This is a genomic window from Thalassobius vesicularis (assembly GCF_004799325.1).
GTDB classification, from domain to species: Bacteria; Pseudomonadota; Alphaproteobacteria; order Rhodobacterales; family Rhodobacteraceae; genus Thalassobius; species Thalassobius vesicularis.
This window is the reverse complement of sequence record NZ_SSMD01000005.1, coordinates 1-55,495: the sequence shown is the minus strand read 5'-3', so window position 1 is coordinate 55,495 and position 55,495 is coordinate 1. Positions and strand designations below refer to the sequence as shown.

Sequence of the window (55,495 nt, the reverse complement as noted above, 5' to 3'; positions counted from 1 at the left end):
CGGTTTCCAGCCAACATTCCACCAGCGCGGCCACAGGGGGCGTCCCAAACGGCTCTACAATCCGGACACGGGTCACCGCGTGGCGGCCATTCTCGAAATACACCGCCTGACGCTGGCGGTCGGATTTGTGCCGCGCCAGATGAGTGGTGATCTTCATGATGTTGCCCGGCTCGAAATTGACGCCGCGCACGCCACGCAGACGCGGATCGTTGGCGTCGGGCACGCCGTAGCAAACCGCCTGGTAATACCGCTCGGCGGTGTGGGCCTTGAACTGGGCTGCCAGCCCGTGATGCGCCTTGTCCGACTTGGCCACCACAAGCACGCCGCTGGTGTCCTTGTCGATCCGGTGCACGATGCCGGGGCGCTTTTCGCCGCCCACGCCGGACAGGCTGTCGCCGCAATGAAACATCAGCGCATTTGCCAGCGTCCCGGTAGGCGAGCCTGGCGCCGGATGCACCACCATCCCCGCCGGTTTGTCGATCACGATCAGGTCGTCATCCTCGTAGACGATGACCAGTGGGATATCCTCGGGGATCAGATCGCTTTCCTCGGCCTCGGGGACGATGACCTCGATCAGGTCACCCTCTTCGACTTTGCCCTTGGGGTTTGTGACCACCTCGCCGTTCAGCCAGACCTCGCCCGCTTCGATCAGCTTGGCCAGCCGCGTGCGCGACAGAGAGGCTTCTTCTGGCGCATCGCGGGAAATCGCCTTATCAAGACGCCCAGGCGGGTCCGCCTGAATGCGAAAGGACAAGCGGTTGTCAGACATCGACGATTCCCCTCAGCCGGTCGAACCGGCGCTGTTGAAATTCCTGAAGGTGCTGGTCACCATCCTGACCGTCACCATGATTGCGGGCGTTGTAACCATCGTGGTGCTGATTGTCATCCGCTACCGTCAGACTCCGCCCGACTTCCCGACCGTATTGACCCTGCCCCCCGGCACCACGCCCGAGGCCTATACCCAAACCAAAAGCTGGTACGCCATCGTCACCGAGGATGACCGCGTCCTGATCTACAGCCGTGCCACCAACAAACTGGTGCGCGAGATCACGTTAGAGCAGCAATAAGGGGGAAGATGGTACCGCCTCCCTGGCTTGAACAGGGGACCTCTGGATCCACAATCCAGCGCTCTAACCAACTGAGCTAAGGCGGCACTGGTGGGCGATTTATCCCCCCCGGTTTGGGATTGCAAGAGGCTTTGGTCAGAAATCTGTCACAACCTCCGATCCCGGATCAGAGCGTGACGCTCCACATCTGTTCGACCACATCGACGCCGAAACTGCGTGTGGGAACCGAACTGTCCAGCACCCAGCCATGCGCCGCATAAAGGGCGCAGGCCGCGCGGTGGCTTTCGTGGGTCCACAGCTCCATCCGAGAGTAGCCCCGTGCCCGCGCCCAGTCCATGCAGGCGCTCAGCAGACGGTGCCCCAGCCCCTGCCCCCGCGCTTGCGGCAACAGCAGGAAAAGCCGCAACTTGGCCGTCTGGTCGTCCTTGCGGACGCAAAACACGCTGCCCAGCTGTTCCCCGTCCTGCTCGGCGATCCAAGCCCGATCGAATTGCGGGTCGCGGTTGCGGATGTAGGCGGCCAGAATCTCGGCCACCGTCGCCTCAAAGGTCTCGTCGAACCCCTCGTCGCGCGCATAAAGCAGCCCGTGCTGGCCGATCAGCCAGCCCGCATCACCGATTTCCAGATCTCGTAGCGTGATTTCCGTCATGGTGACAGCATGCGCAGGCGGGCCTTGCCAATCAAGCCCGGAAAAGTTAGCTGGAAAAGGATCAAAGGAGGCCGACCATGGGCATCAACACCGAACGCGACATCGAAGCCAACCTGCAGATCGGCCCCACGACCGACGGTATGGTCCGCCTGTTCATCGAGGCGAAGGGCATCGAGATCCCCATGGACTTCGATCCTGAAGAGGCCGAGGAAATCGCCGAGGAAATTCTGGCCGCCGCAAAGGCCGCCGCCGCGATGAAACGCTGATCAGACCCGCGGATCGCGAAACGCCTGCAATCGCCGCGCGGCGTGGGTGGCGAACTTGTGCGTCAGCACCTTACGCCGCGCCGCCGGCACCTTTGTTTCCGGCCCCATGCGAATGATTTCGGCGCTGTACTGATCCGCGATGATCAGCCCGGTTTCCTGCGGCAGCAAATCCGTCGGGAACTCGGAATCCACCGCCCAGAAATACCGGTCACCCCATTCCAGATAGCCCTGCCACTTGTTGTCCGACTGGAAATCGGCGCGGCTGGACTTGCACTCGATCACCCACAGCTCGCCCTTGGGGCCCAGGCCCATCACGTCGATCCGCAATCCGCGCGAGGGCACGAACTCCTCGACCGAGACGAACCCATAGCCCAGCAGGTGGCGGGAAACGCCACGCGCCAGCAGCTGTCCGGGTTGCATCAGGTCATCCATGCCGTCAGATTATGAACAAATCATGAACATATGCAAGCCCTTGTCGGATGGCCCGCCGCATACTAGATAGCGGATTGGCGGGTGCTGCTCTTCTCGTGACACGGTTGCATTCCGGTGGCCTTAAGCAATTCCGAGGGAGCTGGCTCTGTTCTGGCCCTGGCCTGATTACCTGGCGCCCACCTGTATATACAGGTCCTCGGGAATGAGATAACCCCACGGTTGCTGCGGGCCCGCCACAACGAAAAACGCCGGCCCTTTCGGGTCGGCGTTTTTGTTTCCGATAACCAAGGGTCAGCGGCGATGCAGCGGCGACTTGGCTTTGGCTTCCTGACGGATGGGGACCATGCGGGTCATGTCGACACGAATCGGGTCACGACGACCACCGCTGCCGCCCTCGTCGTCATCCTTCATGCGCATGATCGCGATTGCGAATTGCACGCCTGCAAAGACGATCCCGTTGGCAAACCACAGGATGAAAACGGCCAGCAGACCGCTGGAGGAATGCGACACCAGATGCCACAGGTTCGCCACGTTGAAATACAAGAGCATCGCCACGAAAGCGGCGGCAATTCCAAAGCCGATCAGAACCTGGGTGATGTAAAGACGGATGAGTTTGGGCATCTGGCAGCTCCCTCATGAACTCTTGAAAAGAGTATAGATCAAGGAAACCGCGCAACAAGGGGGAAGCCCCTGCCCTGCGCCATTATGTGCCGATTTCGCGATATCTTGCGCAAGAAACCTTCGTGAACGTCGGTTTTCGGCGCGGGTTTCAGCACCGCGCGCCGAAAAGGGGGTCAGAACGACTCGGGTCGGGCTTCGCGGGCCATGTGATCCAGAACGGCGTTCACGAACTTCGGCTCTTTGCCTTCGGGAAAGAACGCGCGGGCCACGTCAACGTATTCGGTGATGACCACCTTGGGCGGGGCATCGCCTTCGGTCATCTCGGCCCCGGCGGCGCGGAACAGGGCGCGCAGGGTCGGGTCGATGCGCCCGATGGGCCATTTGGCAACCAGCGCGCGGTCGGTCATCTGGTCGATCTTGACCTGCCAGTTCACCGCGTCGCGCATGGTTTTCTGGAACAGCGGCACGTCGCCTTCCTGCATTTCGTCGCCTTCGTAGCTGGCGCCGAAACGGTGATCCAGGAATTCGACGATCACCTTGTCCACGGTCTGGCCGGACTGCTCCATCTGGAACAGCGCCTGCACCGCATAAAGCCGCGAGGCCGAGCGCATCTTGCGCTTTGCGTTATTCGACAGGTTCGACGGCTTGTCTGCGAAGTCAGTGCTCATGCCTTGGGGTTATCCTTGAGTTCACCAGCCAGCTTGTATTCCTCGGCGGCGGGAACGAATCCCACCCCCTTCCGCTGGGCGCCCCACTTACGGCTGAGCGCGATCAGATGCAAGGCCGCAGCCGCAGCACCGCCACCTTTGTTCTGATCCGCCGGATCGGCGCGGACCTCGGCCTGTTTGCGGTTCTCCACGGTCAGGATGCCGTTGCCGATGCACAAGCCCTGCAAGCCCAGCAGCTGGATGGCACGGCTCGAGTCATTGCACACCGTGTCGTAATGCGTCGTCTCGCCCCGGATCACGCAGCCAAGCGCGACGTAGCCGTCAAAGTTGGACATACGTTCGGCGATACCGATGGCGGTCGGGATTTCCAGCGCGCCGGGCACTTCGATCAGATCCCAAGTGCCGCCGCAGGCTTCGATCTCGGCCTTGGCGCCGGCGATCATGTTGTCGGCGATGTCCTTGTAATAGGGCGACACGACGATCAGCAGCTTGACCGGCTTATCAAAGCTGGGGCGCGGCAGGATGTAGTGGCTTTCATGTCCGGCCATGGCTCAGTCCTTCAGAATGGGGCGGGTGCCGACGATCGAGATATCGAACGCATCCAGACCCACATATTTCGTGCGCGGGCTGTCGGTCAGCAGGATCAGTTCCTTCAGGCCCAGTTTCGACAGCATCTGCGCGCCCAGACCGATCTGCTTGATCGTTTTCACGCCTTCTTCTTCGCGAGCATAAAGCGCGTGGCGCGGCTGGCGGAACAGGCACACGACGCCACGGCCTTCGGCGGCAATCGCCTCCATCGCGCGGGGCAGCTGTTTCGAGGACTTCGGCCCAAGGCCCAGAATATCGGTCGCCTCATGCAAGGCATGGGTGCGAGTCAGCACGGGTTCCGAGGTGGTGATGTCGCCCTTGATCATGACGACATGTTCCACACCGTGGGTCTGGTCGGTGTAGATCACCAGCTCCCACTCGCCACCGAATTCCGAGGTCACGGTCCGGCGCGAGGTTTCCACAACCAGGTTGTCATTGCGCGAGCGGTACTTGATCAGATCCGAGATCGTGCCGATCAGCATGTTGTGCTGCTTGGCGAACTCGACCAGGTCGGGCAGACGGGCCATGGTGCCATCTTCCTTCATGATCTCGCAGATCACGGCGCTGGGGTTCAGCCCGGCCAGACGAGAGATGTCCACGGACGCCTCGGTATGACCAGCGCGCACCAGCACGCCGCCGCGCTTGGCCCGCAGCGGGAAGACGTGGCCGGGGGTGGCCAGGCTTTTCATCGTGTTCTGTTCGTTGATCGCGGTGGCGATGGTCAGCGCACGGTCCCCGGCGGAAATGCCGGTGCTGACACCCTCGCGCGCCTCGATCGAGACGGTGAACGCGGTCTCATGCCGGGACGAGTTGTTCACGGCCATCATCGGCAGGCCCAGACGGTCGATCCGCTCGGCGGTCATCGGCAGGCAAATCAGCCCGCGGCCATGCGTGGCCATGAAGTTGATCGCCTTGGCATCGGCAAATTCGGCAGCGATGACCAGATCGCCTTCGTTCTCGCGGTCCTCGTGATCAACCAGAATGTACATCTGGCCCTCGCGGGCGGCCTCGATGATGTCTTCGATCGGGCTGATCGCGTCGCGCAGGCTGGCCTCAACGGCGCCGGGCGTTTCAAAGGCGGTGCTTTCGGACATGGGTCCCCCAATTCGCGGCTTCCCCAGCCGAATACCCCACGGGGACCGCGTTGACCAGAGCCTACGCGGCGTTCCACATACCCTGTGCGGCATTGCCTATAGCAGGGAAATCCTTGTCTGCGGCCCCGCCCCGGTGATCGCATAAAGTTTCGGGCGCGCCTCGAAATACTTGCGCCAGGATTTTTCGGCCACGTCCGCAAGGGTGATCGCGTGGCGCTTGCGGATTTCGGGGTTCACCTGCCCGATCGACAATCCGTCCGGCATGATGCTGAACACATGCGCGATGGCCTTGTCGATCTCAGTTGATTTCGCCTCGATCCGAACCCAGAGCGAGCAGGATTTGCGAAAGGTTTCCGGGGCCTTGCCTTCGCCCGCGCCAATCACCAACACTCCGCGTTCGCGCAGATGCGTCGCCAGATGGCTGAAATCCCCGTCCGAACTGGCAATCACGAACACATCGGCCTGCGCGTCGTGGAAAATCTGCATCGCCTCGATGGTCAGCAACAGATCAGCGGCATTCTTGCCCTGCCCCGCATGGACCAGCCGCAATCCCGGCGCAGCATCCCAACCCGGGACACGCGCCGCATTGCCATAGACGCGCTTGATAGTGACGCATCCATGTTGCGCAGCCTCGGACAGAAGCTTGCCCGCATAGCCCGAGCTGACATTTTCCCCATCCACCAAAAGCGCCACACGCGCTGTACCAGATGCGCTCATACCGGTCTTGTCTCCATTACTTCGAAACACCTATGACGGGTGTTTTTGGCGAAATAATGGAGCAAAGCGAGAAATCGTCAGAATTGCCAGAGGGCGGGAACGAAACTAAAACTGTCCCCCTCGCGAAGGACATGACCGACGCCAGGGAACGGGAAGTGGTAGCCCAAAACCGCGATCCGGTCGGCGGCACACATGTCCAGCATCCGGGTGCGCGTGGCGACGGTCTGCTCACCATCGTGATCGGTTCCGTTATACCAAGTCGGCCGCTGGAAGCTGAGATAGGCATGAGTCATGCAATCCCCCAGCGCGATCAACTGCTTGCCGCCATCCTCCAACACCACGCTCATGTGGCCGGGCGTATGGCCGGGGGTGTGGATGACACGCACACCGGGCACGATCTCGTCCCCATCCTGCACCAGGTTCCACTCCAGCCCATCGGCATTGATCGAGTTGACCGCCCCCAGCACGAACTGCTGCTCGGTCGGCTCGACCTTGTTCACCAGATCGTCCTGCAACCAGTAGTCACGCTCGACCTGACCCAGGAAATACTGCGCATCGGGAAAGATCGGCTCGTCGAAATCGTCGCGGATACCCCAGATGTGATCGGGATGGGCATGCGTGATGACCACATGCGTGATCGAGGCCGGATCAACCCCCGCCGCCTGCATATTCGCGGTCAACTTGCCCACCGTGTCAAAAAACCGGCTGCCCGAGCCGACATCGACCAGGATCACCGCGTCACCCTTTTCGATCAGCAGGTGATTGGTGTGCGAATACCCCATGTCGGGCGACAGGAAATGCTGCTCCAGAAAGGCTTTCACCTCGGCAGGATCGGCATTCACGCCGGTGCCACCGGCAGGCAGGCTGAAAAAGCCGTCGGACAGAATGGTCAGCTTGGTCTCGCCCAGCGTGAACCGAAAATGCGCCGGGTTCCCGCCCATCGGCGCCCCCAGTTGCGCGCGCACGGCAGCAGGCATTGCAAAGGCCGGAGCGATTGCGGCCAGTTTCAGAATCTCGCGGCGGCTGGGTTTGAAAAATGTCATTAGCGCCTCCCTTTTGCCAAAGGATAGCGCGCGCCCACGCTAACGCAATACAATTTTTGAATATGTCTGAATTGGGGGCCTGCCCCCAAACCCCCGGAGTATTTCATTCAGAAAGAAACCAGCTTCTTCTTGACGGAAATACTCCGGGGGTTTGGGGCAGCGCCCCAAGACTCGAGGCACCGGCCCGAAGGCCGGTGACGAGATATCAAGCGCGCGCGGAACGCGCGCTCAATCGGATCAACCGCACTTGGAGTGGCCGCAGCTGCCGCAGGTCATGCAGCCTTCGACCATGCGCATGTCGAACTGACCGCAGCTGGGGCAGGCCTTGCCGCGCGGGGCGTTGTCCAGGTTCACCACCTGTTTCTGCGGGTCGGACTTCAGGCCCATGCCTTCGCCCTCGATGAAACCGATACGGATCAGGTGTTGCTCGATCACGCCGCCGATCGCTGCCAGGATCGAGGGGATGTACTTGCCCTGCATCCAGGCGCCGCCGCGTGGGTCGAACACGGCTTTCAGCTCTTCGACGACAAAGGACACGTCCCCGCCCCGACGGAACACGGCCGAGATCATCCGGGTCAGAGCCAGCGTCCAAGCGTAGTGCTCCATGTTCTTGGAATTGATGAACACCTCGAACGGGCGGCGGTGGCCGTTGATCAGGATGTCGTTGATGGTCAGGTAGATCGCGTGCTCCGAATCCGGCCAGCGCAGTTTGTAAGTGTGGCCTTCCAGCGCCTGCGGGCGGTCCAGCGGTTCGGCCATGTAGATGACCTCGGCGCCGGTATCGGCCTCGGGGGCCTTCTCGCTGCTTTCGCTGACCGACAGGACCGAGCCAGTCACGTCATTCGGGCGATAGGTGGTGCAGCCTTTGCAGCCGCTCTCGAACGCCGACATGTAGACGTCCTTGAACGCCTCGAAGCTGATGTCCTCGGGGCAGTTGATGGTCTTCGAGATCGAGCTGTCGACCCATTTCTGTGCTGCCGCCTGCATCTTGACGTGGGCCAGCGGGGCCAGCGTCTGGGCGTTCACGAAATAGCCCGGCAGCGGGGCGTCGCCGAATTTGTCGCGCCACATCTGCACGGCGTAATCGACCACCTCTTCCTCTGTGCGCGAGCCGTCCTTTTGCAGCACCTTGCGGGTGTAGGCATAGGCAAAGACCGGCTCGATCCCCGAGGACACGTTACCCGCGTACAGGCTGATCGTCCCGGTCGGTGCGATCGAGGTCAGCAGCGCGTTGCGGATGCCGTGGCTGCGGATTGCCTCGCGCACGTCGTCATCCATCTGAATCATGTTGCCCGAGGCCAGGTATTTCTCGGCGTCGAACAGCGGGAAGGCGCCCTTTTCCTTGGCCAGATCGACCGACGCCAGATACGACGCCCGCGCGATCAGTTTCAGCCATTCCTCGGCCTTGGCGGCGGCGGCGTCAGTGCCGTATTCCAGCCCCACCATCAGCAGCGCGTCGGCCAGGCCGGTCACACCCAGACCGATGCGGCGCTTGTTCTGCGCCTCTTCGGCCTGCTGCGGCAGCGGGAAGTTCGAGGCATCCACCACGTTGTCCATCATCCGCACGGCGGTGCGCACCAGATCGTCCAGTGCGGCCATGTCGATGCCGGCGTCCTTGTCGAACGGGTTCTTCACCAGACGCGCCAGGTTGATCGAGCCCAGCAGGCACGCGCCATAGGGCGGCAGGGGCTGCTCGCCGCAGGGGTTGGTGGCGGCGATGGTTTCCACGTAGGACAGGTTGTTGGCCTTGTTGATGCGGTCGATAAAGATCACGCCCGGCTCGGCGAAGTCATAGGTTGACTTCATGATCTTGTTCCACAGGTCACGCGCCTGCAGCGTGTGGTAGATCTTGCCGCCGTATTGCAGATCCCACGGGCCGTCGGCCTTGACCGCCTCCATGAAGGGGTCGGTGACCAGAACGGACAGGTTGAACATGCGCAGGCGGGCGCTGTCGGATTTGGCGGTGATGAACTGCTCGATATCGGGGTGGTCGCAGCGCATGGTGGCCATCATCGCACCACGGCGGCTGCCTGCCGACATGATCGTCCGGCACATCGCATCCCACACATCCATGAAGCTCAGCGGGCCCGAGGCATCCGCCGCCACGCCTGCCACCGGTGCACCCTTGGGCCGGATCGTGCTAAAGTCATAGCCGATGCCGCCGCCCTGCTGCATGGTCAGCGCTGCTTCTTTCAGCATGTCAAAGATGCCGCCCATGCTGTCGGGGATCGTGCCCATGACGAAGCAGTTGAACAGCGTCACCTTGCGGCCGGTGCCGGCGCCTGCGGTGATACGGCCTGCGGGCAGGTATTTGAAATCTTCCAGCGCCGAGAAGAACTTTGCCTCCCAGACTTCCGGTTCTTTTTCCACCTGTGCCAGGGACCGCGCGATTCGCCGCCAAGTATCCTCGACCGTACGGTCGACGGGGGTGCCATCGGCCTCTTTCAGTCGGTACTTCATATCCCAGATCTGTTCGGAAATGGGGGCAGCAAAACGGGTCATGGTGGCTATCCTGTTGGTTCAGAGTGTTTTATTGTTCGGATGGTTCCGGTCGCCCCGCAGCAGAGCGTTCCCGGAAGGCTTCCCAGACTAGTCATATTGATTGCACTGGTCAACGGGTAAGAGAGCATTAACTACTGCATATTGTGGCTTGCCACATACGCACACACCACCTACAGGTCAGGCATGCCCAAACACGTCAACCTCATCAAGCTCAGCGTCGGCACCGAAAACGTCGAGGATCTGGCCGCATGGCAGGCCCTGCCACAGGCGCAGACCGCCGACGGGCTGCCGCGTCACATCACCCGCATGTGGCCCAAGCGCGAGGACGAGGTGCTGGGCGGCGGCTCGATCTACTGGGTGATCAAGGGCGTCGTTCAATGCCGCCAGCGCATCCTGCGGCTGGACGAGGTGCAGGGCAGCGATGGCATCCGCCGCTGCGCCATCGTGCTGGAGCCCGAGTTGCATCGTACGGTTTTGGCCCAAAAACGTCCGTTCCAGGGCTGGCGCTACCTCAAGCCCGAGGACACCCCCGCCGACCTGCCGCGTGGCCGCGTGGCCGAGGAACCGCTGCCGCCGGAACTTTCTGCAGCTCTGGCCGAAATCGGCGTTCTCTGAGCCGGAAATTTCCTTGATTTGAGAGCGTTGGCAGCGCAGCATCGGGGCATTCATCCCCATGCCGCCCGCATTTCCGGGCCACCCCAGAGAATGCCATGTTCCGACCTCAGGTCCTGAGCAGTATTGCAACCTATGACCGCTCCACATTTCGCGCCGATCTGCTGGCGGGGATCACCGTTGCGATGGTCGCCCTGCCGCTGTCGCTGGCGATCGCCATCGCCTCGGGCGCGTCCCCGGCGCAGGGGCTGGTGACGGCGGTTGTCGCTGGGTTCCTGATCTCGGCGCTGGGGGGCAGCCATGTGCAGATCGGCGGACCAACCGGGGCGTTCATCGTCGTCGTCGCCGGGGTGATCGCCAAACATGGCTACGACGGGCTGGTGCTGGCCACGCTGATGGCCGGGGTCATCCTGCTGATCGCTGGTCGCCTGAAGGCGGGCGCGCTGATCGCCCATATCCCCGAGGCGGTCATCAACGGCTTTACCATCGGGATCGCGCTGATCATCGGGTTCAGCCAGCTCAAGGACCTGATGGGTCTGACGCCGGAACACGACGCCGCCGATCTGATCCACAAGATCCCCGCCTTGTGGGCCGCGCGCGACACGCTGAACCCCTGGGCGCTGGCCATCGGGCTAGGCACGATGGTGCTGATCGTGGCCTTCCGCCGCGCCGCCCCGCGCCTGCCGGGGCTGATCGTTGCCGTGGCGATTGGGTCCGGCGTTGTGGTACTGGCGGGCCTGCCGGTCGAGACCATTGCAGATCGTTTCGGCGCCCTGCCGTCCTCTTTGCCGACACCACAACTGCCCCATGTCACGCTGGAACGGCTGCAAGAGCTGCTCCCCTCGGCGCTGGTCATCGCCTTTCTGGCGGGGGTGGAATCGCTCTTGTCCGCCATCGTCGCCGACCGAATGACCGACCACCACCACAAACCCAATGCCGAGCTGGTGGCGCAGGGCGCGGCCAACGTCGCCTCGGCCCTGTTCATGGGGCTGCCTGCGACCGGGGCCATCGCCCGCACTGCCACCAACATCCGCGCCGGGGGGCAGACGCCGGTGGCCGGGATGATCCACGCGCTGGTGATCTGGGGCATGATGGCCGTCGCCGCCCCGCTGGCTGGCGCGATGGCCCTGCCCGCCATGTCCGCCCTGCTGATCCTGACCGCCTGGAACATGTCCGAGCCGCACAAATGGCGCGGCTACATGGCCGAGCGCCCCTCGGACCGGGTTCTGCTGATCCTCACGCTGGTGCTGACCGTGCTGGTAGACCTGACTGTCGCCATCGGCACCGGCGTCGCCTTGGGCCTGGCTCTGCGCCTGCGCCGTCGCGGCGCAGACCCGCAACACTGGGACCCGCGCGAACATTGATTCCGGGGCGCGGCCAAGCTGCTCCTTGCCCCTTTGGGCTGCATTGGGTAGACGCGGGCACGAATTCATTGGCAAGGACCAAAAGCGATGGCCAAAGAGAAGAAAGCCCCCCGCCCCAAGGCCGAGACGCCCAAGGGTTTCCGCGACTATTTCGGCGCCGAGGTGACCGAGCGCACCCAGATGCTGCATCAGATCGCCGGGGTCTATCATCGCTATGGCTTTGACGCGCTGGAAAGCAGCGCCGTGGAAACCGTCGAGGCGCTGGGAAAATTCCTGCCCGACGTGGACCGCCCGAACGAAGGCGTCTTTGCCTGGCAAGAGGCGGACGAGGACGGCAATGGCGATTGGCTGGCCCTGCGCTATGACCTGACCGCGCCCTTGGCCCGCGTCTACGCCCAGCACCGCAACGACCTGCCGACCCCCTACCGCCGCTACGCGATGGGCCCGGTCTGGCGCAACGAAAAGCCCGGCCCCGGCCGATTCCGCCAGTTCTATCAATGCGATGCGGACACGGTGGGCGCGGCTTCGGTCGCGGCGGATGCCGAGATCTGCTCGATGCTGTCGGACACGCTGGAAACCGTGGGCATTCCACGCGGCGACTACATCGTGCGCGTCAACAACCGTAAGGTTCTGAACGGCGTGCTAGAGGCGATGGGCCTAGGCGAGAACGCCGATCACGACGCCGTCCTGCGCACCATCGACAAGTTCGACAAGGTGGGCGAGCAAGGCGTGCGCGAGCTGCTGACCAAGGGCCGTCTGGACGCCTCGGGCGCGTTCATCGACGGGGTTGGCCTGTCGGATGATCAGGCCGAACCGGTGATCGCCTTCCTGACCTCGAAAGCTGCCGATGCTGCCGGAACGCTGGCCAATCTGCGCGCCGCCGTAGGGGGCTCGAAAATCGGTCAGACCGGGATTGAAGAGCTGGAAACCATCGCCGAGCTGGTGCAGGCGCAGGGCTACGGCGCGGACCGGATCGACATCGACCCCTCGGTAGTGCGCGGCCTGGGCTATTACACCGGCCCCGTGTTCGAGGCCGAGCTGACCTTTGAAATCTTCGACGAAAAGGGCCGCAAGCGTCAGTTCGGCTCGGTCTCGGGCGGCGGGCGTTACGACGATCTGGTCAAACGCTTCACCGGGCAGGAAGTGCCCGCCACCGGCGTGTCTATTGGCGTCGATCGCCTGCTGGCCGCCCTGCGCGAAAAGGGTCGCATCCAGTCTCAGGCCACCGGCCCCGTCGTCGTCACCGTGATGGACCGCGACCGCATGGCGGATTATCAAGCCATCGTCGCCGAGTTGCGCAACGCCGGCATCCGGGCAGAGGTTTATCTGGGCAACCCCAAGAACTTCGGCAACCAGCTGAAATACGCGGACAAGCGCAACAGCCCTGTCGCCGTGATCGAAGGCGGCGATGAAAAGGCGCGCGGCGTGGTGCAGATCAAGGACCTGATCCTGGGCGCCAAGATCGCGGCCAATGCGACGCTCGAAGAGTGGAAGGAACGCCCCAGCCAGTACGAAGTGCCGCGCTCCGAGCTGATCGCCAAGGTGCGCGAAATTCTGGAAGGGCAGGACTGATGGAACGAGCCGCCATCCGCGCCCGGGCCGCCGCCCTGCGCGCCCAGTTCGAGGCCGAGGGGGCTCAGGTCGTCGAAACCGCGATCCTGCAACCGGCCGACACCCTGCTGGATCTGTACGGCGAGGACATCCGGGCCCGCGCCTATGTGACCTCGGACGCGCTGCGCGGCGAGCAGATGCTGCGCCCCGATTTCACCGTGCCGGTCGTGCAGATGCACATGGCCCACGGCGCCGAACCCGCGCGCTACACCTACTCGGGCGAGGTGTTTCGCCGTCAGGAAGACGACGCCGACCGCGCCAACGAATACACGCAGGTGGGCTACGAGGTGTTCGACCGGGAAAACCCGGCCGATGCCGATGCCGAGGTGTTCTCGTTCATCCTGCGCGCGCTTGGCGATGCGCCTTTGCGTGCTGCGACCGGGGATATCGGCGTTCTGATGGCCGCCGTCAGCGGGCTGAACACGACCGAGGCCCGCAAGGCCGCGCTGCGCCGCCATATCTGGCATCCGCGCCGGTTCCGCGCCCTGATCGACCGCTATTCGGGCCGCAGCCCGGTGCCGCCGTCCCGCGCCGCCCTGCTGGCCGCCAACGATCCCTTTGCCGACAGCGCGCCGGATATCGGCCTGCGCTCGCGCGCCGAGGTCGAGACCCGGATCGCCACGCTGAAGGCCGATGCCGAAGCCGCGCCGATCGGGGACAACGAAGTGGCGCTGCTGGACGCGATCCTGTCGGTGCGCGAAAGCCTGCCCTACGCGCTGGAGCGCCTGCGCGACATCGCCGTGGACATGCCTGCAATAAACCCCGCCGTCGCCCGTGTCGCGGACCGGATGAAGGCACTGCAAAAGCGCGGTGTCGATGTGGAACGGCTGGATTTCGAAGCCAGCTATGGCCGCACCTCGATGGAATATTATGACGGCTTCGTCTTTGGCTTTTACGCCGAGGGCCGCGCCGATCTACCTGCAGTTGCGACCGGCGGGCGCTATGACGCGCTGACCCGCGTGCTGGGTCAGGGCACCGAGATTCCGGCCGTGGGCGGCGTGATCCGCCCCGGCCTGCTGATGGCACTGGAGGCAGACAAATGAGCGTCAAGCTGGGTGTTCCCTCCAAGGGCCGTCTGATGGAAAAGACGTTCGAGTGGTTCGGCGAACGGGGCGTGACGCTGTCGCGCACCGGCTCGGACCGCGAATATGCCGGCGCGGTGGATGGCGTGGACGGTGTCGAACTGGTGCTGCTGTCGGCGGGCGAAATCCCGCGTGAACTGGCCGCCGGGCGCATCCATCTGGGCGTCACCGGCACTGATCTGGTGCGCGAAAAGCTGGGCCAGTGGGATCAACAGGTCGAGGAACTGGCCGAGCTGGGCTTTGGCCACGCCGACCTGATCATCGCCGTCCCCGGCGCCTGGGTTGATGTTGACACGCTGGACGATCTGGACGCGGCGGCGGCTGCCTTCCGGGCCAAGCACGGGTTCCGCCTGCGCATCGCCACGAAATACCACCGGCTGGTGCGGGAATTCCTGCGCGACAACGGTGTGGCCGATTATCAACTGGTCGACAGCCAGGGCGCGACCGAAGGCACCGTCAAGAACGAGACCGCCGAGGCCGTGGCCGACATCACCTCGACCGGGGACACGCTGCGCGCCAACCACCTGAAAATCCTGTCGGACGGGCTGATCCTGAAGTCGCAGGCGACGCTGTTCCGCTCGCGCAAGGCCCCGATGGACGAGGCGGAACGTACCGCCATGAAACAGCTGTGCAAGCTGCTGAAGGTGGACTGAGGGCGGCCCTTTCGCCGCCCTTTCCTCAGATTTCCTCGAACGAGCCGCCGCGTCCCTTGCCCGATGCAAAGCGCGCGGCCCCCGACTGCCCCTCGGCCGCAAAAACCCCGGCCGAGGCCCATTCCCGACGCAGTGACGCGCCCAAATCCGCCGCAGACGGGCGCGCGGACAGGTGATCAGCGCGCATGCACAGCTGCGGAAGGCGCACCAGACTTTCGGCCAGCTCAAGTGCCGTGGCCAACGCCCCGCCATGCGGGGCCACGCGGTTGACCAGCCCCATCGCCGACGCCTCGGAGGCGCCAACGGCACGGCCGGTCAGCACCATATCATTCGCCCGTCCCTGACCGATGATCGCGGGCAGGCGCACGGTGCCGCCGTCGATCAGCGGCACCCCCCAGCGGCGGCAATAGACGCCGAACGTTGCATCCTCGGCGGCGACGCGCAGATCGCACCAGATCGCCAGTTCCAACCCGCCCGCGACGGCGAAGCCTTCGACCGCAGCGATCACGGGCTTTGACAGCATCAGGCGCGTGGGGCCCATCGGGCCCGGCATCGGGTCGGTCCGGGGGTTCCAGCCCTCGGGAATGTCCAGCGCGCCGACCCATTCCCCGCCCGAACCATCCGCCGCCGTCTTCAGATCGAACCCGGCGCAGAACGTTCCCCCTGCCCCGGTCAGAATGGCGACATCCACGGCCTCGTCTGCGTCAAACTCGCGGAACGCGGCATACAAGGCCTGCGCCGTTGCGGGATTGACCGCATTTCTGGCCTGCACGCGATCGATCATGACCACGCGGACGCGGCCCTCGTCCCTGATTTGAATGCTCATTCGTGCTCCTCCCGGCGCGTACCCTGCTACAGGTTTTCATACCGGGCAAGTCGCATGGGGATTTCCCGGATATCCCCCCCGTGCTAAGAGCGCGCACAACCCGGAGGCCCCGATGACCGAGATCGAAGAGAAACTGGCGCACCTGATCCGCACCGTGGACGACCTGTCCGACATGATCGCCAAGCAGCAGAAAACCATCGACCTGATGGAACGCCGCGTGCAGTTGCTGATGGAGCGCGCCGCCATGCAAGAGGCCGACCAAGGCAGCTATATCTACACCGGGCCTGAAAAACCGCCGCATTACTGAGGGTTAGACTTCCTCGACGTCCAGCACCCCACCAAGCGCCTTGATCGCGCCCTTGATCTGCGGGCTGACGGGGTAATCCTCGCCGACCTCGATATCGACCTCGCCGGGCAGATCGGGATGCATCAGGCAGAATGACACCGGCCCCCGCCCCGCATTGCGGGCGGACTGGCGCGCGCCTTCGAGGATATTGGCGACGCTCTGGATGACGGCCGCATCCTCGACCAGGATTTTCAGGCCCGAACTGCCGGCATCGGAAATGATCGTGTCCATCGTTGCCGCCGAGCGGATCGTCGGGTCGAACTGGCCTTCCTCGAACTTGGCCTCCAGCGTCAGCACCACGCGGTCGGTCCCTTCGAACACGGCGCGGGCGGCGGCCAGTTCCTCGTCCTTGCGGGCGAACATGGCGATGCCGGACAGCTGGCCGGTGCTGTCGGAAATATTCATCCGGAAATAGCGGTTGCCCTTCGAGCTTTTCATCTCGCGGAAGCCCGAGACCATGACGCCGACCTTGACCAGCGCCGTGCCTTCGCGTTCCGCGATCTGGCGGGCGTCCTCGATCGTCTTGATCTTCTTGCGCTTCAGCGGGGCGGCGTAGTCGTCCAGCGGGTGGCCGGACAGGAAAAAGCCGATGGCCTTTTGCTCTTCCATCAGTTTGTCGATGGGCATCCAGTCGTCGACCGAGGCGATCCGAGGTTCCGGCAGGTCGTCGCCCGCATCCCCGAACAGCGAAACCTGGCTGCTGGCCTTCTGTTCATGGATCGCCGCCGAATACGCCACCAGAGCGTCCAGCGCCCCGAACACACGCCGGCGGTTGCTGTCGAGTTGATCGAAGGCCCCGGCACGGGCCATCATCTCCAGCGGGCGCTTGCCGACCTTCTTCAGATCCACCCGGCGGGCAAAATCGAACAGCGTGGCAAAGGCTTTGTCGCCGCGCCCTTCGACCACCAGTCTCATCGCCTCGACGCCGACGTTCTTCAGCGCGCCAAGGGCGTAGACAAGTTTGCCATCCACCACGTCGAACGTCGCCATCGAGCGGTTCACGCAGGGCGGCACGATCTCGATCTGCAGGCCGCGGCGGACCTCTTCGGCGTAGATCGACAGCTTGTCGGTCAGGTGGATATCGCAGTTCATCACCCCGGCCATGAACTCGGCCGGGTGGTTCGCCTTCAGCCAGCCGGTCTGGTAGGACACCACCGCATAGGCCGCCGCGTGCGATTTGTTGAAGCCGTAGTTGGCGAATTTCTCAAGCAAATCAAAGACTTCGCCCGCCTTTTTGGCGTCGATCTGGTGGGTGTTGGCCGCACCGTCGATGAATTTCGGGCGTTCCTTGGCCATCTCCTCGGCGATCTTCTTACCCATCGCGCGGCGCAGCAGGTCAGCGCCGCCAAGGCTGTAGCCCGCCATGACCTGAGCGATCTGCATCACCTGTTCCTGGTAAACGATGATGCCCTGCGTTTCCGCAAGGATGCTGTCGATCGTGGGGTGGATCGATTCAATCTCGCGCAGGCCGTTCTTGACCTCGCAATAGGTGGGGATGTTCTCCATCGGGCCGGGACGGTACAGCGCCACAAGCGCCACGATGTCCTCGATACAGGTCGGTTTCATGCGCCGCAGCGCGTCCATCATCCCCGAGCTTTCCACCTGGAACACGGCGACCGTTTTCGCGTCGGCGTACAGACGATAGGTCGGCTCGTCATCCAGCGGGATGTGGCCGATATCATCCACGGCCCCTTCGGGCGGGTCGTAAAGCTGCGAACCATCCGGCCCGATATGCAGGTGGCGGCCGTTCTTCTTGATCAGGTTCACGGCGTTCTGAATCACCGTCAGCGTCTTCAGGCCCAGAAAGTCGAACTTGACCAGACCGGCCTGTTCGACCCATTTCATGTTGAACTGCGTCGCTGGCATGTCCGAGCGCGGATCCTGGTACAGCGGCACCAGCCGGTCCAGCGGCCTGTCCCCGATCACCACACCCGCCGCGTGGGTCGAGGCATTGCGCAACAGCCCCTCGACCTGCTGGCCGTATTCCAGCAGGCGGTTCACGACCTCTTCGTTGCGGGCCTCTTCGCGCAGGCGCTCCTCTTGCTTCAGCGCCTCGGCGATCGAGACGGGTTTGACCCCTTCGACCGGGATCAGCTTGGACAGCCGGTCCACCTGGCCATAGGGCATCTGCAAGACGCGCCCGATGTCGCGCACAGCGGCCTTGGACAGCAGCGCACCGAAAGTGATGATCTGCCCCACCTTGTCGCGCCCGTATTTCTGCTGGACGTAGCGGATGGTTTCTTCGCGCCGGTCCATGCAGAAGTCGATGTCGAAGTCGGGCATCGACACACGTTCCGGGTTCAGGAAGCGTTCGAACAGCAGGCTGTAGCGCAGCGGGTCAAGGTCGGTGATCGTCAGCACGTATGCCACCAGAGAGCCCGCACCCGAGCCCCGCCCCGGCCCGACCGGAATGCCGTTATCCTTGGACCACTTGATGAAGTCGGCCACGATCAGGAAGTAGCCGGGAAATCCCATCTGCTCGATGATGCCCAGCTCGAACCGCAGGCGTTCCTCGTATTCCTCGCGCGGGGCGGCGGGTTCGATCACGGCCAGACGTTTTTCAAGGCCCTCCCAGGACTGCTTGCGCAGTTCCTCGACCTCGTCATCAGCGAATTTGGGCAGGATCGGCGCGCGTTTGTACGCCATAAAGGCGCAACGGCGCGCGATTTCCACTGTATTTTCTATCGCTTCCGGCAGGTCCGCGAACAGCGTGACCATTTCCTGCTGCGATTTGAAATAGTGCTGGGGCGTCAGGCGACGGCGCGGTTCGACCTGATCGACATAGGCGCCTTCCGCGATACAGATCAGCGCGTCGTGGGCCTCGTACATGTCCGCCTTGGGAAAGTAGACGTCGTTGGTGGCAACCAGCGGCAGGCCCAGATCATAGGCCATCTCGACGAAACCGCGCTCGGTCAGCCGCTCGGCCTCGGGCAGGCCGTTTTCGCCGGGGTGGCGCTGCAATTCGACGTAACAGCGGTTCGGATAGATCGCCGCCAGCTTGCGCAGCATCTGCTCGGCTGCGTCCCGATGGCCCGCCTGCAGCTCCATCCCGACCGGGCCCAGCGCCCCGCCGGTCAGGCAGATCAGTCCGTCCGAAAACTCCTGCAACTCCTCGAACGTGACCTGCGGCAGCTGCCCGCCTTTGTCCACGTAAAGGCAGGTCGACAGGCGCATCAGGTTCTCGTACCCCGCCTCGGACTGGGCCAGCAGAACCACCGGCGCGGGGTCTTTCTGTTTCGCGCCGGGTTCGGGCTGGTGCCACGAGACATCGACCTGACAGCCCAGAATCGGCTGGATGCCCTTGTCCTTGGCCGTCACCGAAAATTCCAGCGCCGAGAACATCGCGTTGGTATCCGTCACAGCCACGGCAGGCATGTCCATGTCCGTACACAGGGCAGGCAATTTCTTCAGCCGCACGGCCCCTTCCAGCAGGGAATATTCCGTGTGCACACGCAGGTGAATGAATCGAGGAGCGTCCGTCATCCCGCCAGCTTATGCGTCGCGACGCCCCGAGTGAACAGCAACCGCGCGCCCGACGGGAATATTTTCACGCCCCCCTTGTGGGCCTGATCAGCGCGTATCATCTATCGCTGATCCCTTTCCTTTCGAGGATAACTTGGAAGATTTTCTGGTCTTTTTGATCGTTGGCTTCATCGCCCAAATCGCCGACGGAGCCCTGGGCATGGGGTTTGGCGTTATCTCCTCCGCGGTACTGCTTTTTCAGGGATTTGCACCGCCGCTGGTTTCAGCCAGCGTCAACGCCGCCAAGATACCGACGGGGTTGGCGGCAGGGTTGTCGCACGGCTTGCAGGGGAACATCGACTGGCGCGTTGCCCGCGCTCTGGTGATCGGCGGCGTCCTTGGCGGCCTGAGCGGCGCTGTGATCCTGAGCGGCCTGAAATCGCCCTGGCTGAACGGGCTTGTGTCGCTTTATCTGGTGATCCTTGGCGTCCTGATCCTGATCCGCGCCATCCGTGGGAGGCCCCCACGACTGATCGCCTCGCGCCGCTTGGGGCTGATCGGGGCCGCTGGCGGGTTAATGGAAGGGATTGGCGGCAGCTGGGGCCCGGTCGTGACCTCGGCCCTGCTGGGTGTCGGGTTAGAGCCGCGCCGCGCGATTGGCAGCTCGGCCCTGGCCGAACTGGCGGTCAGCGCGTCGGTGTTTGTAACTCTGCTGCTGATGCTGTGGCATGGCCACTGGGGCGAGGCTGAGGCAGGCGCGCTTCAGACGCTGGCCCCCTTGGCCGGGCTGGTCTGCGGCGCATTGCCTGCGGCATTCCTGGGTGGACGTCTGGCCGCCCGCGCGCCTCGCCGGATTCTGACATTCGGGGTCGGGGCGATGGCATTGGGAATTGGCCTGTACCGGGGCCTGCCGCTGTTTTTCTGATCCGGTCAGCGCAAGGCATAATCGGTGATACGCCCTCGGAAATAGGGGGCGTAGGCGCCATCCACGATATAGCCAACCTCGGCCGTCAGCGGGATGCGGCGGCCGCCGATCCAGCCGTAATCGCCAAAGATGCCCCGCCATTGCCGCAACACCGTCTTCCCCCCCTCCAGCGAGGGGCGATCGTTGGCGTGCACCTCTTGGATATCACCGTTTGCGTTGAGCATGAATGTGACCTGCACCTCGCCCAGCGCCACCTGCCACCGGTCGCCCCCCAGCACCGTCCAGCGCAGGCTGGGGTTCGAGAGAATCGCGTCAGGTGCCCAGGGCAGCTCGGCCAGATAGCGCATTGCTTCGGCGCGGTTCATCTCCGCTCCTTCGGCGCGGGCCACGCGGACCAGCCCCAGAAGCCACGCGATCAACAGCCCCTGCCCGCGCACATATGTGTCGATGACCTGAACGGTTGCCACCCCCCAGCGCATCTGGCGCGCAAGCCAGACGAAACCGGCCTCGACCACATCCACCCATTGACTGGCAGCGTAGGGCTGCCAGCCTGCTCCGGGTTTCAGCTCCATCTCGGTGGACTGGCTGTAGCGGACAAGGCGTTTGTCGCCCGTCGCCCCGCAACGTATTGCAAAACTGCGGACTTCTTCGGGCAGATCAGAACGGATCACCCCATCCGAGCGGCCCAATTGTGCGGTCAGGCCCCGCACCTGCGACCGCACCCGCCGCGATTGCAAAAAAGCTGCGCCACCCAGAATGATGACAGCGATGTTTATCCAAATCAGCATCGTGACCCCGCAATACCTGGTGCCAAACTGGTTGCCCATAATCCGGGCATTTGCCCCAAACGCAATCATCGGCGCATGAGTTTTTCTTGCCAAAAGGTCAAAACCGGGCTTTCCTGACTGAAACCAACAGGGGCCTGCCCGTTTTCTACGCCGCATCGAAGACGGGTCACAAAGGCAAACACATCGGTAAGGCGGCGGGTCTATTTACATGGATGTCACCTTTCTTCTGAACGGAGAGAGCGTGGAGTTGCGCGATGTGTCCCCGATGATCACGTTGCTCGACTGGCTGCGAACCGAACGCGGACTGACCGGTACCAAGGAAGGATGCAACGAGGGCGACTGCGGCGCCTGCACCGTCATGGTTCAGGATGACGCGGGCAACCGGGCGCAGAACGCGTGCATTCTTTTCCTGCCCCAACTGAACGGCAAATCCATTCGCACGGTCGAGGGGATGGCCTCTCCGCTGGGCGAATTGCACCCGGTCCAGCAGGCGATGATCGACCATCACGGCAGCCAGTGCGGGTTCTGCACACCGGGGTTCATCGCCTCGATGGCGACGTCGCATCTGAACGGCGAGACGGACCACGCCACCGCGCTGGCCGGCAACCTGTGCCGGTGCACCGGCTACGCCCCCATTCTGCGCGCAGCCAAATCTGCCGAAGCGGCGCAGGTTCCATCCCACCTGAAGGCGTTCCGCCTGCCCGATGCGGCCCCCAATGCGGCGGGCGAGGTTGTTCAGCCCGAAACAGCCGACGCTTTGGCCGACTGGTACGCGAACCACCCCAAGGCCACGCTGATCGCTGGTGCGACCGACGTCGGCCTGTGGGTCACCAAGCAGCTGCGCGAGCTCAAGCAGGTGGCCTTCCTCAATCGCTGCACCGATCTGCAACAGATCACCGAGACCGACGACGCGATCACCATCGGCGCGGGTGTCACCGTTGCCCGGTTGATCCCTCTGATGGACGAATTGCACCCCTCGCTGGGCAAGATGCTGCGCCGCTATGGCTCGGCCCAGGTGCGGGCTGCGGCAACGATCGGCGGCAACATCGCCAACGGCTCGCCCATCGGGGACGGCCCGCCTGCGCTGATCGCGCTGGGGGCCACGCTGCACCTGCGCCACGCAGACACCCGCCGTCAGGTGCCACTGCAGGACTATTTCCTGGCCTATGGCAAACAGGACCGCCAGCCCGGTGAGTTTGTCGAGGCCGTCAGCATCCCCAAACAGCCCGACCGGCTGAAATGTTACAAACTGTCGAAGCGGTTTGATCAGGACATTTCGGCCGTTTGCGGGTGCTTCAGCATCACCGTCACTGACGGCACCGTCACCGAGGCCCGTATTGCATTCGGGGGCATGGCTGGCACGCCCAAACGCGCCACCCATGTCGAGGCCGCGCTGACCGGCCAGGCCTGGAGCGACGACACCATCGCCGCCGCCTGGGACGCGTGGGAGCAGGACTTCACCCCGATGTCGGACATGCGCGCCTCGGCCGCCTACCGTCTGGAAACCGCGCGCAACATGCTGAGCCGATATTTCCTTGAGGATTTGGGTGCAGCCACCAATGTACAGGAGGTGCGGGCATGAGCGTGTCGAAACCCCTGCCCCATGATGCCGCCCGCCTGCATGTGACGGGTCAGGCGCGCTATGTGGATGACATCCCCCTGCCTGCGGGTGCGCTGCATCTGGCCTTTGGCCTGTCGACCGTCGCGGCGGGCCGGATCGCGGCGATGGACCTGTCGGATGTGCGCACTGCCCCAGACGTGGTGGCGGTGCTGACAGCCGAGGACCTGCCCTTTTCCAACGATGTTTCCCCATCGGCTCATGATGAGCCTCTCTTGTCCGACGGGACCGTGCATTATGTCGGACAACCGGTGTTTCTGGTAATCGCACGCTCCCATCTTGCCGCCCGCAAGGCCGCACGCAAGGCGGTGATCTCGTATGAAGAATCCGCGCCTTTGCTGACGATTGATCAGGCGCTGGCAGCAAATAGCCGGTTCGAGGATGGGCCGCGGATCTACACCCGGGGCGATGCTGCGGCTGCAATTGCCGCTGCCCCGCGCGTGGTTGCGGGCGTGCTGGAACTGGGCGGACAGGAGCATTTCTATCTGGAGGGTCAGGCCGCTGCCGCACTGCCGGGTGAAGACGGGGACATGCTGGTCCACAGCTCGACCCAGCACCCGACCGAGATCCAGCACAAGGTGGCCGAGGCGATTGGCGTCCCGATGCACATGGTCCGGGTCGAGACGCGCCGCATGGGTGGCGGGTTCGGCGGCAAGGAAAGTCAGGGCAACGCGCTGGCCTGCGCCTGTGCCGTGGCCGCGCGCCTGACCGGCAAGCCCTGCAAGATGCGCTATGATCGGGATGACGATATGATCGTCACCGGCAAGCGGCACGATTTCCGGATTTCCTATCGGGTGGGCTTTGACGAGGACGGGCTGATCCACGGGGTCGAGTTCGTGCAACTGACGCGCGGCGGATGGGCACAGGATTTGACGCTGCCCGTGGCCGACCGGGCGATGCTGCATGCCGACAACGCCTATTACCTGCCGCATGTGCGGATCGAAAGCCACCGGCTGAAGACCAACACCCAAAGCGCCACCGCCTATCGCGGGTTCGGTGGGCCGCAGGGGATGGTCGGGATCGAGAGGGTGATGGATCACGTCGCGCATGATCTGGGGCTGGACCCGGTCGAGTTGCGCCAGCGGAACTATTACGACGCGGTCGAGGGGGGCGCTGCCCCCCGGCCTGCGGCCTCCCCCCGGGATATTTTGGAAAAGAAGAAGGACAATTGCACGCCCTATGGCCAGCCAGTCGAGGATTTCGTGCTCCATGGGCTAACGGCGCAGTTGCTGGAAAGCTCGGACTATGCGGGGCGGCGGGCGGCAGTGGCCGAATGGAACGCAACTAACCCTGTGTTGAAGAAGGGAATTGCGTTCAGCCCGGTGAAGTTCGGGATTTCCTTTACGTTGACGCATTTGAACCAGGCTGGGGCGTTGGTGCATGTGTATCAGGATGGCTCGATCCATCTGAACCATGGCGGGACCGAGATGGGCCAAGGGCTGTTCCAGAAGGTGGCTCAGGTTGCGGCCAGCCGGTTTGGTGTCGGCATGGGAGCGGTGCGGATCACCGCGACGGATACGTCGAAGGTGCCGAATACCTCGGCGACGGCGGCCTCGTCCGGATCGGATCTGAACGGGATGGCGGTCAAGGCGGCCTGCGATAAGATCCGGGATCGGATGGCCGCGTTTCTGGCCGGGTATTTCGGGGCTGAGGCGGTTGAGTTTGTAGACGGCAAGGTGCGAGCGGGTTCGCAGGAGTTGAGTTTCGAGGCTGCTGCCAAGCTGTGCTACGAGAACCGCATCAGCCTGTCGGCCACCGGGTTTTACAAGACGCCGAAGCTGGCCTGGGACCGCATCAAAGGCGAGGGGCGGCCGTTCTTCTATTTCGCCTATGGCGCGGCGGTGACAGAGGTGATCGTGGACACGCTGACTGGCGAAAACCGTATCTTGCGGGCTGATGTGCTGCATGATGCCGGGGCCTCGCTGAACCCGGCGCTGGATATTGGCCAGATCGAGGGCGGATATGTGCAGGGTGCGGGCTGGCTGACGACCGAGGAATTGGTATGGGACGACAAGGGGCGGCTGCGCACCCATGCGCCTTCGACCTACAAGATCCCGGCGTTTTCGGATCAGCCCGAGGTGTTCAACGTGGCGCTCTGGGATGGGCGCAATGTCGAGGAAACGATTTACCGCTCGAAAGCAGTGGGTGAGCCGCCGTTCATGCTGGGAATTTCTGCTTGGCTGGCGCTGTCCGATGCGGTGGCGGCTTGCGGTGCGGGCTATCCCGCGCTGGATGCGCCCGCGACGGCCGAGCAGGTCCTTCGCGCCATCGGGAGGCTGCGCGATGGGGTTTGATCTTGACGGATTGCAGGCCGCCGTGGCGGTGCATGGCCGGGTGGCGCGCGTTGTGATCGCTCGGATCGAGGGGTCCAGCCCGCGTGAGGTTGGGGCCGCGATGCTGGTCTGGGATGGTGGGCAATCGGGTACGATCGGCGGCGGCGCGTTGGAATTCATGGCGGCGCAGGAGGCGCGTGGGCCGGGAACGGACCGGCTGAGCACCCATGCGCTGGGGCCCGAGATGGGGCAGTGTTGCGGCGGACGGATCACGCTCTTGCGCGAGGTTTACGACGCGGCGCGGGTGGCCAAATTGGGTCAGGATGTGATCGCACGCAGCACGGATGGATCGGAGATGCCGCTGGCCGTGAAGCGCCTGCTGGCGCGGGCCCGCGCGCAAGGGCAGCCCCCAGAGGCGCAGCTGATTCAGGGCTGGATGGTGGAGCCGGTGCATCACCCCGAAACCCCGCTGTGGATCTGGGGCGCGGGCCATGTCGGTCGCGCGATGGTCGATGTGCTGGCACCGCTGCCCGATCTGGCGATCATCTGGGTTGATACCGCGCCAGAGCGGTTTCCCGAGCGGATTGCGCCGGGCGTTACCGCCCTACCCGCCGCTCAGCCTGCGTTGCTGGCGCAACACGCGCCGCATAACGCACAGCACCTGATCCTGACCTATTCCCATGCGCTGGACCTGGAGCTGTGCCACGCCCTGCTGCAACGGGGCTTTGCGCGCTGCGGGCTGATCGGCTCTCAAACCAAATGGGCGCGGTTTCGCAGCCGTCTGGCCGCGTTGGGTCACGCTTCGGAAAGCATTGCGCGCATAGACTGCCCCATCGGCGATCCGTCGTTAGGGAAACATCCTCAGGCCATTGCGATTAGCGTCGCAGGTGCGATACTGCTGGAAAAGGGGCGCAAGACCCCTCAATACAAGGAAAAAACAGGGTGACGGGGACTCTTTTGTCGATACGGGGCCTGACCAAGGCCTATCCAGGGGTCGTCGCGAACAGCGACGTTTCCTTTGATATCCGCGAGGGCGAGGTCCACGCCCTGCTGGGGGAAAACGGCGCGGGGAAATCCACGCTGGTCAAGATGATCTACGGGCTGGTCAAGCCCGACACCGGCACGATGACCCTGCGCGGCGCGCCCTATGCACCGGCTGAACCGCGGGTGGCGCGGGCCTCGGGCGTGGCGATGGTGTTCCAGCATTTTTCGCTGTTCGAGGCGCTGAACGTGGCCGAGAACATTGCCCTTGGGATGGAGCATCCGCCCAAGATGCGCGACCTGGCCGCGCGGATCAAAGAGGTCAGCGAAACGTACGGTTTGCCGCTGGATCCGTACAGAACCGTGGGCGATCTGTCGGCGGGCGAGCGTCAGCGCGTGGAAATCATCCGCTGCCTGCTGCAAGACCCGCGCCTACTGATCATGGACGAACCGACCAGCGTTCTGACCCCGCAAGAGGTGGAAATCCTGTTCCGCACCCTGCGCAAACTGACCTCGGAAGGGGTGGCTATCCTCTATATCAGCCACAAGCTGGAGGAAATCCGCGCCCTGTGCGAAAGCGCAACGATCCTTAGGCTGGGCAAGAAAGTCGGCACCTGTGTCCCGCGCGAGGTTTCGGCCCGCGAGATGGCCGAGATGATGGTTGGCAGCAGCCTGCACGTGCCCGAACGCAAGGGCGGCGATCTGGGCCCGATCCTGCTGGAACTGAACGATCTGTCGGTGAAATCCCCGTCGGAATTCGGCACGTCGCTGAAGAATATCACCTTGAAAGTGCGCTCGGGCGAAGTGCTGGGGCTGGGCGGCGTGGCCGGCAATGGCCAAGATGAGTTGCTTGCGGCCCTTTCGGGCGAAATCCTGACCGCCCCCGGTGCGGTGGTGATGGAAGGGCAACCCATCGGCACCTTGGGCCCCACGGCCCGGCGGCGAATGGGCCTGCTGACGGCCCCCGAGGAACGGCTTGGCCATGCCGCCGCCCCGGACATGAGCCTGACCGAAAACGCGCTGCTGACCGGCTCGGTCCGGCAGGGGTTGGAGAAGAACGGCTTTCTCAAATGGGGCAAGACGCGCGAGTTCGCCGAGGCGATCATCAAACGTTTTGACGTGCGCACACCGGGGCCGGGCAATGCGGCGCGGTCGCTGTCGGGTGGCAACTTGCAGAAGTTCGTCATCGGGCGCGAGGTGATGCAACTGCCCATCGTTCTGGTGGTGAACCAGCCGACCTGGGGCGTCGATGCGGCGGCTGCGGCCTCGATCCGGCAGGCGCTGCTGGATCTGGCGGCGGGCGGTACGGCGGTGATCGTGATCAGCCAGGACCTGGACGAGTTGATGGAGATTTCGGACCATTTCGGCGCGCTGAACGAAGGCCGCCTGTCCGACATACGTCCGGCACATGGCCTGAGCGTGGATGAAATCGGCCTGATGATGGGCGGCGCCCATGGCATGGAGGACGCTCATGTGTAATCCGTTGTCAGAATTGAGTATTTTTATCAGAAAGAAGGGGGCGCGGCCATGCTGAGACTGGAAAAGCGGCCGCAGCCGTCGCAGGCCTGGACCTATGCCACGCCGCTATTGGCGGTGATTCTGACGATGCTGGCCGGGGGGGCGCTGTTCGCCTTTCTGGGCAAGGACCCGCTGGAGGCGATCCGGACGATCTTTTGGGACCCGTTGTTCTCGGAGTTCGCGTTTTACTATCGCCCGCAATTGCTGGTGAAAGGCGCGCCACTGGTGCTGATCGCCATCGGGCTGTCGCTGGGGTTCCGCGCGGGCATCTGGAACATTGGCGCCGAGGGGCAATACATCATGGGTGCCATCTGCGGTGCGGGTGTGGCGCTGGCGTTTTACCCGCTGGAAGCCTGGTGGATCTTTCCGCTGATGGTGGTCGCAGGGGCGTTTGGCGGGCTGATCTGGGCCATGATCCCGGCGGTTCTGAAAGTGCGGTTCGGTACGAACGAAATCCTTGTCAGCCTGATGTTGGTTTACGTGGCCGAGCAGTTTCTGGCCTCCATGTCATTGGGATTGTTGAAAAATCCGCAAGGCTACGGCTTTCCGGGGTCGCGCAACCTGCAACAGTATGACAGCGCGCATAACGCTGATCTGATCGACGGTTCTGGCATGCATTGGGGGGTTGTTGCTGCACTGATCGCAGTGATCTTTGCCTATATCCTGCTGAAGCGGCACCTGCTGGGCTTTCATATCCGTCTGACCGGAGAGGCCCCGCGCGCTGCCCGTTTCGCCGGGGTGAACCCGTCGCGGCTGATCCTGTTCTGCCTGGGGACCTCGGGGGCGCTGGCGGGACTGGCAGGCCTGTTCGAGGTGGCGGGTCCGTCCGGCCAGATCACCATCGACTTCAACGTCGGCTACGGTTTCACGGCGATCATCGTCGCCTTTCTGGGACGCCTGCACCCGGTTGGCATCCTGATGGCCGGCGCGCTGATGGCGCTGACCTATATCGGAGGGGACATCGCGCAGTCGAAGATGGGCCTGCCCTCGGCGGCGATCCAGCTGTTCCAGGGGATGTTGCTGTTCTTCCTGCTGGCCGTGGACGTGTTGACCAATTTCCGCATTAAACCCGCCAAGAAGGAGGTCGCGTGATGGAAATATCCTCGATCAATCCGATCCTGTTGCTGGCCTCTCTGATCGTGGCGGCGACGCCTCTGTTGCTGGCCGCGATCGGCGAGCTGGTGGTGGAGAAATCCGGCGTTCTGAACCTGGGCGTCGAGGGGATGATGATCACCGGCGCGATCTGCGGGTTTGCGATTTCGGTGAACACCGGGTCTCCGGTGTTGGGGCTGCTGGCGGCGGCGGTGGGGGGCGCGACGCTGTCGCTGCTGTTCGCCGTGCTGACGCAGTTCGCGCTGGCAAACCAGGTAGCGTCCGGTCTGGCGCTGACCCTGTTTGGGCTGGGGCTGTCGGCGCTGCTGGGACAGGGCTATCAGGGGGTCAAGCCGCCAGCCTTTCCGCATGTGGACCTGCCGATCCTGTCGAAAATCCCGGTTCTGGGGCCGATCCTGTTCACACAGGATTTCGTGGTCTATCTGGCGTTTTTCCTGACGCTGGGCACTTGGGCCGTGCTGAAATACACGCGCGCCGGTCTGATCCTGCGTGCCGTGGGGGAAAACCACGACGCCGCCCACGCCCTGGGCTACAAGGTCGTGCGCATCCGCGTGATGGCGATCCTGTTTGGTGGCGCCTGTGCGGGGCTGGGCGGGGCCTATATCAGCCTGATCCGCGTGCCCCAATGGACCGAGGGGATGACCGCCGGTATAGGCTGGATCGCCTTGGCGCTGGTGGTCTTCGCCAGCTGGAAACCCTGGCGCGTGCTGTTGGGCGCGTGCCTGTTCGGGGGCGTCAACGTTTTGCAGCTAAACCTGCAGGCCGCTGGCGTCGCCATCCCGGTCGAGTACTTGGCAATGTCGCCGTATCTGATAACCATTCTCGTGCTCGTGATCATGTCGGCCGACCGCAGCGGCGCGCCCGCCTCGCTTGGCCGATCCTTCCACGCCTCGAACTGAGGCCAATCTGAAACCTGAAAGCAACCAGGGGGAAACCTGTATGAAACTGACGAAACTTCTGAGCACCGCCGCCATGGCGCTGGGTCTGGCGACCGCAGCAATGGCCGAGGACAAGACCAAGGTTGGCTTTGTCTATGTCGGCCCGGTGGGCGATGGCGGCTGGACCTATGAACACAACCAGGGCCGTCTGGCCGTGGAAAAGGAATTCGGCGACAAGGTCGAAACCGTTTACGTCGAAAACGTCCCCGAAGGCCCCGACGCCGAGCGCGTGATGACCCAGATGGCGCTGGAAGGCGCTGACCTGATCTTTACCACCTCGTTCGGTTACATGGACCCGACGCTGAACGTGGCCAAGAAATTCCCGAACGTGAAGTTCGAGCACGCCACCGGCTACAAGACCGCCGACAACGTCTCGGTCTACTCGGCCCGTTTCTACGAAGGCCGCGCCGTTCAGGGCACCATCGCAGGCCACATGACCAAGTCGAACATCATCGGCTACATCGGCTCGTACCCGATCCCCGAAGTGATCCGCGGCATCAACTCGGCCTATATCCACGCGAAAAAGGTCAACCCCGACGTCCAGTTCAAGATCGTCTGGGCCTACACCTGGTTCGACCCTGCGAAAGAAGCCGACGCCGCCAAGGTTCTGATCGAGCAAGGCGCCGACGTGATCCTGCAGCACACCGACTCGACCGCGCCGCAGGCTGCCGCTCAGGCCGCTGGCAACGTCTACACCTTCGGTCAGGCGTCGGACATGGGTGAATACGCGCCGATGCCGCGCATCAGCTCGATCATCGACAACTGGGGCCCCTACTACGTCGAGCGCACCAAGGCCGTGATGGACGGCACCTGGTCGACCGTCAGCACCTGGGACGGCATCGGCAAAGGCATGGTCGGCATCGGCGAGATCTCGGACGCGGTTCCCGCAGACGTGAAAGCCGAAGCCCTGGCGCTGAAGGACGCGATCGCATCGGGGTCCTACCACCCCTTCACCGGCCCGCTGAACAAGCAGGACGGCTCGGTTTGGCTGAAAGAGGGTGAAACCGCAGACGACGGCACCCTGGCCGGCATGAACTTCTATGTCGAAGGCATCGAAGGCACCATCCCGCAATAAGCAGGTCCATCCGACCACGGATCAGCCCCGCCCATTCGGCGGGGCTTTTTCGTTGCGGCAGTTGCGTGACGCGCCCAGCCATGTCATCCCAAGAGGATGAGCAAAACACCCCCGATCCATTCGCAAGCCGACACTGGCCCCGACGGACGCATGTACGCCCCCGCCGCTGCGCGCAATCTGGGGCCGATTGCGGATGTCGTGGCGGCTCATGCGCCCGAATCCGGCGAGGCGCTGGAAATCGCGTCCGGCACCGGAGAGCACGTCGCCGCCCTTGCCCGGCGTCTGCCCGGCCTGATCTGGCAGCCCAGCGACCCCGCGCCCGAGCGGCGCCGCTCGATCGATGCGCATGCGCAGGGGGCGCCGAACATCAAGCCCGCCATCGACCTAGACGCGACCGCCCCCGGCTGGTCGGCCACGCTGGGCGGCAAGGATCTGATCCTGCTGGTCAACCTGCTGCACCTGATCCCCGAACCCGCCGCCAAGACCCTGATCGCCGAGGTGGCGCAGGCCTTGGCCCCTGGCGGGCGCTTTGTTCTGTACGGTCCGTTCCTGCGGGATGGCGAGACGACCTCGCAAGGCGATGCCGATTTCGATGCCGCCCTGCGCGCCCAGAACCCGGCCATCGGCTACAAGGACGACTGGGACGTGATCGACTGGATCCACGAAAACTGGCTGGAGCTGGTGCAGGTTCTGGAAATGCCCGCGAACAACATGTGCTTCATCGCGCGCAAACCCTGACGCTGCGGCAATTTTGGTCGATCTGATCAGGATCAAGGCCAAGTGCCGCCGGGCATGGTCTGACCGGGTCAGGAAACATCAAAGGACCCGAATATGAGCTGGACCGACAAGCTAAACAGCACCCGCGATCAACTGCGCACCCTGAACAAGACCATCCCCGACACCACCAAAGCGTTCGGCGCCTTGGGCAAGGCCGTCAAAGAAGGCGGTACGCTGGAATTCAAGACCAAGGAATTCGTCGCGCTTGGCATCGCCGTCTCGCAACGCTGCGAAGCCTGCATCGTGCTGCACGTCGAGACCCTGATCCGCGCTGGCGCAACCCGCGAAGAAGTGGCCGACGTGCTGGCCATGACCATCCAGATGGGCGGCGGCCCCGCCATGATGTATGCGGCGAAAGCCCTGGAATGCTATGACGAGATTGCGGCGGGCTGATCCCCTGCCCTTACCAAATGTAAACGGCGGCCCCGAAAGGCCGCCGTTGTCGTTTCAGCGGCACCCGCCATTTTGCGGGGCATAGCAGAACGCCGGGCCACCGTTGGACGGCACGCAGACCTTCATCCCACCGGTGCAGATCAGACCGCCCTTGCACTCGGCATAGGCCGGTTTATAGCACCCGCCCGGACCATAAGGCCCCGGGGGGCACGGCACGGTGCCGGTATACGGACAGCTTTGCGCCAGCTGATAAGATCCGTCCGACGCGAAACTCTTCAGCTTGTCGGGCAAACTTCCCTCGGCGCTGGCCATTCCTGCGCCAAAAACACTCACGACACCAATTACAGCTGCGAAAATCGTTTTCATTCCAAGTCTCCTCCGATCAGGTCTGACCAGACGACCCCTCGCGGCCCGTCCCCCAGACCCTTGGATGCGAGGCAAAAAAACCGCCCCGCAGTCGTAATTGTTGCAGAGATTGGAATGCGTTGCGTTGATCCCCGTCAAAGCGCGCAAAGCAAAACGCCCCCTTTCGGGGGCGCTTTGGGTGGTCAGCCGTCCTTGCGGATGGTGGCGTTCGAGGGGTCGTATGGGCTGTCGCAGGTGACAGTCGCATCCCACAACTGATCCAGCATCTTGACCTTTAGCTTGGTGCCTTCGATCGCCAGATCGGGGCGGACATAACCCATGCCGATGCTTTTGCCGAAGGCGACCGAGTAGCCGCCCGAGGTCAGGCGCCCGACGCGGGTGCCGTCCGGCAGATACAGCGCCTCGCGGCCCCACGGATCGGCATCCGCGGGTCCGTCGATCAGCAGGGTGCAGCACTTGCTGCGAATACCCTTGGCCAACATCGCGTCCTTGCCGTGGAAGTCCTTTTCAAGGTCGATGAAGCGCGGCAGATCGGCCTCGGCCGGTGTGGCGTCGCGGCCCAGTTCGTTGCCGAAGGCGCGATAGGATTTCTCCTGACGCAGCCAGTTCTGGGCGCGTGCGCCGACCAGTTTCAGGCCGTGCTTTTCACCGGCAGCCATCAGCTGTTCCCACAGGTAGCGCTGCATCTCGATCGGGTGGTGCAATTCCCAGCCCAGTTCGCCCGTATAGGCCACGCGGATGGCATCGACCGGGCACATACCCAGCTCGATCCGGCGCGAGGACAGCCAGGGGAAACGCTTGTTCGACAGGGCGGTTTCCGGCTCGGCGTCGCGGATCAGTTCCTTGAGCAGGTCGCGCGATTTCGGGCCAGCCACGGCGAAAACGCCGTATTGGGTGGTCACGTCCTGGATCTCGATATAGCCGAACTCGGCGGCCTTATCTTCGGCGGCCTTGCGCAGGTAATCGGCGTCATAGGCCGTCCAGGCCCCGGCAGAGACGAGGTAGTACTCGTTCTCGGCCCGCCGCACGATGGTGTATTCGGTGCGGGTGGTCCCGGCCGAGGTCAGCGCGTAGGTCAGGTTGATGCGGCCGACCTTGGGCAGCTTGTTGCAGGTGAACCAGTCCAGGAACTGGGTCGCGCCGGGGCCTTTGACGATGTGCTTGGTAAAGGCGGTGGCGTCGATCATGCCGACGCCTTCGCGGATCGCCTTGGCCTCGTCCACGGCGTATTGCCACCAGCCGCCACGGCGGAACGAGCGCGCGTTGTGGTCGAAATCTTCGGGCGCATCGACGGGGCCGTAGTAGTTCGGGCGTTCCCAGCCGTTCACGCAGCCGAATTGCGCACCCAGCGCCTTTTGGCGGTCATAGACCGGCGCGGTGCGCAGCGGGCGGGCGGCTTCGCGTTCTTCGTCGGGATGGTGCAGGATGAAGACGTGCTCGTAGCATTCCTCGTTCTTTTTCACCGCGTATTCGGTGGTCATCCAGCTGCCGTAACGCTTGGGGTCCAGCGAGGCCATGTCGATCTCGGCCTCGCCCTCGACCATCTGCTGGGCCAGGTAATAGCCGGTGCCACCCGCGGCGGTGATCCCGAAGCTGAAGCCCTCGGCCAGCCACATGTTGCGCAGGCCCGGTGCGGGGCCGACCAGCGGGTTGCCGTCGGGGGTATAGCAGATCGGGCCGTTGAAATCGTCTTTCAAACCAACGGTTTCCGAGGACGGGAGCCGGTGGATCATCGACATGTATTCTTCTTCGATCCGCTCCAGATCCAGCGGGAACAGGTCGGCGCGGAAGCTGTCAGGCACGCCATAGGCAAAGCGCGCCGGGGCGTTGCGTTCGTAAGGGCCCAGAATCCAGCCGCCGCGTTCCTCGCGGACGTACCACTTGGCGTCGGCGTCGCGCAGAACGGGGTGCTCGCCGTGGGTCTTGCGGTATTCGACCAGCGCGGGGTCGGGTTCGGTCACGATGAACTGGTGCTCGACCGGGATCGCGGGGATCTTGATGCCCAACAGTTTGGCGGTGCGCTGCGCGTGGTTGCCGGTGGCGGTGACGACGTGTTCAGCGGTAATGACCTGCTGCTCCTCGGACGGCACCAGGTTGCCGCCACGCTCGACCATCTTGGTGACGGTCACGCGCCATTCGCTGCCGGTCCATTCGTAGCCGTCGACCTGCCATTTGCGCTCGATCATCACGCCGCGCTGACGCGCGCCCTTGGCCATCGCCATCGTGACGTCAGCCGGGTTGATGTAGCCGTCGGTCGGGTGATAGATCGCGCCCTTCAGGTCGGTGGTGTTGACCAGCGGCCAGCGTTCCTTGATCTGCGCGGCGGTCAGCCATTCGTAAGGCACGCCGCAGGTTTCCGCCGTGGTGGCGTAGACCATATATTCGTCCATCCGCGCCTGGGTCTGCGCCATACGCAGGTTGCCGACGATGGAAAAGCCCGCATTCAGGCCGGTTTCAGCCTCCAGCGTCTTATAGAACTCGACCGAGTATTTGTGGATGTGGGTGGTCGCAAAGCTCATGTTGAACAGCGGCAGCAGGCCAGCGGCGTGCCAGGTGCTGCCCGAGGTCAGCTCGTCCCGCTCCAGCAGCATCACATCCGACCAGCCCGCACGGGCCAGGTGATAGGCGATCGAGGTGCCGACGGCGCCACCGCCGACGACCAGGGCTTTGACATGGGTTTTCATGCGCAGACGACTCCGGATGCGTGTGTTTTGCCAGATGTTTACCGATTGCCACGCCCCCCGCTGGCACCAGCCGACCCATGATAGCGCGAAACCGACACGGCGTCACAAATCCACGAAACCGGCTTGCCGCAGCGCAGAACATACCGTAAATATACGGTACTTCTTGCCAGAGGGAGGCCCCCTGAATGCAAATCTGCCGCACCATCGCCGAAACCCGCAGCGCCATCACAGCCCTGCGCGCCCAAGGCAAGGCGATCGGATTCGTGCCCACGATGGGCTTTTTGCATGACGGCCACCTGTCGCTGGTCGCCCGCGCCCAGGCTGAGGCCGGGGCATGCGTGGTGTCGATCTTCGTGAACCCGACGCAATTCGGCGAAGCGGCCGATCTGGACGCCTATCCCCGTGACGAAGCCCGCGATCTGGCGCTGCTCGAAGGGGCCGGCGTCGACCTGGTTTTTCTGCCCGAGGTGACGGCCATGTACCCCGAAGGCGACGAAACTATCGTGGAAACCACCAGACTTGCCAATATGTTACACGGAAAGGTCCGCCCCGGCCACTTCCGCGGCGTGTCCTCGGTGGTGGCCCGCCTGTTCAACATCGTGCAGCCTGATGTCGCGGTGTTTGGCGAAAAGGATTACCAGCAGTTTCAGGTCATCAAACAGATGGTCCGCGACCTGCATTTCCCCATCCGCATCCTTGGCGGTCCCACCGTGCGCGAAGCCGACGGGCTGGCGATGTCGTCGCGCAACGTGCGCCTGTCCCCCGCCGACCGGCTGGCCGCCACCGTCCTCAGCCAATCGCTGGACGCCGCCCAGGCACTGGCCGCCCAGCCCGGCACCACGGTCGAGGACATCCGCGACATCATCGAAGACACGATCCGCGCCGAACCCCGCGCCGCATTGCGCGGTCTGGACACGGTGCACGCGACCTCTCTGGACTATCTGCATGGCCCCCTTCGCGAACCGCTGGCGATCATGATCTCTGTCCAGTTCGGTGAAATTTTGCTGATTGACCAAAGGGTTATCCAACCATGAGCATCCAGACCAAGATCCGCCGCACCACCGTCCCGCAAATCCGCGCCCGCAAGGGGGGCGAGCCGATCGTCTCGCTGACCAGCTACCACGCGCACACCGCCGCCATCGTCGACAAATACGCCGATTTCATCCTGGTGGGCGACAGTCTGGGCATGGTGATGCACGGCATGGACAGCACGCTCGGCGTCTCGCTGGACCTGATGATCATGCATGGCCGCGCCGTCGTACGCGGCACCGAACGCGCGCTGGTCGTCGTCGACATGCCCTTCGGCACCTACGAGGAAAGCCCGCAAATCGCCTTTCGCAACGCCGCGCGCATCATGCAGGAAACCAACTGCGGCGCGGTCAAGCTCGAAGGCGGCGCACGCATGGCCGACACGATCCGCTTCCTGACCGAGCGCGGCATCCCCGTCATGGCACATATTGGGCTTACCCCCCAGTCCACCCACACGATGGGGGGCTTCAAGACCCAGGGCCGCGACGAATACAGCTGGCCGCTGCACGAAGCGGACGCCAAAGCCGTCACCGAAGCGGGCGCTTTCGCCATCGTCCTCGAAGGCATGGTCGAACCGCTCGCCGCCCGCATCACCAAGCAAATCCCCATCCCCACCATCGGCATCGGCGCCTCTGCCGACTGCGACGGCCAGATCCTCGTGCTCGAGGACATGCTGGGCCTGAACGAATGGACGCCGAAATTCGTCAAGGTTTACGGCACCTTGGGCCCCGCCATCGAAAAGGCCGTCAGCGACTACGCCACCGATGTCAAATCCCGCGCCTTCCCCGGGCCCGAACAAACCTACAAATAACGCGCCCTCCCCCGGGCTTCTTCTTTTTGAAAATATCCCGGGGGAGTCGCCCGCAGGGCGGCGGGGGCAGCGCCCCCAAACGCGGGCTTCACACAGGCTTAACCCCCGAAATCGTACGATTCCCGCCAAAAACCGTACGCCCCACCTCTGTGCACCCACGCACAGAACCACGCGCATTCCCGCCTCTTTGATTTTCGCCCCCGATGCCCCAGATTAGGGGCAACGACAAAGGAGCGCCCCCATGACTTTCAGACCCGTCGCCGCCACCAGCCGCGCCCAGCCCACGATGGAGGGCGCAGGCGTTCACCTGCATCGCGTGTTCGGCTTCGGCGATCCCACACTGACCGACCCGTTCCTGATGATGGACGATTTCCGAAATGATGATCCGCGGCTCTACTCCAAGGGCTTTCCGTGGCACCCGCATCGCGGGATCGAGACGATCACCTATGTCCTCGAAGGGCAGGTCGAGCATTCCGACAGCCTGGGCAATAAGGGCCTGCTGGGCGCGGGTTCGGTCCAGTGGATGACCGCCGGATCAGGGATCGTGCACCAGGAAATGCCCTCGGGCGATGCCAAGGGGCGGATGCACGGGTTCCAGCTGTGGGCCAACCTGCCCTCGGCGCTGAAGATGACCGATCCGCGCTATCAGGACATCGGCGGCGCCGATATTCCGATCGAGGGTGACGACGACGGCACCACCGTCAAGGTGATCATCGGCAGCTTCTGGGGCAAGAAAGGCCCGGTGGATGGCATCGCGGCCAACCCGATGCTGCTGGATGTCTCGGTGCCTGCCGGACGGCGCAAGGTGCTGCCGGTGGACACGCGCTCGAACGCGCTGGCCTATGTGTTTGCCGGCTCGGGCACGTTCCGGGATGCCTCCGATCCGGTCGGCATCAAGGTCGAGAAGGAATATCGCGGTCAAGAGCTGAACATTCGCGACCAGACCGGCAACCGCACCTTGGTTCGGTTCGGCGCGGGCGACGAGATCACGGTTCAGGCCGGGGATGAGGGCATTCGCTTCCTGCTGATGAGCGGCCGCCCGATCCAAGAGCCTGTCGCGTGGCACGGCCCCATCGTGATGAACACGCAGGATGAGCTGCGTCAGGCCTTCCGCGAATTGCAGGCCGGGACGTTCATCAAGCACCGCTGAGCGCGGCTTACTCGCCCAGAACGACGCCCTCGCGGCGTGGATCGGCCCCGCCAGACAGGCGCGGGCCGATTTCGATTGTGCCAAGGCCCGAGGTCATTGGGCCGGTTTTGACGGTGTAGCCCTGCGCCTCCAAAGCGGGGGCGGTTTCGGCGTCCTCGATATCGTAGCGGCCGAAGCGGTTGATCCGGTGCGGCAGGCTGATCGCCTGTTGCACGTCCATCCCCCATTCGGCCCAGGCGAGGATGGAGTTGGCGACGAACCCGATGATCATCGACCCGCCGGGGCTGCCGGTGACCAGAACGGGCTTGCCGTCCCGCATCACGATGGTCGGGGACATGGAGGAGCGCGGACGCTTGCCCGGCTCGACCCGGTTGGCGATGGGCAACCCGTCCTTATGCGAGCGGAAGGAGAAGTCCGTCAGCTCGTTATTCAGCAGGAAGCCTCGCACGAAAAGGCGCGAGCCGAAGCCGTTCTCGATCGTCGTCGTCATCGACAGGGCGTTGCCATATTGGTCGACGATCGAGATGTGCGAGGTGGAGGGCAGCTCCAGCGCCTCATCATCGGCCCAGTTGAGGGCGTGGTCGAATTTGGGCTGGCCGGGGTCTGCGGATTCGAGGCGGGTGTCGCCCAGCAGGGCGGCGCGGGTGGCCAGATAGGCCGGGTCCAGCAGGCCGGCCGTGGGCATGGGCACGAAATCGGCGTCGGCCATGTAGCGGCCGCGGTCAGCAAAGGCCAGACGGCTGGCGTCGCCCATCAGACGCAGCACGGTCGGGTCGTTCGGGCCGGCGCTGAGGTCATGGTGCGAGAGCATCCCAAGGATTTGCCCCACGGTCAGCGCGCCCGAGGACGGCGGGCCCATGCCGCAGATTTGCAGCGCCTTGTAGGGAGCGCAGACGGGATCGCGCTGTTTGACGGTGTAGACGGTCAGGTCCAGCTCGGACAGCACGCCGGGATTGCCGGGGGCGTTCTGGACGGTGGCCACGATGTCCTGCGCGATGGGGCCGGTGTAGAAGGCGCCGGTGCCGTTTTGCGCCAAGGTGTCCAGCGTGTCGGCATAGGCGGGGTTGGTCAGGGTCGCGCCCGCCTGCACCGGCTGGCCGCCGGGCAGGAAATAGGCGGCGGTGGCGGGGAAACGGGCCAGACGCTCGGCATCGGCGGCGACGGATTGGGCCATGCGGGCGGACACGGTGAACCCTTCGCGGGCGAGCGTGGTGGCGGGGGCAAACAGCGCGGGCCAGTCGGCGCGGCCCCAACGTTTGTGCAGCTCGGACAGCAAGGCGGGCGTGCCGGGGGTGCCGACAGAGCGGCCACCGACCACGGCGTCGAAGAATTTCAGCGGCTCGCCGTTTTCGTCGTGGAACAGGCGGGGCGTGGCGGCCAAAGGCGCGGTTTCGCGACCGTCCAGCGTGGTTAACGCGCCGGTGCTGGCGTCGTACCAGACCACGAAGGCCCCGCCGCCAAGGCCAGAGGATTGCGGCTCGACCAGGCCCAGCACCAGCTGCACGGCGATGGCGGCATCGGCGGCGGTGCCCCCGGCGCGCAACACATCGGCCCCGGCCTGCACGGCATAGGGGTTGGCGGCAACGATCATCCAGTGATCGGATTGAACGGGGCGACCGGCGGATTTCGCCTCAAGACTGGCGGCAAGGGCGGGCGTGAGGGCGGCGGCCCCTGCCCCGGCCCCTTCGGGCGCGACGGTATCGGACGCCTGCTGCGCCAGTGCACCGGCGCATAGAAAAAGGCCCACGAAACTGGCTGTCAAAACGCGTTTCATGGGCCTTTTCCTTTTTTATCTCAGAGCCTTACAGCAGGCCAGGCACCACCTGATCCGGCGGGCGGTGACCGTCTGCGAAGGTCTTGATGTTGATGATGACCTTTTCGCCCATCTCCAGACGCCCTTCGACCGTGGCCGAGCCCATGTGGGGCAGCGTCACGACATTGGGCAGATCGCGCAGGGCGGTGTTGGTCTCGGTACCGTATTCGTAGACGTCCAGACCGGCGCCGGCCAGCTCGCCCGCGGACAGCATGCGGGTCAGGGCGTTCTCGTCCACGACTTCGCCGCGCGAGGTGTTCACGATCACGGCGGTCGGCTTCATCAGCTTCAGACGGCGCGCGTTCATCAGGTGGAAGGTCGCGGGCGTCGACGGGCAGTTCACCGAGATCACGTCCATCCGGGCGACCATCTGGTCCAGGTCTTCCCAGTAGGTGGCGTTGTACTGCTGTTCGATCTCGGGGCGCAGGCGACGGCGGTTGTGGTAGTGGATCTGCATCCCGAAGGCAGCGGCACGTTGCGCCAGCGCCTTGCCGATGCGGCCCATGCCGATGATGCCCAGACGGCGGCCGCCGATACGGCCACCCAGAAAGGCGGTCGGCGACCAGCCCGGCCAATCGCCGGATTTCATCGCGCCCAGACCCTCGGGGATGCGACGGGTGACGCCCAGAATCAGCGCCATCGCCATGTCGGCGGTGTCCTCGGTCACGACACCGGGGGTGTTCGAGACCAGCACGCCGCGCTGACGGGCGGTGTGGATGTCGATGTGATCCACGCCGGCACCGTAGTTGGCGATCAGCTTCAGCCGCGGACCGGCCTGACCGATAAAGCCGGCGTCGATCTGATCGGTCAGCGTGGGCACCAGAACATCGCAGTTCTGGGCCGCGGCGATCAGCTCGGCACGGGTCATCGGGGTATCGTCGTCGCGCAGGGTGACGTCGAACAGGTCCTTGAGGCGGTTTTCCACGGGTTCCGGCAAGCGTCGCGTTACAACAACACTCAGGCGTTCAGATGGCATATAGGCCCTCCCAAAACTTTCAAAACATCCGCGTAAGTGGCACAGTGGCCGATACAAGCCCGAGGCACAAGAACCCCGGGCAAAAATTACCGGCAGTTACCACTAACGTCACAGGCAAAGATCATGAAAGCGCAGCTTTTTCTGGCCGTATTTTGCGGCCTGTTCCTGTCCACCGCCGCCCTGTCCGAAGAGGAACGCGGGCGCGAGACGAATCTGCCGATTCCGCGCTTTGTCTCGATCAAGGCGGCCGAGGCGAACGTGCGCCGTGGTCCGGGCCTGACCCATCGCATCGACTGGGTGTTCAAACGCCGCGACATGCCGGTCGAGGTGATCGGCGAATACGAACACTGGCGCCGGGTGCGCGACCGCGACGGGGCCAGCGGCTGGGTGCATTACTCGCTGCTGTCGGGCAACCGCACCGTCATCGTCGACGAGGACCTGCTGGATCTGTACGCGCGGCCTGACGACACCTCGCCGATCAAGGCGCGGCTGGAGACGGGCGTGATCGCGCATCTGGGCGAATGCAATCCCGACTGGTGCAAACTGGACGCTGGCGGATACCGCGGCTGGGCGCACAAGGATCACCTGTGGGGCGTCGCCCGCGACGAGATCCGCGAGTAACCTTTGACTGACGCCCCCGGCGCGCTAGGCTGATCCGCAGATGATTTGCGGATTTGCCCCATGCGTTTTTTCTTACGTTTGCTTTTGATCCTGTCGCTTGCGCTGCCTTTGGGCGCGCCCCTGCTGGCGCAAGGCAAGGATGACGGCCAGCCCTCGGGCGCGATCTCGGTCGAGGACAGCGCCACTCAGGATGCCGCCATCGCCGTGCGCATCCGCGATATCCTGGCTGAGCTGGAGGGCTACGGCGACGTCACTGTCACCGTCAATTCCGGCATCGTGACGCTGCGGGGCACTGCGTTGCAGGCCGCCGACATCGCGCGGCTGAACGTGATCGTGGCCCGGGTCGAGGGCGTCGTCGCCATCAAGAACCAGGTCACCGAATCCACCGACGTGGTGGAACGCCTGAACCCCGCCGTTGACCGCTTCAAAGAGCGGATGACCCAGATGGTCGCCTACCTGCCGCTGGCCGCCGTGGCGCTGGCCGCGTTCGTGGCCGTCACCTTTGCCGGGATGCTGCTGGCGAAGATGAAACAGCCCTGGGACCGGCTGGCCCCCAACGCCTTTATCGCGGATATCTACCGCACCGTTCTGCGGCTGGTTTTCGTCGTGGGCGGCGTCGTTCTGGCGCTGGACATCCTGGGCGCGACGGCGCTGCTGTCCACCATTCTGGGGGCGGCGGGGATCGTCGGTCTGGCCATCGGTTTCGCGGTCAAGGACACGGTGGAGAACTTCATCGCCTCGATCATGCTGTCGATCCGGCAACCGTTCCGGCCCAACGACTCGATCGAGATCGACGGCGACGAGGGCGTCGTGATCCGCCTGACCAGCCGCGCCACCATCCTGCTGAGCTATGACGGCAACCACATCCGCATCCCCAACTCGACCGTGTTCAAAAGCCGGATCGTGAACTATTCCACCAACCCCGAGCGGCGGTTCACCTTTGATCTGGGCGTCGCCCCCGACACCGATCTGACCCGCGCCATCGCCCTGGCCCGCGAGGTGTTGGAGGCCCTGCCCTTCGTGCTGGCGGCCCCCTCGCCCAATGTCTGGATCGAGCATGTCGGCGACAGCACCATCGTGCTGCGCCTGGCCGCCTGGATCGACCAGCGCCAATCGGGCCTGCTGGCCGCCCGCACCGAGGCGATCAAACAGGTGATCGCAGGCTTCACCGCCGCTGGCATCCAGCTGCCCGAACCCACCTACCGGCTGCTGACCCGGTCCGTGGAGGCCACGGCCGAGATCGCGCAACCCACTGACAAAAATCCGGAAATTCCCGCAAAGATGCCCCATGTCGCCGCCACCGCCGAACAAGAGCTGGAGCAATTCGTGACCGAAGAACGCCAGGATGCGACCTCCGAAGACCTGCTGCGCGAGCACGGCCCCACCGAGTGATCCCGCCCCGGAACGGCCTTTGCTTAGCGGCGCAAAGAATGTCTGATTTTTTCGCGATTCAGGGCTTGCGCCTGTCAAACGACTTGGGTATTCAGCCCCACACGTTGGGGCGTAGCCAAGTGGTAAGGCACCGGTTTTTGGTACCGCGCACCGTAGGTTCGAATCCTACCGCCCCAGCCATCTCCTCGCAAAGTTCGTGATTGCCTTCCTCTGTTGGGGAAGGTGCTGTCGTGCGGCAGACGAGTGCCCCACGGGGTGCCCCAGTTTGGGGTGGCGACTTACTGCAAGTGGCATCCAAGATAACCTGCGCCACTCAGCGCGAGGGTTGGCAAAAGCGTATCGGATGTATCGATGTCGTTCGACAGCGCCTTTGCGGCAGTTTCGACCTTGTTCCAGTCCCATTTCGCGCCGACACAAACGTAAGTGAACTTTTTGACTGGCGTGTCTAACCGCAAAATCACGGAATCTTTCGGCTCCAACCTATTGCTGCCGTTTCCGGCATAGAATTGGGCGGCTATGTTGTCTCTGGGAACGACAAAGCGCTGCTCTATGACGATTGAATCAGCCCAAGCCGCTGACGAGACAGCGATCATACAGGCGGAGATCAGATAGAAGACTGTTTTCATTTCAAAACCCCGATCCTAGTAGCTAGCAGCGTGGCACCTCCTGTCTCGAACTGTCAACTGAGTATGGTTTTCTTGGAAGTTGCCGCCTGGAGCGTCTTCGTAGCCCCCCCAAAAAAACCGAGGAACCCTCCGTATCTAATTAGGATGCAAAACAGGAGGTTAGTCCTATGAAGATCGTTGTAGCCCTCGGTTTGATTGCCGGGGGTTTTGTTTTTGGCGGGGGGCCGGTGGTCGCTCTGGTGATGGCCAGTGTCAGCCCGACCTGGGCGGTGGTGGTGCTGATCTTGGAGGCGCTGTCATGGTGATCGTGACCATTCGTGCCTTTGACGACGTGCCGGAGCATCGCTTCGAGGTGCTGGAGGTCCATGAGGATTGCGTGACCGGGTTCGCGCTGACGGGGCCGTTCGCCGGTGAATATGGCGAGCCGCCGATCGAGTTGGTGGTTTTCGAAGGCCAAGAGCCGCTGGCAGGGATGCCACATATCCCTGAAAGCCGCTGATTTCACACCAAAATTTCCAATCACAGTCAAACTTGGGGCACTCGCCCCAGAAGGAGGAGCCATGCGTATTCCCTACGCTTATCTCAAACAACAGACGTGGCTGTATCGCCGCAACTACCCCAAGGACCTGCAGCCGCTGCTGGGTCAGGCGCTGAAGCAGTCGCTCAGGACCGGGGACGCCCGAGAGGCCAAGGCGCGGGCGGCTGAGGTCAACGCCAAGTACGAAGAGATCGTCGCCAAGGCCCGTGAAGGGGTGGTGCTGGGGCGGCCAGAGCCAGTTCGGGTGGCGGCACCGGTCTTCGCTCCGGTCAATCCGGTCATCGGTCGGGCAACGGTGGCGGTTCTGGCCCGGGACTATCTGGCGCTTCGGTCGGATCAGCTGCGGCACGGCGGGTTCAAGTCGGTGCGGTTCTCGGTCGGGTTGCTGGTGTCTCTGTACGGGGCGCGTCAGGTCGGGTCGCTGAGCCGCGAAGACGGGCGTCGGTTCGTGTCGTTGGTGGCGCGGCTGTCCCCGCATGTCGGCAAGAGCCATCGGGCGCGGTCCCTGTCGCTGGAGCAGCTGGAGGACCGGTCGGGACCCGAGAAGCTGTCCGGGCTGACCCAGAAGCGGATCGTCTCGCAGGTGCTGCACTTTCTGGACTGGGCCTATCACGAGGGTCACTGCCCCAAGCTGGACTTCGGTGCGGTGCGGGTGGAGGCGCGGGCGCGGACCAACTCCTACGCCGTTCCGACCGACGAGGAGGTGCGCACGATTCTGTCCACGAACCACCCGGAACTGGGGTCGGTGCTGACCTTTTGCCTGCTGTCTGGGTTGCGATCCGGCGAGGCTGTCGGTCTGGTGCGGGACGATCTGGTGCGGCGGGACAATCTGGGCTGGTTCATCCAGGTCAGGCCCAACCGGGTGCGACTGCTGAAGACCGATGCGGCGGAACGGGTGGTGCCTCTGCATGACCATCTGGTGGGGCTTCTGCCCTCGCTGGGGGACGACAGGCTGTTCCCCGAGTTGACCGTGTCCCGAGTGACCAAGCAGTTCGCGCGGCTACGTCAGCAGCTGGGGATCGACCGACCCGGGCTGGTATTCCACTCCACCCGTAAGTGGTTCATCACCCAGTGCGAACGGACCGGGGTGCCCGAGCACTTCACCGCGTCCATCGTCGGTCATCAGTCCGCCCGATCCGAGAACCGGCTGACCTACGGCATCTATTCCGCCGGGATCAGCGACGCCCAGAAACGGGCCATCGTGGACGGGATCCGGTTACCATGACCACCCCGAAACCAGACATCGACGCGTTCGAGGAAAGGGCCGCCATCGTGGAATACGACGGTGGCCTTTCTCGTTCCGACGCAGAGAACGTCGCCGCCCGGGCGCAGGGGATCAGGGACGCGGCGCACTACTGGCAGGTGGTGGCCGACTACGTGGTCACCCGGAAACTGACATGACAAACCGCCCCGGCTGGGCTCAACTGGCCGGGGACCAACAGGAGGAACGCCATGCGTTTGTTTCGAGTAACCAAGGCGGTCGTGCTGGGGCTGCTGCTGGCCGGGTCGCTGACGCTGAACGTGGCCACGGTCGCTTTCAGCTCGGTCGCGCTGCTGGTGTCGAGCGCCTATGAGGCGGTGACGGGCGCGGTGTCGGTGGCGGGCGGGCTGCGGCGAGAGGTGGTCAGCCTGTCCGACGAGGTCGCCACCCTGAAGGCCCCCAAATCGGTCACCTACCGGGGCCAGAAGCGGCTGTTGTCCGAGGCGGTCGAGGATACCGCTGGACGGATCGGTCGCAGGACGGCAGCAGGGGCCGCCAGAAACGCCGGGTCCGTGGTGGCCGAAGCGATCCCCTTCGCCGGGATTGCCGTGGTTCTGGGGGTCACCGCGTGGGACCTGAAGGACAGCTGCGACACGATGAAGGACCTGCACGAGCTGGAACTGGCCTTCGTCCCCGGCACCGAAGCGGACCCCGAGGCGACCGAGGTCTGCGGTCTGGCCGTGCCAAGCACCGAGGAGGTCTGGGCCGCCGTCAGGTCCTCTCCAACCGTCGCGTGGAAGGCCGCGAAGGGGTATCTGCCGGACCTGCCGGAGCTATCCGTTCCCAAGATCGACTGGACCTTTTGGGACTGACACACGCCCCGGGCGGCCGGCATGTGCGTTACATGCGCATGCGCGGCACCTTGTTGGGGTCGAGTTTCAGTTCGATCAGGATCGGGCCCTGACGGGTCTGGATCGCGTTGAGCGCGGCCTCCAGCTCGGCCGGAGTGGTGACGGTGGCGCCCTCTCCTCCCAGCGTGCGGGCGATGGCCGCGAAGGAGGGCCAGGTGAACTCGGTCAGCGAGGGGTCCATGTTGCGGTCCAGCATCTGGATATGCTCGGCACCATAGGCGGAGTCGTTGCACACGATCACGATCAGGTCTCGCTGGGTGCGGACGGCGGTGTTGAACTCGGTCATACCGCCCATCATGAAGCCGCCATCGCCGGTGAACAGCACCACGGGCCGGTCGGGTGCGCCATGCGCGGCGCCGATTGCCTGCTGCATGCCCTGCCCGATTGCCGCGAAGTTGTCGGTCATGTGAAAGCTGAACGGATCGGGCACGCTGACGCGGCACCAGACTTCGGTGATGTAGCGGCCGCCATCGGTCAGCATGATGCGGTTTTGCGGCAGGGCCTCGTTCAGGCGATCCAGCGCGTATTCAAAGTTGATGCAGCCCTCGGTCGCCTGTGCGGGATCGCCCTTGGGGTGGACCGAGATGTCATGCGCCGGCAGTTCGCGGGCAAAACCCGAGGCGGGGATCTCGGCCTCGTCCAGCCAATACAGGATGTTGTCGGCAGTCTGCGCCGCGTCCGCGATCAGCACCGCGTCGGGCTGGTAGAACGCGCCCACGTCGGATTGTGAGTTGTTGATCTGGATGACGCGCTTGCCTTTCAGCAACTCGCCCCGGTCGGTGGTCAGGAAATGCAGCCAGGCCCCGAAGGCGATGATGCAATCGGCGGCAGCGATCACGTCATAGGCCTCGGCGGTGCTGAGGGTGCCGAAATAGCCGATATTGTTGGGATGGCCCTTGAACAGGCCGGTGCCTTTCAGCGTGGTTGCCAGGGGGGCCTCTAGCCGTTCGGCCAGCGCAATCAGAGAGTCCCTGGCCGTGACCGCGCCCGCCCCTGCCAGGATCAGGGGCCGCTTGGCCGAGGCGATCATGCCGATCGCCTCTTCGTGGACGGGGCCGGTGCTGACATGGGCGGGGGCCTCATGGAAGGGATAGACGACCGGTTTATGCGCGACCTCGGCCCACATCAGATCGGTGGGGATATTGACGACGATGGGGCGGCGTTCCTTGCGCGCGCGGTAAAAGGCGGTGGCCACGTCGCGCGCGGCGGTTTCCGGGGTCTTGACCTGTTCAAAGCCCGCGCCGCTGGCCTTGACCACCTCGCGCTGGTCGATGTTCTGCGGATGGAAGGGCGCGGTGACGGGCGTGTCGCCGCACAACAGGATCATCGGGCGGCGGGCCGAGACCCCCTCGCGCAGGGCGGTGAAACAATTGGTCAGGCCGGGCCCCTGCGTCACCGTGGCGACGCCGACCTTGCCGGTGACCTGCGTGTAGGCCTGAGCCATCAGCACCGTGCCGCCCTCGTGCGCGGCGGCGACCATGTTGCCACCGCATTCGTTGACGAAGTGATTGGCCAGAAACAGGTTCGCATCCCCGACAAGACCAAAGATCGTGTCAATGCCATGGTCGCGCACGGCCTGCGCAATGGATTGATGCATATAGGTTTTCTGGTTCGACACGTCATTTCCCCCTTGGTGATCCACTCGGTTGGCGCTAGATGACGCCCGATCTTTGCTTAACATGTTAAGCAGATGTGTGCCAGAACAATCTACCGTGCGGCATCACGCGAAACAGGATCGGCCGTTGCATCCGCGCGTCGGAACCGGCCCGGAGAGGGGCCCACCATGACTTGGAGGTCGCGCCCATCACCAGTTGCAGGCCCAGCGGGGTCGGGCCGCTTTCGGCCATGCGGGCCTTCATCTTGGCGAAGAAGTCCAGGCCCAGTTCTTTTTTGGCCGCATCGACCTGCACGGCCCGACCGAGCTGGTGCGCGCCTTTCCCGACTGGTTGCAGCTGAACCTGTTCGCCGCGGTGCCGCCGGCGTGCTAACGGGCGCAGAATATTGTTCGTATCGCCGCAACAATTTGTTTCCGCGCACATTATTTCCGGATCGTCGGACCTTGATGGGCAGGCCGACGAAAACCCAATCCGCGCTGATGTCACCGCGATTCAAAATTGCCCAAAAATTAGGCTTTTCTGAATTATGTCAACACATTACAAGAAATTGGCCCCGGGACCCGCCGGTCTTCCCATCCAAGATTTTCTGACACGCGGGCCCGCCTCCTGCCCCGCCTCTCCGAGGCCAATGATTGACGGCAGCAATTTTTTATCTTGTTAATCAATCGGATATGCCATCCTATCCGTTTGATCAAAAACATATCCAGGAGAGATCGATGCCAAACGGACAAGCCAATGGCCACAGCAACGCAGCCCAGAACTTCCACAACGGGACTGCGAACAACCCCAACAACAACGGCGCCAACGGGCATAGCATCGCCATGGACAACGTGCCGTTTCTGGCGGGCAGCGGCTTTGGCTTTGACTCTGCCGAGGTCAGCGGCACGCCCGGCGCAGACACTGCCTATTACACACAAGGCGATTTCATCGGGACCGTCTCTGCGCCGTTTTCGTTTGGAAACATCGGTGTGGGGGACTGGGATGGCGACGGTGACCTAGAGTATCGTACCCCGGGACTCGGCGATCTCATTATCGAGCGCGCAAACGGCGACACGTTCGAATTCTCGGGCGTGTCGATCGAAGACTATGACAACGATGGCGTGGGCTATGTGTCCATGAACGGCGGTGGCGCGGACGGCAGTTCGTACCTCCTGACTAGCATTTACTCATCCGCCCTCCGTGAAATGACCTATCGCGGCCACGTGTCTTCGCCAGACGGCACTTATCAGGTGCAGGATTTCCAGAACTTCGACGACGCCTTCGATTTCGTTTTCGCCGATCAGGAGCTGACCCAGCTCAGTTGCGTGGCTTTCGGCATGGCGCTGGACGACTTCATTCTGGTCTGAGCACCCAAAGCCCGGCCCCGAACACAGAGCGCCGTTCGGGGCCAGAATTCAGCGCCTGACCGCAAACAATTGTTCGCCCGACAGTAACAAATTGTTTCCGCGACAGCCGCCTCTGGATCGCCGACCTTTTTTAGGCAGGCTACCACACGGCCCCCACCCCGCCGCCATCGCCACTCGAAAAGCGCCCAAAATTTGGGCGTTTTTCGTATTATGTCAACACATTACAAGAGACCGACCCCGACGTGCATCAAAATCCCCATCCGTTTTTGTTCTGACCTGGGTGTCGCTTGCCTGCCCGATCCGCCTGGCAACCAACGGTCGGCATCGAAAATTTTTGTCTTGTTAATCATATGGATATGCAATCCTATCCCTTTGGTTGCAAACCTATTTGGGAGAGAACGATGCCAAACGGAAACGCCTATGGCCACGGCAACGCGGCTCAGAACTTCCACAACGGGACTGCGAACAACCCCAACAACAACGGCGCCAACGGGCACAGCATCGCCATGGATAACGTGCCGTTTCTGTCGGAAACCGTGTTCGGTTTTGACTTGGGCGAGTTCAGCAGCACGCCCGGCACGAACATTTCCTATTACTCGCAAGGCGATTTCATCGCGACCGTCCCCGCATGGCGCGGGCGTGTAAGCCACGACATTAGGGACTGGGATGGCGATGGTGACCTAGAGTATTCAACTATGAATCCCGGGGCAAATATGCTCATTGAGCACGTCGATGGCGACACTTTTGAATTCTCGGGCGTGTCGATCGAAGACTATGACAACGATGGTGCAGGACTAATAAACCTGCGCGGCACTGGCTTGGACGGCAGCTCTTACGGACTATATTTCGAATTCGACCCCCGCTTCAATCAATTGACGATTGTCGGAAGTGTGAATTCGTCAGACGGGACCTATGAGTGGCAGCGTTTCCAGAACTTCGACGATGCCTTCGATTTCGTTTTCACCGACCATGAGCTGACCCAGCTCTCTGTCTACGTCAGGGATATGGCGCTGGACGACTTCATTCTGGTCTGAGCACCCAAAGCCCGGCCCCGAACACAGAGCGCCGTTCGGGGCTGGCGCGGATCAAACCCGGTTTGCATCACCCCCTGTTTCCGGGTAACACGCCCCATGTGCCGCAAGGCCGCTGGAGGCGCCCAATCGTGAACTCTGCTGCTCGTCTGCAAGCTACTCTTGATCTTCTGACCGATGTCGAACGCACCGCGCGACCCGTGGATGCGGTGACCTCGTCGTTCTTCCGGTCCCGGCGTTTCATCGACGAGCAGGACCGCGGCGCGATGCTGGAGCTGCTGTACGCCCTGCTGCGTCATCAGGCGCGGCTGGGGTGGTGGCTGGCGCGGCTGGGGCATGCGGACAGCCCGCGCGCACAACTGCTGGCCTGGCTGATCCTGGGTCAGGGACGTTCGCCCTCCAACGTGGCGCGGCAGTTCGACGGGGCGAAATTCGCCCCTGCCCCGCTAAGCGATGCCGAACGCGCCCTGCTGGCGGGCTTGCGCAACCACACGATCGAGCACCCCGAGATGCCCGACGCGGTGCGGCTGGAATGTCCGGACTGGGCGATGGCGCCGCTGCGGCAACGGTTTGGCGGGGCGTTTGCCAAGGAAATGGCGGCGACGCTGACGCCGCCTCCGCTGGATTTGCGGGTCAATCCGATCCGGGCCAGCCGGGCCGAGGTGCTGAAAGGACTGCACAAACTGGGGTTGGAGGCTGAGGCAACCGCGCTGTCGCCCAACGGCATCCGCCTGCCCGAACGGCTGTCGCTGGCGCGTCTGCCGGGGCTGAAAACCGGCGAGATCGAGATCCAGGACGAAGGCTCGCAACTGGTGGCGCTGCTGGTCGATGCCCAGCCGGGCGAGCGGGTCGTCGATTTCTGCGCCGGTGCGGGCGGCAAGACGCTGGCGCTGGCCGCGCAGATGAACAACCGGGGCCATCTGGTGGCCTGCGACGTCAATGAATCGCGCCTGAAACGCTGCGCAGAACGGCTGCGCAAGGCGGGGCTGCACAATGCCGAAACCCGACTGCTGGCCAGCGAGACCGACAAATGGGTCAAGCGCCGCAAGGGTGGGTTTGACCGGGTGCTGGTGGATGCGCCGTGCTCGGGCACCGGCACGTGGCGGCGCAATCCCGATGCCCGCTGGCGCGCACCGGAACTGGGGCTGGAGGCGCTGATCGCCCTGCAATCGCGCATTCTGGCCAGTGCGGCGCGGCTGGTGAAACCCGGCGGGCGGCTGGTCTATGCGACATGTTCGCTGCTGCCCGAGGAGAACGAGGCGCAGGTCGCGGCCTTTCTGGCAGCAAACCCGGCGTTTCGGGTGGTTCCGCTGGCCGAGGCTGCGCCGAACCTGACCGGGCTGACCCCGGCCGAGTACCTGTCGCTGACCCCTGCCCGCCACGACACGGACGGGTTTTTCGCCGCCGTGCTGCAACGCGCGGATCAAGCGCCCGAAAGCGCCTGACCTATTTTTTCGGGAACGGCACGCCCTTGGTCGTGAACTTCATCGGGCGCGAATTGGGGCGACCGAAATTCTTGGCCCCCGGTTTCGCGCCTTTTTTCCCACCGGTCTTGCCCGTGCCCGCAGGCTGGTGCAGCGGCACCAGTTGATCCGGGCGCGGACCGATCAGATCGGCGCGGCCCATGGATTTCAGCGCCTCGCGCAGCAGCGGCCAGTTGTCGGGATCGTGGTAGCGCAGGAACGCCTTGTGCAGGCGACGCTGCCGCCCGCCGCGCACGGTTTCCACCTTTTCCGACCCGCCGCGCCGCACGCCTTTGAGCGTGTTGACCCCGGTGTGATACATCGCCGTGGCCGTCGCCATCGGGGACGGCAGGAAGGTCTGGACCTGATCGGCGCGATAGCGGTTTTTCTTCAGCCAGATCGCCAGGTTCATCATGTCCTCGTCGGACGTGCCGGGGTGAGCGGCGATGAAATAGGGGATCAGGTAGTATTTCTTGCCGGCCTTCTTGGCCGCTTCGTCGAACATTTCCTTGAAGCGGTCATAGGTGCCGATGCCGGGCTTCATCATGACGTCCAGTGGGCCGCGCTCGGTATGCTCGGGGGCGATTTTAAGGTAGCCGCCGACGTGGTGCGTCACCAGCTCCTCGATATATTCCGGGCTTTTGACGGCCAGATCGTAGCGCACGCCCGAGGCGACCATGACCTTCTTGATGCCCTTCACCTCGCGCACTTTGCGGTAGAGTCGGATCAGTTCGTCATGGCTGGTGTTCAGGTTCGGGCAGATATCGGGGAAGACGCAGGACGGCAGGCGGCAGTTCTTCTCGATATTGGGGTCTTTGCAGGCCATGCGGTACATGTTGGCGGTCGGCCCGCCGATATCCGAGATCACGCCCGCAAAGCCGGGGGTCTTGTCGCGGATCTGTTCGATCTCGCGCAGGATCGACGCCTCAGACCGGCTTTGGATGATGCGGCCTTCATGCTCGGTAATCGAGCAGAAGGTGCAGCCGCCGAAACAGCCGCGCATCACGGTGACCGAGGTCTTGATCATGTCCCAGGCGGGGATTTTCGCGTCGCCATAAGACGGGTGCGGCGCCCGCGCATAAGGCAGGTCGTAAACAGCGTCCATCTCTTCGGACGACAGCGGAATGGGCGGCGGGTTCAGCCACAGATCGCGGTCGCCGTGGCGCTGGACCAGCGGGCGGGCGTTGCCGGGGTTCGCCTCGCGGTGCAAGACGCGAGAGGCGCGGGCATACGCCTCTTTGTCGATCTCGACCTGCTCGAAAGAGGGCAGACGGATCACGGTGTTGCCGGGCTTGCGGGTGGCGCCTTCGTCGGCGGATTCCAGATCATCGGCGGGCAGTTCGGTGTAGCCCTCGGGGACCGGGCGGAACAGCGCGACGCCGCGGATGTCGTCCAGATCACGCGGGGATTGGCCGGCGGCCAGACGCAGGGCGACCTCGACCACGGCGCGTTCGGCGTTGCCGTAAAGCAGGATGTCGGCCTTGGCATCGGCCAGGATCGAGCGGCGGACCTTGTCCGACCAGTAGTCGTAATGGGCGATCCGGCGCAGCGACGCCTCGATCCCGCCCAGAACCAGCGGAACGTCCTTGTACGCCTCGCGGCAGCGTTGCGAATAGACGATGGTGCTGCGGTCGGGCCGTTTGCCGCCGTCGCCGCCCGCCGTGTAGGCGTCGTCGCTGCGGATCTTGCGGTCCGAGGTGTAGCGATTGACCATCGAGTCCATGTTGCCGCCGGTCACGCCGAAGAACAGGCGCGGACGGCCCAGTTCCTTGAACGCCTCGGCCGATTGCCAGTCGGGCTGCGAGATGATGCCGACGCGAAATCCCTGCGCCTCGAGCAGGCGGCCGATGATCGCCATGCCAAAGCTGGGGTGATCGACATAGGCATCCCCGGTCACAAGGATGATGTCGCATTCGTCCCAGCCCAGCCGGTTCATCTCGGCGCGGGTCATAGGCAGGAAGGGCGCGGCTTTGTCGCCGGCGGGGGGCAGTTTGAACAGCGGTGTCATGGATTTTCGCGCGTTGGGGTCGTGCACATATATAGGACGCCGACGCGGCGAACTCAATTCGCATCGCGCACGGGGGCGTGGCGAGCGTCGATCCACCGGAAAGCGGGGGCGACGGGCCGTTTCAGCCCGTCGCCGGTGCGGTGTTACTGGGTGTCAACCTCGATCGAGGCGGTGACGCCCGCGCGCAGCAGGCCCTGCTTGATCTCGTCAATCGCGCCCAGATCGTAGGAGTTGATCACCACCACGTTGTTCACGATCAGCGAATAAAGCGCCGAGCCATCGCCCGTGGCGGGCGGCGTCACAGGCGTGGCGGGCGTGTCGCCGGCCAGATAGGCATTCGCCGCGCGGACAGATTGCGGGCCCCAGACGCCATCAGCATGAACGCCGATGGTGTATTGCACGTCCTTGACCAGTTCGCGGTTCAGCCGCTCGCCGCCGTTGAGGCGCTGGATGGTTTCGCGCAGCATCACGCGGTCGTAGATTTCAGACGGGATGTAGACCTTGGAGCAGGTCTCCACATCCTTGTACTTGGTCACGGTGCGGCGGCTGGCCTCGTTCGCGACGGCGCCACCGATGACAGCGCCAACCGCAGCACCACCCTTTTTGCCGGTGACAACCTTGCCGATCACACCACCGATCACTGCGCCGCCGATCACCTCGCCGGCGTTACCGCCCTTGACGGTTTCCTGATAAGGCACGGATTTCGTTTCGCAGCGGGTTTCCCAGCTACCTGCCATCGCCTGAGTGGAGGCCAGGGCGAACAGGACGGTCATCGTAAGCTTTTTCATTGTGAAAGCCTCCTTTAAACCCGCGAATTGCAGGCGATTGTCCTTAGTATGCGCTTGAATCCAAGGCCAAGTAAATGCGGCGCAAGCGTTTGTGACCGGATGTGCGCGGCCGGTAGCGGAAGACCGCCCAAGCCTTGGGCCGGGCAGGATTTCACCTGTCCGCGCAGCAAAAAGCCGCCCGGAGGAAGAACCGGGCGGCTGTCGGCAGGTGTGGCTGGATTAACCGGCCGTCGCCCCGAAGGTCGGCATCGTGAAGGCCGGGCCATCGCTACCCACCTCGGGGAAGCAGACGGTGGCTGTCTTGAGCTGGATGTAGAACTCGACCACATCCTGACCGTTCATGTTGTACGAGCGGAAGGACGAGTCCTTCCAGCCGCCGAAGGTGTTGACCTGCTCCTCTGAAAAGTCCTCGATTTGAGGTTAGCCTGTTCTCTGACGAAGGAGACAGACGATGAAGAGAAGCCGTTTCAGCGAGGAACAAATCATTGGCATCTTGAAGGAGCATCAGGCGGGGCTCGGCGCGAAGGAACTGTGCCGCAAGCACGGGTTCAGCGACGCGCCGTTCTAAAAGTGGCGATCTAAGTATGGCGGCATGGAAGTATCTGACACACGCCAGTTGAAAATGCTGGAGGCCGAGACCGCCAAGCTCAAGAAGATGCTGGCGGAGCAGATGCTTGAACACTTGCCAGATAGGCACTTCACTGCACCAATGTGAACCACCTGAATTTCTCAAAACTTCTTGTGGCTAAATCTGGGAGAGTGGCGCGAGTTCAATATGCGATCCCCATAAAAAAGGTGTACCGGGTTCGATTGGACTTAGTTCCCAGGTCATGAAGACCACGTCCTTTTCGGACACCTATCGGACACAAACAAAAAGGCCCTGTGCGGGAGAGCGCTACAGGGCCGTTTTATATTTGGTTGCGGGAGCAGGATTTGAACCTGCGACCTTCAGGTTATGAGCCTGACGAGCTACCGGGCTGCTCCATCCCGCGGCAAGTTATTTCATCTTATAGAGAGATTTCTGGTTATTACTAGGTTTGGCGGTGACCTACTCTCCCACGACTTGAGTCGCAGTACCATTGGCGTTCATGCACTTAACTTCCGAGTTCGGGAAGGGATCGGG

Annotated in this window: 54 protein-coding genes, 3 tRNA genes, 1 rRNA gene and 1 pseudogene (1 of these 59 cut by a window edge); 33 read left to right on the top strand and 26 right to left on the bottom strand. The window is 63.6% G+C overall.

All coding sequences use genetic code 11. The features are described from left to right. Positions 1-769 carry the 5' portion of an RluA family pseudouridine synthase gene (locus tag E7681_RS11320; RefSeq protein ID WP_136339412.1) on the bottom strand. It extends 257 nt beyond the left edge of the window, so the window shows 769 of its 1,026 coding nt (coding positions 1-769); it begins with the start codon at positions 767-769; the stop codon falls past the left edge of the window. Between E7681_RS11320 and E7681_RS11315 the strand changes: the two genes are divergently transcribed. Next, positions 759-1,067, top strand: a complete 309-nt coding sequence (locus E7681_RS11315; protein WP_246032466.1) for a DUF6476 family protein — start codon at positions 759-761, stop codon at positions 1,065-1,067. The two genes, E7681_RS11320 and E7681_RS11315, sit on opposite strands and share 11 nt — an antisense overlap. A 9-nt stretch (positions 1,068-1,076) precedes the next feature. Here the strand turns inward: E7681_RS11315 and E7681_RS11310 are convergent. Beyond that, positions 1,077-1,153, bottom strand: a tRNA-His gene (locus E7681_RS11310). An 80-nt stretch (positions 1,154-1,233) separates the two neighbouring features. Further along, positions 1,234-1,716: a GNAT family N-acetyltransferase gene (locus E7681_RS11305; RefSeq protein ID WP_136339411.1), complete on the bottom strand. Its 483-nt coding sequence runs from the start codon at positions 1,714-1,716 to the stop codon at positions 1,234-1,236. Positions 1,717-1,793: 77 nt separating this feature from the next. On the opposite strand from E7681_RS11305, the gene E7681_RS11300 reads away from it, so the two are divergent. Beyond that, on the top strand, positions 1,794-1,982 hold the full coding sequence (locus tag E7681_RS11300) for a DUF6324 family protein (RefSeq protein WP_136339410.1): 189 nt from the start codon (positions 1,794-1,796) through the stop codon (positions 1,980-1,982). On the opposite strand, the gene E7681_RS11295 is transcribed toward E7681_RS11300, so the two are convergent. From E7681_RS11295 to E7681_RS11260, 8 genes are all read right to left on the bottom strand, one after another. Continuing rightward, on the bottom strand, positions 1,983-2,414 hold the full coding sequence (locus E7681_RS11295; RefSeq protein ID WP_136339409.1) for an MmcB family DNA repair protein: 432 nt from the start codon (positions 2,412-2,414) through the stop codon (positions 1,983-1,985). A gap of 291 nt (positions 2,415-2,705) precedes the next feature. After that, positions 2,706-3,035, bottom strand: coding sequence for a hypothetical protein (locus E7681_RS11290; protein WP_136339408.1), 330 nt, complete (start codon positions 3,033-3,035; stop codon positions 2,706-2,708). Between the two features lie 173 nt (positions 3,036-3,208). Then, the gene (gene nusB, locus E7681_RS11285) at positions 3,209-3,703 is read right to left on the bottom strand and encodes a transcription antitermination factor NusB (RefSeq protein ID WP_136339407.1); all 495 of its coding nucleotides are present in this window, start codon (positions 3,701-3,703) and stop codon (positions 3,209-3,211) included. Next, the gene (locus E7681_RS11280; protein WP_136339406.1) at positions 3,700-4,251 is read right to left on the bottom strand and encodes a 6,7-dimethyl-8-ribityllumazine synthase; all 552 of its coding nucleotides are present in this window, start codon (positions 4,249-4,251) and stop codon (positions 3,700-3,702) included. The genes nusB and E7681_RS11280 overlap by 4 nt, the downstream gene beginning before the upstream one ends. A gap of 3 nt (positions 4,252-4,254) precedes the next feature. Beyond that, positions 4,255-5,385: a 3,4-dihydroxy-2-butanone-4-phosphate synthase gene (ribB, locus tag E7681_RS11275; protein WP_136339405.1), complete on the bottom strand. Its 1,131-nt coding sequence runs from the start codon at positions 5,383-5,385 to the stop codon at positions 4,255-4,257. A 96-nt stretch (positions 5,386-5,481) separates the two neighbouring features. Then, a complete protein-coding gene (locus tag E7681_RS11270) occupies positions 5,482-6,102 on the bottom strand; it encodes an NYN domain-containing protein (protein WP_136339404.1) in 621 nt (206 codons plus the stop codon). A 77-nt stretch (positions 6,103-6,179) separates the two neighbouring features. Continuing rightward, on the bottom strand, positions 6,180-7,145 hold the full coding sequence (locus E7681_RS11265) for an MBL fold metallo-hydrolase (RefSeq protein WP_136339403.1): 966 nt from the start codon (positions 7,143-7,145) through the stop codon (positions 6,180-6,182). A gap of 237 nt (positions 7,146-7,382) precedes the next feature. Further along, positions 7,383-9,647 (bottom strand): adenosylcobalamin-dependent ribonucleoside-diphosphate reductase, encoded by a 2,265-nt coding sequence (locus E7681_RS11260; protein ID WP_136339402.1) that lies wholly within the window; start codon positions 9,645-9,647, stop codon positions 7,383-7,385. A gap of 183 nt (positions 9,648-9,830) precedes the next feature. Here E7681_RS11260 and E7681_RS11255 point away from each other — a divergent pair, with 183 nt between their 5' ends. The 5 genes from E7681_RS11255 to hisG all read left to right on the top strand — a co-directional run bounded on the left by E7681_RS11255 (position 9,831) and on the right by hisG (position 14,969). Beyond that, positions 9,831-10,262: a DUF1489 family protein gene (locus E7681_RS11255; RefSeq protein WP_136339401.1), complete on the top strand. Its 432-nt coding sequence runs from the start codon at positions 9,831-9,833 to the stop codon at positions 10,260-10,262. Between the two features lie 95 nt (positions 10,263-10,357). After that, positions 10,358-11,623, top strand: coding sequence for a SulP family inorganic anion transporter (locus E7681_RS11250; protein WP_136339400.1), 1,266 nt, complete (start codon positions 10,358-10,360; stop codon positions 11,621-11,623). 87 nt (positions 11,624-11,710) lie between these two features. Further along, positions 11,711-13,195 (top strand): histidine--tRNA ligase, encoded by a 1,485-nt coding sequence (gene hisS / locus E7681_RS11245; protein WP_136339399.1) that lies wholly within the window; start codon positions 11,711-11,713, stop codon positions 13,193-13,195. Further along, positions 13,192-14,277 (top strand): ATP phosphoribosyltransferase regulatory subunit, encoded by a 1,086-nt coding sequence (locus E7681_RS11240; RefSeq protein WP_136339677.1) that lies wholly within the window; start codon positions 13,192-13,194, stop codon positions 14,275-14,277. Before hisS ends, E7681_RS11240 begins: the two co-directional genes overlap by 4 nt. Beyond that, positions 14,274-14,969: an ATP phosphoribosyltransferase gene (gene hisG, locus E7681_RS11235; RefSeq protein WP_136339398.1), complete on the top strand. Its 696-nt coding sequence runs from the start codon at positions 14,274-14,276 to the stop codon at positions 14,967-14,969. Before E7681_RS11240 ends, hisG begins: the two co-directional genes overlap by 4 nt. Positions 14,970-14,994: 25 nt before the next feature. Here the strand turns inward: hisG and E7681_RS11230 are convergent, their stop codons facing one another. Then, on the bottom strand, positions 14,995-15,795 hold the full coding sequence (locus E7681_RS11230; RefSeq protein ID WP_136339397.1) for a crotonase/enoyl-CoA hydratase family protein: 801 nt from the start codon (positions 15,793-15,795) through the stop codon (positions 14,995-14,997). 112 nt (positions 15,796-15,907) lie between these two features. On the opposite strand from E7681_RS11230, the gene E7681_RS11225 reads away from it, so the two are divergent. Beyond that, a complete protein-coding gene (locus E7681_RS11225) occupies positions 15,908-16,102 on the top strand; it encodes a SlyX family protein (RefSeq protein WP_136339396.1) in 195 nt (64 codons plus the stop codon). 3 nt (positions 16,103-16,105) lie between these two features. Here the strand turns inward: E7681_RS11225 and dnaE are convergent, their stop codons facing one another. After that, complete coding sequence (gene dnaE / locus E7681_RS11220; RefSeq protein ID WP_136339395.1) at positions 16,106-19,624, bottom strand: DNA polymerase III subunit alpha; 3,519 nt, start codon at positions 19,622-19,624, stop codon at positions 16,106-16,108. A 133-nt stretch (positions 19,625-19,757) separates the two neighbouring features. On the opposite strand from dnaE, the gene E7681_RS11215 reads away from it, so the two are divergent. Beyond that, positions 19,758-20,528 (top strand): TSUP family transporter, encoded by a 771-nt coding sequence (locus tag E7681_RS11215; protein ID WP_168733196.1) that lies wholly within the window; start codon positions 19,758-19,760, stop codon positions 20,526-20,528. A 5-nt stretch (positions 20,529-20,533) separates the two neighbouring features. On the opposite strand, the gene E7681_RS11210 is transcribed toward E7681_RS11215, so the two are convergent. After that, positions 20,534-21,316, bottom strand: a complete 783-nt coding sequence (locus tag E7681_RS11210) for a DUF6544 family protein (RefSeq protein WP_136339393.1) — start codon at positions 21,314-21,316, stop codon at positions 20,534-20,536. Between the two features lie 208 nt (positions 21,317-21,524). Between E7681_RS11210 and xdhA the strand changes: the two genes are divergently transcribed. From xdhA to E7681_RS11165, 9 genes are all read left to right on the top strand, one after another. Next, positions 21,525-22,898, top strand: a complete 1,374-nt coding sequence (gene xdhA, locus E7681_RS11205; protein ID WP_136339392.1) for a xanthine dehydrogenase small subunit — start codon at positions 21,525-21,527, stop codon at positions 22,896-22,898. Continuing rightward, on the top strand, positions 22,895-25,228 hold the full coding sequence (gene xdhB / locus E7681_RS11200; RefSeq protein WP_136339391.1) for a xanthine dehydrogenase molybdopterin binding subunit: 2,334 nt from the start codon (positions 22,895-22,897) through the stop codon (positions 25,226-25,228). Before xdhA ends, xdhB begins: the two co-directional genes overlap by 4 nt. Beyond that, positions 25,218-26,153 carry a xanthine dehydrogenase accessory protein XdhC gene (gene xdhC, locus E7681_RS11195; protein WP_136339390.1) on the top strand — a complete coding sequence of 312 codons (936 nt, stop codon included), beginning with the start codon at positions 25,218-25,220 and terminating at the stop codon, positions 26,151-26,153. Before xdhB ends, xdhC begins: the two co-directional genes overlap by 11 nt. Beyond that, on the top strand, positions 26,150-27,667 hold the full coding sequence (locus E7681_RS11190) for an ABC transporter ATP-binding protein (RefSeq protein WP_136339389.1): 1,518 nt from the start codon (positions 26,150-26,152) through the stop codon (positions 27,665-27,667). Before xdhC ends, E7681_RS11190 begins: the two co-directional genes overlap by 4 nt. Before the next feature lie 48 nt (positions 27,668-27,715). Next, entirely contained in the window at positions 27,716-28,798 is a 1,083-nt protein-coding gene (locus E7681_RS11185) for an ABC transporter permease (RefSeq protein ID WP_136339388.1), read from the top strand. Then, positions 28,798-29,718: an ABC transporter permease gene (locus tag E7681_RS11180; protein ID WP_136339387.1), complete on the top strand. Its 921-nt coding sequence runs from the start codon at positions 28,798-28,800 to the stop codon at positions 29,716-29,718. The genes E7681_RS11185 and E7681_RS11180 overlap by 1 nt, the downstream gene beginning before the upstream one ends. Before the next feature lie 40 nt (positions 29,719-29,758). Further along, positions 29,759-30,832, top strand: a complete 1,074-nt coding sequence (locus E7681_RS11175; RefSeq protein ID WP_136339386.1) for a BMP family ABC transporter substrate-binding protein — start codon at positions 29,759-29,761, stop codon at positions 30,830-30,832. A 96-nt stretch (positions 30,833-30,928) separates the two neighbouring features. Beyond that, positions 30,929-31,570 (top strand): DUF938 domain-containing protein, encoded by a 642-nt coding sequence (locus E7681_RS11170; RefSeq protein WP_136339385.1) that lies wholly within the window; start codon positions 30,929-30,931, stop codon positions 31,568-31,570. Between the two features lie 93 nt (positions 31,571-31,663). Then, a complete protein-coding gene (locus E7681_RS11165) occupies positions 31,664-32,002 on the top strand; it encodes a carboxymuconolactone decarboxylase family protein (protein WP_136339384.1) in 339 nt (112 codons plus the stop codon). Between the two features lie 54 nt (positions 32,003-32,056). On the opposite strand, the gene E7681_RS11160 is transcribed toward E7681_RS11165, so the two are convergent. Both E7681_RS11160 and E7681_RS11155 read right to left on the bottom strand, forming a co-directional pair. Continuing rightward, complete coding sequence (locus E7681_RS11160; protein ID WP_136339383.1) at positions 32,057-32,368, bottom strand: hypothetical protein; 312 nt, start codon at positions 32,366-32,368, stop codon at positions 32,057-32,059. A gap of 182 nt (positions 32,369-32,550) precedes the next feature. After that, complete coding sequence (locus tag E7681_RS11155; RefSeq protein WP_136339382.1) at positions 32,551-35,052, bottom strand: GcvT family protein; 2,502 nt, start codon at positions 35,050-35,052, stop codon at positions 32,551-32,553. Between the two features lie 185 nt (positions 35,053-35,237). On the opposite strand from E7681_RS11155, the gene panC reads away from it, so the two are divergent. The 3 genes from panC to E7681_RS11140 all read left to right on the top strand — a co-directional run bounded on the left by panC (position 35,238) and on the right by E7681_RS11140 (position 38,042). Continuing rightward, entirely contained in the window at positions 35,238-36,086 is an 849-nt protein-coding gene (gene panC, locus E7681_RS11150) for a pantoate--beta-alanine ligase (RefSeq protein WP_136339381.1), read from the top strand. Continuing rightward, positions 36,083-36,892, top strand: a complete 810-nt coding sequence (gene panB, locus E7681_RS11145; RefSeq protein ID WP_136339380.1) for a 3-methyl-2-oxobutanoate hydroxymethyltransferase — start codon at positions 36,083-36,085, stop codon at positions 36,890-36,892. Before panC ends, panB begins: the two co-directional genes overlap by 4 nt. A gap of 241 nt (positions 36,893-37,133) precedes the next feature. Further along, positions 37,134-38,042: a pirin family protein gene (locus tag E7681_RS11140; protein WP_136339379.1), complete on the top strand. Its 909-nt coding sequence runs from the start codon at positions 37,134-37,136 to the stop codon at positions 38,040-38,042. 7 nt (positions 38,043-38,049) lie between these two features. On the opposite strand, the gene ggt is transcribed toward E7681_RS11140, so the two are convergent. Together ggt and E7681_RS11130 are read right to left on the bottom strand one after the other, a co-directional pair. Further along, a complete protein-coding gene (gene ggt, locus E7681_RS11135) occupies positions 38,050-39,816 on the bottom strand; it encodes a gamma-glutamyltransferase (RefSeq protein WP_136339378.1) in 1,767 nt (588 codons plus the stop codon). Positions 39,817-39,844: 28 nt separating this feature from the next. Continuing rightward, a complete protein-coding gene (locus E7681_RS11130; RefSeq protein WP_136339377.1) occupies positions 39,845-40,831 on the bottom strand; it encodes a 2-hydroxyacid dehydrogenase in 987 nt (328 codons plus the stop codon). A 123-nt stretch (positions 40,832-40,954) separates the two neighbouring features. On the opposite strand from E7681_RS11130, the gene E7681_RS11125 reads away from it, so the two are divergent. From E7681_RS11125 to E7681_RS11115, 3 genes are all read left to right on the top strand, one after another. Next, a complete protein-coding gene (locus E7681_RS11125) occupies positions 40,955-41,452 on the top strand; it encodes an SH3 domain-containing protein (RefSeq protein WP_136339376.1) in 498 nt (165 codons plus the stop codon). A gap of 84 nt (positions 41,453-41,536) precedes the next feature. Beyond that, positions 41,537-42,844, top strand: a complete 1,308-nt coding sequence (locus E7681_RS11120; RefSeq protein WP_342777058.1) for a mechanosensitive ion channel domain-containing protein — start codon at positions 41,537-41,539, stop codon at positions 42,842-42,844. Positions 42,845-42,949: 105 nt separating this feature from the next. Beyond that, positions 42,950-43,024 (top strand) — tRNA-Gln (locus E7681_RS11115). A 98-nt stretch (positions 43,025-43,122) separates the two neighbouring features. On the opposite strand, the gene E7681_RS11110 is transcribed toward E7681_RS11115, so the two are convergent. Next, positions 43,123-43,470, bottom strand: coding sequence for a hypothetical protein (locus E7681_RS11110; protein ID WP_136339374.1), 348 nt, complete (start codon positions 43,468-43,470; stop codon positions 43,123-43,125). A 167-nt stretch (positions 43,471-43,637) separates the two neighbouring features. On the opposite strand from E7681_RS11110, the gene E7681_RS18830 reads away from it, so the two are divergent. The 5 genes from E7681_RS18830 (at position 43,638) to E7681_RS11090 (ending at position 46,081) form a co-directional block, all read left to right on the top strand. After that, the gene (locus E7681_RS18830) at positions 43,638-43,775 is read left to right on the top strand and encodes a hypothetical protein (RefSeq protein ID WP_168733195.1); all 138 of its coding nucleotides are present in this window, start codon (positions 43,638-43,640) and stop codon (positions 43,773-43,775) included. Beyond that, positions 43,769-43,969, top strand: coding sequence for a hypothetical protein (locus E7681_RS11105; RefSeq protein ID WP_168733194.1), 201 nt, complete (start codon positions 43,769-43,771; stop codon positions 43,967-43,969). Before E7681_RS18830 ends, E7681_RS11105 begins: the two co-directional genes overlap by 7 nt. Positions 43,970-44,030: 61 nt before the next feature. Then, positions 44,031-45,233, top strand: coding sequence for a DUF6538 domain-containing protein (locus E7681_RS11100; RefSeq protein WP_136339373.1), 1,203 nt, complete (start codon positions 44,031-44,033; stop codon positions 45,231-45,233). Further along, positions 45,230-45,409 carry a hypothetical protein gene (locus tag E7681_RS11095; protein ID WP_136339372.1) on the top strand — a complete coding sequence of 60 codons (180 nt, stop codon included), beginning with the start codon at positions 45,230-45,232 and terminating at the stop codon, positions 45,407-45,409. The genes E7681_RS11100 and E7681_RS11095 overlap by 4 nt, the downstream gene beginning before the upstream one ends. A 51-nt stretch (positions 45,410-45,460) precedes the next feature. Further along, positions 45,461-46,081, top strand: coding sequence for a hypothetical protein (locus tag E7681_RS11090; protein ID WP_136339371.1), 621 nt, complete (start codon positions 45,461-45,463; stop codon positions 46,079-46,081). 28 nt (positions 46,082-46,109) lie between these two features. Here the strand turns inward: E7681_RS11090 and E7681_RS11085 are convergent, their stop codons facing one another. After that, positions 46,110-47,738 (bottom strand): thiamine pyrophosphate-binding protein, encoded by a 1,629-nt coding sequence (locus E7681_RS11085; protein WP_246032465.1) that lies wholly within the window; start codon positions 47,736-47,738, stop codon positions 46,110-46,112. A 64-nt stretch (positions 47,739-47,802) separates the two neighbouring features. Then, complete coding sequence (locus E7681_RS18960) at positions 47,803-48,159, bottom strand: hypothetical protein (RefSeq protein WP_211089793.1); 357 nt, start codon at positions 48,157-48,159, stop codon at positions 47,803-47,805. 293 nt (positions 48,160-48,452) lie between these two features. Between E7681_RS18960 and E7681_RS11075 the strand changes: the two genes are divergently transcribed. The 3 genes from E7681_RS11075 (at position 48,453) to E7681_RS11065 (ending at position 51,558) form a co-directional block, all read left to right on the top strand. After that, positions 48,453-49,082 carry a hypothetical protein gene (locus E7681_RS11075; protein WP_136339368.1) on the top strand — a complete coding sequence of 210 codons (630 nt, stop codon included), beginning with the start codon at positions 48,453-48,455 and terminating at the stop codon, positions 49,080-49,082. 401 nt (positions 49,083-49,483) lie between these two features. After that, a complete protein-coding gene (locus E7681_RS11070) occupies positions 49,484-50,116 on the top strand; it encodes a hypothetical protein (RefSeq protein ID WP_136339367.1) in 633 nt (210 codons plus the stop codon). Between the two features lie 128 nt (positions 50,117-50,244). Further along, a complete protein-coding gene (locus E7681_RS11065; RefSeq protein ID WP_136339366.1) occupies positions 50,245-51,558 on the top strand; it encodes an RsmB/NOP family class I SAM-dependent RNA methyltransferase in 1,314 nt (437 codons plus the stop codon). Between the two features lies 1 nt (position 51,559). Here the strand turns inward: E7681_RS11065 and E7681_RS11060 are convergent, their stop codons facing one another. The 3 genes from E7681_RS11060 to E7681_RS19290 all read right to left on the bottom strand — a co-directional run bounded on the left by E7681_RS11060 (position 51,560) and on the right by E7681_RS19290 (position 54,714). Further along, the gene (locus E7681_RS11060; RefSeq protein WP_136339365.1) at positions 51,560-53,584 is read right to left on the bottom strand and encodes a YgiQ family radical SAM protein; all 2,025 of its coding nucleotides are present in this window, start codon (positions 53,582-53,584) and stop codon (positions 51,560-51,562) included. Positions 53,585-53,727: 143 nt separating this feature from the next. Then, a complete protein-coding gene (locus E7681_RS11055; RefSeq protein ID WP_136339364.1) occupies positions 53,728-54,372 on the bottom strand; it encodes a hypothetical protein in 645 nt (214 codons plus the stop codon). 219 nt (positions 54,373-54,591) lie between these two features. After that, positions 54,592-54,714: a hypothetical protein gene (locus tag E7681_RS19290; protein ID WP_281277659.1), complete on the bottom strand. Its 123-nt coding sequence runs from the start codon at positions 54,712-54,714 to the stop codon at positions 54,592-54,594. Positions 54,715-54,823: 109 nt separating this feature from the next. Here E7681_RS19290 and E7681_RS11045 point away from each other — a divergent pair. Next, positions 54,824-55,051: pseudogene (locus E7681_RS11045) on the top strand (transposase); the annotation flags it as partial. A gap of 236 nt (positions 55,052-55,287) precedes the next feature. On the opposite strand, the gene E7681_RS11040 reads toward E7681_RS11045, so the two are convergent. Together E7681_RS11040 and rrf are read right to left on the bottom strand one after the other, a co-directional pair. Next, positions 55,288-55,364: transfer RNA gene (locus E7681_RS11040), tRNA-Met, on the bottom strand. Positions 55,365-55,407: 43 nt separating this feature from the next. Next, positions 55,408-55,495: ribosomal RNA gene (gene rrf, locus E7681_RS11035) — 5S ribosomal RNA — on the bottom strand; the annotation flags it as partial.

Bases quoted from the DNA above. Each gene is read 5' to 3' on its own strand.
- E7681_RS11305 (WP_136339411.1), bottom strand. From the start codon at position 1,716: ATGACGGAAATCACGCTACGAGATCTGGAAATCGGTGATGCGGGCTGG.
- E7681_RS11300 (WP_136339410.1), top strand. From the start codon at position 1,794: ATGGGCATCAACACCGAACGCGACATCGAAGCCAACCTGCAGATCGGC.
- E7681_RS11295 (WP_136339409.1), bottom strand. From the start codon at position 2,414: ATGGATGACCTGATGCAACCCGGACAGCTGCTGGCGCGTGGCGTTTCC.
- E7681_RS11290 (WP_136339408.1), bottom strand. From the start codon at position 3,035: ATGCCCAAACTCATCCGTCTTTACATCACCCAGGTTCTGATCGGCTTT.
- nusB (WP_136339407.1), bottom strand. From the start codon at position 3,703: ATGAGCACTGACTTCGCAGACAAGCCGTCGAACCTGTCGAATAACGCA.
- E7681_RS11280 (WP_136339406.1), bottom strand. From the start codon at position 4,251: ATGGCCGGACATGAAAGCCACTACATCCTGCCGCGCCCCAGCTTTGAT.
- ribB (WP_136339405.1), bottom strand. From the start codon at position 5,385: ATGTCCGAAAGCACCGCCTTTGAAACGCCCGGCGCCGTTGAGGCCAGC.
- E7681_RS11270 (WP_136339404.1), bottom strand. From the start codon at position 6,102: ATGAGCGCATCTGGTACAGCGCGTGTGGCGCTTTTGGTGGATGGGGAA.
- E7681_RS11265 (WP_136339403.1), bottom strand. From the start codon at position 7,145: ATGACATTTTTCAAACCCAGCCGCCGCGAGATTCTGAAACTGGCCGCA.
- E7681_RS11260 (WP_136339402.1), bottom strand. From the start codon at position 9,647: ATGACCCGTTTTGCTGCCCCCATTTCCGAACAGATCTGGGATATGAAG.
- E7681_RS11255 (WP_136339401.1), top strand. From the start codon at position 9,831: ATGCCCAAACACGTCAACCTCATCAAGCTCAGCGTCGGCACCGAAAAC.
- E7681_RS11250 (WP_136339400.1), top strand. From the start codon at position 10,358: ATGTTCCGACCTCAGGTCCTGAGCAGTATTGCAACCTATGACCGCTCC.
- hisS (WP_136339399.1), top strand. From the start codon at position 11,711: ATGGCCAAAGAGAAGAAAGCCCCCCGCCCCAAGGCCGAGACGCCCAAG.
- hisG (WP_136339398.1), top strand. From the start codon at position 14,274: ATGAGCGTCAAGCTGGGTGTTCCCTCCAAGGGCCGTCTGATGGAAAAG.
- E7681_RS11230 (WP_136339397.1), bottom strand. From the start codon at position 15,795: ATGAGCATTCAAATCAGGGACGAGGGCCGCGTCCGCGTGGTCATGATC.
- E7681_RS11225 (WP_136339396.1), top strand. From the start codon at position 15,908: ATGACCGAGATCGAAGAGAAACTGGCGCACCTGATCCGCACCGTGGAC.
- dnaE (WP_136339395.1), bottom strand. From the start codon at position 19,624: ATGACGGACGCTCCTCGATTCATTCACCTGCGTGTGCACACGGAATAT.
- E7681_RS11210 (WP_136339393.1), bottom strand. From the start codon at position 21,316: ATGCTGATTTGGATAAACATCGCTGTCATCATTCTGGGTGGCGCAGCT.
- xdhA (WP_136339392.1), top strand. From the start codon at position 21,525: ATGGATGTCACCTTTCTTCTGAACGGAGAGAGCGTGGAGTTGCGCGAT.
- xdhB (WP_136339391.1), top strand. From the start codon at position 22,895: ATGAGCGTGTCGAAACCCCTGCCCCATGATGCCGCCCGCCTGCATGTG.
- xdhC (WP_136339390.1), top strand. From the start codon at position 25,218: ATGGGGTTTGATCTTGACGGATTGCAGGCCGCCGTGGCGGTGCATGGC.
- E7681_RS11185 (WP_136339388.1), top strand. From the start codon at position 27,716: ATGCTGAGACTGGAAAAGCGGCCGCAGCCGTCGCAGGCCTGGACCTAT.
- E7681_RS11180 (WP_136339387.1), top strand. From the start codon at position 28,798: ATGGAAATATCCTCGATCAATCCGATCCTGTTGCTGGCCTCTCTGATC.
- E7681_RS11175 (WP_136339386.1), top strand. From the start codon at position 29,759: ATGAAACTGACGAAACTTCTGAGCACCGCCGCCATGGCGCTGGGTCTG.
- E7681_RS11170 (WP_136339385.1), top strand. From the start codon at position 30,929: ATGAGCAAAACACCCCCGATCCATTCGCAAGCCGACACTGGCCCCGAC.
- E7681_RS11165 (WP_136339384.1), top strand. From the start codon at position 31,664: ATGAGCTGGACCGACAAGCTAAACAGCACCCGCGATCAACTGCGCACC.
- E7681_RS11160 (WP_136339383.1), bottom strand. From the start codon at position 32,368: ATGAAAACGATTTTCGCAGCTGTAATTGGTGTCGTGAGTGTTTTTGGC.
- E7681_RS11155 (WP_136339382.1), bottom strand. From the start codon at position 35,052: ATGAAAACCCATGTCAAAGCCCTGGTCGTCGGCGGTGGCGCCGTCGGC.
- panC (WP_136339381.1), top strand. From the start codon at position 35,238: ATGCAAATCTGCCGCACCATCGCCGAAACCCGCAGCGCCATCACAGCC.
- panB (WP_136339380.1), top strand. From the start codon at position 36,083: ATGAGCATCCAGACCAAGATCCGCCGCACCACCGTCCCGCAAATCCGC.
- E7681_RS11140 (WP_136339379.1), top strand. From the start codon at position 37,134: ATGACTTTCAGACCCGTCGCCGCCACCAGCCGCGCCCAGCCCACGATG.
- ggt (WP_136339378.1), bottom strand. From the start codon at position 39,816: ATGAAACGCGTTTTGACAGCCAGTTTCGTGGGCCTTTTTCTATGCGCC.
- E7681_RS11130 (WP_136339377.1), bottom strand. From the start codon at position 40,831: ATGCCATCTGAACGCCTGAGTGTTGTTGTAACGCGACGCTTGCCGGAA.
- E7681_RS11125 (WP_136339376.1), top strand. From the start codon at position 40,955: ATGAAAGCGCAGCTTTTTCTGGCCGTATTTTGCGGCCTGTTCCTGTCC.
- E7681_RS11110 (WP_136339374.1), bottom strand. From the start codon at position 43,470: ATGAAAACAGTCTTCTATCTGATCTCCGCCTGTATGATCGCTGTCTCG.
- E7681_RS18830 (WP_168733195.1), top strand. From the start codon at position 43,638: ATGAAGATCGTTGTAGCCCTCGGTTTGATTGCCGGGGGTTTTGTTTTT.
- E7681_RS11105 (WP_168733194.1), top strand. From the start codon at position 43,769: ATGGTGATCGTGACCATTCGTGCCTTTGACGACGTGCCGGAGCATCGC.
- E7681_RS11100 (WP_136339373.1), top strand. From the start codon at position 44,031: ATGCGTATTCCCTACGCTTATCTCAAACAACAGACGTGGCTGTATCGC.
- E7681_RS11095 (WP_136339372.1), top strand. From the start codon at position 45,230: ATGACCACCCCGAAACCAGACATCGACGCGTTCGAGGAAAGGGCCGCC.
- E7681_RS11090 (WP_136339371.1), top strand. From the start codon at position 45,461: ATGCGTTTGTTTCGAGTAACCAAGGCGGTCGTGCTGGGGCTGCTGCTG.
- E7681_RS18960 (WP_211089793.1), bottom strand. From the start codon at position 48,159: ATGTGCGCGGAAACAAATTGTTGCGGCGATACGAACAATATTCTGCGC.
- E7681_RS11075 (WP_136339368.1), top strand. From the start codon at position 48,453: ATGCCAAACGGACAAGCCAATGGCCACAGCAACGCAGCCCAGAACTTC.
- E7681_RS11070 (WP_136339367.1), top strand. From the start codon at position 49,484: ATGCCAAACGGAAACGCCTATGGCCACGGCAACGCGGCTCAGAACTTC.
- E7681_RS11060 (WP_136339365.1), bottom strand. From the start codon at position 53,584: ATGACACCGCTGTTCAAACTGCCCCCCGCCGGCGACAAAGCCGCGCCC.
- E7681_RS11055 (WP_136339364.1), bottom strand. From the start codon at position 54,372: ATGAAAAAGCTTACGATGACCGTCCTGTTCGCCCTGGCCTCCACTCAG.
- E7681_RS19290 (WP_281277659.1), bottom strand. From the start codon at position 54,714: ATGAACGGTCAGGATGTGGTCGAGTTCTACATCCAGCTCAAGACAGCC.